Source organism: Amycolatopsis palatopharyngis, assembly GCF_003385185.1.
In the GTDB taxonomy this organism is placed as follows: Bacteria; Actinomycetota; Actinomycetes; order Mycobacteriales; family Pseudonocardiaceae; genus Amycolatopsis; species Amycolatopsis palatopharyngis.
Genome location: NZ_PQHZ01000013.1, coordinates 1 through 57,254, shown reverse-complemented (window position 1 = coordinate 57,254; position 57,254 = coordinate 1). Strand labels below are relative to the sequence as shown.

Genomic DNA, 57,254 nt, shown 5'->3' with positions numbered 1-57,254 from the left:
CGAGTGCGGCCGTCAGTTCCTCGATGGCTCCGGGATCGGGGGCGAACCCGGATATTCGTGGCCGGACGGGAACCGGCAGGGTTTCGGTGTCCCAGTCGTCGGCGGGCACCGAAACGAAAGTCGGTCCCTGTGGATGCTGTGTGGACACGTGGAAGGCGTGCGCGAGTGCGGCGGGAACATCCTCGGCGCGGGCTGGTTCACAGGCCCATTTGACGTAGGGCCGGGGAAACGTGGTCGCGTCGGTGGCACCGAGAAACGGTTCCCCCGGCAGCAGTGAGCGAACCTGTTGTCCGGCGAGCACGATCATCGGCGTGCGATTGCGGTAGGCGGTGAAAACATGTCCGAGGCCGTGGCCGACGCCGCCTGCGGAATGCAGGTTGACGAGCACCGGCCGCCTGCCTGCCTGCGCGTACCCGTCGGCCATCGCCACCGCCACGGACTCCTGCAACCCGAGCACATAACGGAAATCCCCGGGCCAGCCGGTCAGGAACGGAATCTCGGTGGTGCCGGGATTGCCGAAAACGGTCGTCAGCCCCAGTTCACGCAGCAGATCCCGGGTGACGTCCCGTACCGTGCCCATGCCCCATCAGCCCCAGTCGCGTGTCGTGTGGTGCACGACACTAACGGGTAGGGGCAAGTGTTTGTCAGTGGTTGACGGAAGATTTCCGGCTGGGAAGTGCCGCCGGTACGAATGCGTCCATGCGTGGTGTTCCGTCGTATCCGCCCTCCGGATCGCTCAAGCCGAAGAGCTTGCCCACAGTCGGTGCGACATCCACCGTTCGTGCCTGCGCCGAGGAGACCGCGCCCTGACGGACCACTGGATGGCCGCCCGCGACGAAGAACGGAATCGGCTCGGTGACCGGATGGCCATGGTTGCCGGGGATGGGGTTGGACAGCACGGCGGGTTCGGTGAACCGCCATCCGGCCCTGCAGTAGGCGACGAGGTCACCCGCCTCGGGGCCCAGCCGTAGCTCATCCGGTTCGTGTACCGACAGCACGCCGGGAGTGTCTGCTGCCAGATCGCGCATCCGGGCGAGCGCGGCCTGCCGCCGCTCGGCGGGCCCGGTGAAGGTGAGTAGGTCAGCGCCGCCGTTCTGGGCTACCACCACCGCACCCGCCAGCAGCGGGTCGGCGTCCATTCGCGGCTGCAGTGAGATCACGCGGTGTGGCAGGGACCAGTCCATGGAGTGATCGGCAAGCACGAGCAGCACACTGGAGGACCAGCGCCCGGTGCTCTTGAGGTGTGTGACGAACCGGCCTACCTGTTGATCGGTGGAGACCAGTGCGGCCGTGCGTGCTGCCCGCAGGGTCGTACCCGTGAGATCGCTGTGGCCGACACGGTCCACGTCGCCGAGGTTGACGAACACGAGTTCCGGATCGGCGTGCTCCACCATGGAAATCAACGCGTCGGTCGTGGCGAGGTCGGGTGCGTGCTCGCTGACCGGGACGATCGGGAAGGGCTCCCAGCGCACGCTCGCGCGCTCGCCGAAAATGCCGTACAGGTAGGTCTTGCTCAGCACGCTGCCGGTGACGTGACCGCTCTCGCGCAACCTTTCGAGGAGCGTGGGGGCGCGCAGGTCGGAAGGCCGGTCGAGGGTCCGGATCCTCGCCTCCGCCCGGTCGTACACGGAGTTCGCCGGCACGCCGGAGCGATTGGGACGTATGCCGGACATCATCATGGTGTGGTTGGGAATGGTCTCCATGACCGGCAGTGACCTGGCGGCGGGAAAGTGGGTTCCACCGTCGCGCAGCGAAAGCAGGTTCGGGGTGCGCAGCGGGCCGATCTCGTCGGGCCTGCAACCGTCGACGACGAGTACATAGACCCGTAGCGATCCCGAATGCTGCTGGGCGAAGGCGGTACGCGAACTCGCGGAGAACACCAAGCCCGCGCTGGTGCCGGTGGCGAGACGGAGGAAGTGCCTGCGGCCGACGCTCATCGCAACGGCTCCCGCACCTGCTGGACCCGCTGGGTGCTCGCGGGAACGGCGAACGAAACGGCGTGCCGGGCGCTGCTGCCGGGATCGGTGCGGTCGGCGAGTTCGAACCAGTCCATCTGTACCTGCCGGGCAGAGACCTCGATCACGGAGTAGCCGTGCGAGTCGAATTCGAGGTGCTTGATGTGCGGGTTGTTGGCGCGAATTGCGGCCTCCACGGGCAGCGATGCCGTTCGTGGAGGCACTCGGAGGATGTCGTCGAGGTTGTCGCTGGTGACCGAGGTGCAGACCAGTTCGGTACCGACGGAGTTGCGGTTGAGCGGGTAGGTGAGTGGATCCGCGGGGAGTTCGCAGGCCCATGCCGAGTGGATGTCGCCGGTGAGGAACACGGTGTCCTGCACGCCGTGGTCGCGCAGGGTGCTGAACAGTTCGGTGCGGTCAGCGGTGTAGCCGTCCCACTGGTCGACGTTGTAGGGAGCGCCCTCGACCGGAGGTCCGGTGAGCTGGGAGAGCGCCTGCAGCTCCCTGGTCGACAGCGTCGACGGGAAGCGGACCGGGGCGATCATCACCGGGTTGCCGACGAGTTTCCACTGTGCGCCGGAGTCCACCAGGCCGGAGGTCAGCCAGCGCAGTTGCTCGTCACCGGTGATGGTGCGGTCGGGATCGTCGGCGGCGCGATCGAGCGGGTTGTCGACCTGCTTGCTGCGGTATGTGCGCAGGTCGAGCATCGAGAGTTCGGCCAGTGAGCCGAACGTGAACCGGCGGTAGAGACGGCCGCCCGCCTCGTAACGCACGGGCATCCACTCGGCGTAGGCCTGCTGCGAGGCGGCCCGCCGATCGGCCCAGGTGCCTTCGGCGGGCTCGGTGTGGTTCTCGGCGCCGCCGGACCAGGCGTCGTTGGCCGACTCGTGGTCGTCCCAGGTGACGACGAACGGCACGTGCGCGTGCAGGGCCTGCAGATCCGGGTCGGTTTTGTACTGGGCGTGGCGCCGCCGGTAGTGCTCGAGCACGGTCATCTCGATCGGCGGGTCGTGCGGGCGCACCACGGTGTCGCGGGCCTGGTACTCACCAGGCGCGTACTCGTAGAGGTAGTCGCCCAGATGCAGGACAAGGTCCAGATCCTGCCGGTGCGCGAGGTGCCGGTAGGCGGCGAAGTGACCTGCCTGCCAGTTCGCGCAGGAGACCACGCCCATCCGCAGCCGATCGACGGGAGCACCGGCGGCGGGCGCGGTCCGGGTCCGGCCGGCCGGAGAAACCGCCCCGCGGAACCGGAAGCGGTACCAGTACCAGCTGTCCGGATCAAGCCCGCGGACGTCGACCTTCACCGTGTGATCGCGGGCGGGACCGGTTGCGGTGTCACCCTGCGCCACCACGGTCCGGAACCCCTCGTCCAGCGCGACCTCCCACTGCACGCGGACGTCTGGGCCGGCGCCGGAGCCCGGGCGGGCGTCCTCGGTGGGAGTCACCCGCGTCCACAGCAGTACCCCGTCCGGCAACGGGTCGCCCGAGGCGACACCGTGTGCGAACGCCGCAGGCACACCGCCGGAGGGAGCCGCGAAGGCGGCCCCGCCGACCAGCCCGGTCCCGGCCACCGCCACCAGCGTCCCACCGGCCCGTAGTACGTCCCGTCGACTCAGCGCGCTCATGCGCGAACACCTTTCACGATCCCCCGCCGGAAGTCACTATCGAGCGACACCCGTTCAGGAGAATTTCAGTAGCGCGTCGTCAGGCAGCCTGGATCCAGTCCTGGCATCCACTGGTCTCGAACAGTTCCCCCTTGTTGATGGTCACCGTCCCGGGACCCTCCAGGATGCTGTTGTTGATGATCGAGCCGAGGTCACCCGAGGTGTCCTTCAGCCGCGCCCAGTAGCACGGCAAACCACCGTCGGGGCCCGCCGTTTTGTACTTGCCTGGCTGGACGTCGACACCGACCTCCCACGTTCCGGGTCCGAACTCCACCTTCGGGCCGGGCGGAGGTGGAGGTTCGGTGGTCACCGTTTCGGTGACGGTTTCCGTCACGGTCGCAGTCACGGTGGTCGTTTCGGTTTCGGGCGGGGCACTCGTGATGGCTGCTGCGGTCATCGGTGAGCCGGTAGTGGAGCCACAGCCGGTGAGTGCTCCCGCAGCGATCCCGGCGGCCAACGTGCTGAATGCGATGACGAGCTTGCTGTTCATAGACATGGTCTTGCCTCTCACGAATCAGTTCTGCGGTGCGTTCGGGTACCAGGAGGTGACGGTGGAGACGAGGTGCAGCAGGTTCTGCGTCCGCATGATCGGCGCGGAGGCTTCCGGCTCGAAGTCCCGCCTGGCCTCGGTGCGGCGCCAGATGCCGGATTCAGATACGGGAGCACTCATGTGCGGGGCCAGCGTGGCGAGGAAGGCAGTGATGTCGTCCTCGTCGATCTCCTTCTCCCGCAGCGCATGAAAGCTGCCGGCGAGCACGCGGAGCATGCCGACCGAGCCCAGCAGGGAGCGGCTACGCAGGTCGGACGGGCTGAGGGTGCCCTCGGCGACGTCTGCGAGTTCGGTGAACGCGCCAGTGATGCTGTCCAGGAAGCTGTGCACGCCCTCGACTACGGCTTCTTCTGAGAGTTCGGCCTCCCTGCGCTTGCTGATCCGCCCACCGACACCGACTGCGACAGCCTTCGTCAGGTCCGCGACGTGCTTGGCGCCGATCAGATTGACGTTGTTGCGGGTCATCCGGTCCTGCTCGAGGTCGACGCGGCCCTTGAAAAGCGCGTGGTCGAGCACCCGGTCCAGCGTCCGGTTGGCGATCTTGGAGCCGTCGAACCGGGCCCGCAGCGCCGTGGAGATGCCTTTGGCGTTGTCGGCGACGTCGACGAACATCTGCCGGGCGAGCACCGAGTTGGGTTCGACGTAGATGTCGAGACCGATGGACTCGTGCTCCAGGCGCGTCAACGCCGCACGGAGCTCGACGAGCTTGGCCTCGATCCTGGCGGAGCGGTCGGCAGAGCGTGCGCGGGTGAGATCCCGTTCGGCCTTGGCGACTTCCTCGGAGAGCCTGCGCATCTCCAGTCGCGTGCCGAGGATCCGGTGCTGACCGTCAATGGTGCTCAGGGCGCCGAGGGCGCCGGTGGACCACGGGATCTCGAGATAGCCGACCTTGTCATCGCTGTTGTCCAGCGGCTGGAAGTCGCAGCCGCCGTTGTCCCTGGCCAGGAGGGCGGGAGCGACCCAGCTGTCGTGCTTGGTGACGTACTCACCGAACGCCTTGGCGTGGCGGGTGTCGACCTTCCGGTTGTCCGGGTCGGGCTGGGCCGGGTCCGGCACGGGCAGGATCTTGTCCAGGTCGAGCAGCGGGACGCGGGTGCTGTAGACGGTGCGGCCGCCCTGCACGCTGCGCATCGCGAGGTAGGTGTCGTAGCGCCTGCCTGCGGTGATTCTGGTGGTGTCGACGGTCAGTGACATGGGTTTCTCATCTCTTGGTGTGGTTGGGAAGTTCGCCGTCGGCAGTGAGTAGGCGGCGAAGTTTGGTGAGTGCGCGGTGCTGGGTGACCCGGACCGCGCCGGACGTCGAGGACATCGCGTCGGCGGTCTCCGTGCTGGTCAGTCCCACAACGAGCCGGAGAACGACGATGTCGCGGTGTTCCTTCGGGAGGGTGTCGAGCAGGGCGCCGAGCCGTTCGCTGAGCTCGTCGCGAAGAGCTGCTTGCTCGGGGCCGGGTCGATGGTCGGGCACGTCGGGCGCTTCCGCGATCAAGGTCGCCCGCTCCCGCATGTTCCTGCGGTGGAAGTCGGAGACCTTGTGCGCGGCGATGCCGAAGACGAAGGCTGTGAACCCGGGGCCAGTCGCCCGGTAGCTGGGGAGCGCCTTCAACACGGCGATGAGCACTTCCTGCGCGATGTCGTCCGCAGAGGCGTAGGTGCTCTGTGCCCGCCCGGTGTGCGCGCGGCAGTACCGGATGATCTTCGGCCGTAGCTCGGCCAGCAACTCGTTGAGCGCTGCCCGATCGCCGGCCACGGCGGCCGCGACCAGCGCCTCGGCGTCCGGGTCCTCGTTGCTGAGCGAATTCATGAGCGCACCTTCGGGGCGGGAGAAACAATCCGACTGGGTGTTGACGGATAGAGTGAAGCATCTGAGATGTTCACAGTCAACAGGTAGTTCGTTGTCATGTTAGGGTTACGCCTGATTACACTGGAGGTTCCCATGTCAGACGACGCCTTGGTGACGGCGGCAGATGTCGCACGCCTGGCGGGTGTCGGTCGCGCGGCGGTGAGCAACTGGCGCAGGCGACACGCCGACTTCCCCGAGCCGGTGCTGGGCTCCGGAGCGACACCGTCGTTCCGGTTGACGGAGGTGGAGCGCTGGTTACGCCGGCAGGGCAAGGTGTCGGGGGATCGTCCGGCGGAGGCGCTGTGGCGCGCGCTCGACGCAACCAGGGGTGATGGTGGCGTGCCCGAGGGGGTAGCCGACGTCGCGACCTACCTCCGCAATCCGGAGTCGGCGGCGGTACTCGAGCCCCGCGTACAAGCGGTCCTTGACGACCTGGGTGACGAGTCGCCGGACGAGCTGATCGAGTTGCTGTGTACACGGCTGTTCGAACGGCAGCAGCGCCAACACCTGGCGACGCCAGCAGAGCTGGCGCGCATTATGGTCGAACTCGCGGCCCCGATTGAGGGCACGGTCTTCGACCCGGCATGCGGGCCGGGCAACGTGCTGCACGCGGCAGCCGAACGCGGTGCCGACCGGCTGGTGGGGCAGGAGATCAATCCGGGGCTGGCCCGGCTCGCGCAGGCCAGACTGAATTCACGGGACATCGCCGAGGGCGACGCGTTACGTGCGGATGCCTTCCCTGAGCTGCGGGCCGACGCGGTGTTGTGCGATCCGCCGTTCGGCTACCGCGACTGGGGGCACGAGGACCTCGGCATCGACCCACGCTGGGAGTATGGCTACCCGGTGAAGAGCGATCCGGAGCTGGCCTGGGTGCAGCACTGCCTGGCCCATGCGAAACCGGGAGGTTCGGTGGTGCTGGCGCTGCCTGCCGGAGTGGCATCGCGCCGTTCGGGACGGATGATCCGGCAGGCGCTGCTGCGCCGCGGAGCAGTACGCGCGATTATCGCCCTGCCCGCGGGCGTGTTGATGTCCACGGGTATCGCAATCCACCTGTGGGTGCTGCGCAACCCGGATCAGGGTGCCGTCGACCCGATAATGCTGGTGGACGCGAGTCGTCACCAACCCGAACGTCGTGGCCGGGCCGACTGGTCGGCGCTGCGCGAGGAGGTACTCGGGGCGTGGCGGCAGTACGTAGACAGCGGGTCGGTCGAGGAGATCGCCGGGGTGCGGCGGGTGGTGCAGGCCATCGACCTGCTCGACGAGGACGTGGATCTCACCCCGAGCCGCCATCTCCCGCCGCCCGCGATGGAGCTCGACGTTCCCGGCCTGGAGCGCACCCGGACGGAGCTGATCCGCACGCTCGGTGAGCTGCGCGAGCTGCTACCGGAGATGCGGGCGGAATCGCGCACGCCACGCGCCTACACCACCATCAACGACCTGGCACGAGCCGGTGCGCTGGTTCTGCGCCAGCAGGTCAAGCAGTTGGACCTAAACGAAAGCGAGGACGCCGACGGCCCGCTCGTGCTCACCGGACGGGACGTGGCCACCGGCAGTGAACCGACCGCGCGGCTGAATGACAACCAGATGGACCAGATCGCCCTGGAACACCTGCGGCCGGGTGACCTCGTGGTGCCGCTGCTGGTGGCGGGAGACGGGCGTCCGAAGCCGCGAGTCATCACCACTGAGGGCCTGGTGCTCGGCCCCAACCTGCAATTGATCCGGGTGGACGACGAGCGGCTCGACGCAGATTTCCTCGCCGGGCATATCCGTGCGTGCACCAGCCTCAGAGCGAGCAGCAGCACACTGTCCGGCGTACACCGACTCGACGTGCGGCGCATCGAGATCCCGGTGCTGGACATCGGACTGCAAGAACGGCTCGGCGCTACGTTTTACGAGCTGGCGATGTTCGCGGACGGAATCCGGCAGGCCGCGAACCTGGGCACCGGACTGACCCGCAGCATGACCGACGGGCTGGCCGCAGGCACTCTCGCACCATTGGAGTAGAAACATTCGCTACGCCCCGACCGACAAGACGATCGTTACCCGCAAATCCCTGAGGGAGAACCTGTGAGCACGACGAACACCCGGCTGGCGAGCTTCATCTGGTCGGTGGCAGACCTGCTGCGTGGTGACTACAAACAGTCCGAGTACGGCAAGGTGATCCTGCCGTTCACCGTGCTGCGCAGGCTGGACTGCGTGCTTGCGCCCACGAAGGACAAGGTGCTGGCGCGCAAGGCGGAGCTGACGGGCAAGGTCCAGAACATGGACCACATGCTCAAGAAGGCTTCGGGGGTGGATTTCTACAACACCTCGAAGCTGGACTTTCAGGCTGCGGTGCGGGATCAGGACAACGTGGCGAACAACCTAAGGTCCTATATCGGCGCGTTCTCGGACAATGCTGGCGAGATCTTCGAGGCATACGAGTTCCAGACGCAGTTGGCCCGGCTGGACGGGGCGGGGCTGACCTATCAGGTGGCGTCGAAGTTCGCCGAGATCGACCTCAGTCCGAAGACGGTAAGCAACCACGAAATGGGCTACGCGTTCGAGGAGCTGATCCGGCGGTTCTCGGAAATCTCGAACGAGACCGCGGGTGAACACTTCACCCCGCGCGAGGTGATCCGCTTGATGGTCAATCTGTTGCTCGCGCCGGACGAGCAGGAGCTGACCACGCCCGGCGTGGTGAAGACGGTACTCGATCCCGCCTGCGGGACGGGCGGGATGCTCACCGCGGCCGAGGACTTCATCCTCGAGCACAACCCGCAGGCGACGGTCGTGCCGCACGGGCAGGAGCTCAACGCGGAGTCTTACGCGATCTGCAAGTCGGACATGATGATCAAGGGCGAGAACGCCGGAAACATCAAGCTCGGCAACTCGTTCAGCCAGGATCGGCACCACAGCAAGAAATTCGACTACCTGCTGGCCAACCCGCCGTTCGGGGTGGAGTGGAAGAAGGTCAAGGACGAGGTCGAGAACGAGGCGAAGGTCGGCCACGCCGGCCGCTTCGGTGCCGGATTGCCGCGTATCAACGACGGGTCGCTGCTGTTCCTGCAGCACATGATTCACCACATGAAGAAGCCTTCGGAAGACGGTGCCGGCTCGCGACTGGCGATCGTCTTCAACGGCTCGCCGCTGTTCACTGGCGCGGCCGAGTCGGGCGAGTCCAAGATCCGGCAATGGATTCTGGAGAACGACTGGCTCGAAGCGATCGTCGCCCTGCCCGACCAACTCTTCTATAACACGGGCATCTCCACCTACTTCTGGATCCTGTCGAACCGGAAGGACAAGGCGCACCGCGGAAAGGTGATCCTGCTCGACGCACGGGAGCACTGGGCAAAGATGCGCAAGTCATTGGGGGACAAGCGTAAGTACATCCCGGACGAGGAGATCGCGAAGCTTACGGCGCTGTATGGCGAGGCGCTGACGGCGGCGGAGGATGCCGAGCACCCGATGCACGAGAAGGTGAAGGTCTTCGCAACGCGCGACTTCGGCTACCGCCGGATCACCGTGGAGCGGCCGCTGAAGCTGCGCTTCGAGGTCACCGAGGAGACGCTGGCGGAACTGGAGGTCGCCAAGCCTCTGGCGAAGTACGAGCACCGGGAGAAGCTGGTTGATGCGCTGCGCCCGTTGATAGGGGTGTCAGCGTTGTTCTCCCGCGCCAAGTTCGCCCCAGTGCTGGCGGAGGCACTGTCACCACTGGGCAAGCTACCCGCCGCAGTCGACAAGGCAGTGTGGAATGCGGTATCGGTCAGCGATCCGGAGGGTGAGCTGCAGCTCGACAAGAAGGGCAACCCACTGCCGGACACCGACCTGCGTGACAACGAGAACGTGCACCTCGACGAGGACATCGACGAATACATGGCCCGCGAGGTGCTGCCGCATGTGCCGGACGCCTGGGTAGACCACGACAAGACCAAGATCGGCTATGAAATCCCGTTTACACGACACTTCTACAAGTACGTGCCACCAAGGCCGCTCGAGGAGATTGACGCCGAACTGAAGGACCTCGAGACTCAAATCCAGCGCCTTCTCAATGAGGTGACCGAGTGAACCTCCGCCTTCGCCACCTCGCCGACATCAACCCGCCCACTCCCGAATTTGATCGCCTCTCTCCAGACGATGAAGTTACTTTCATGCCGCTAGAGACGGTATGGGCGGACAGCAGGGTTGATATGAAGCGAAAGCGGCCCAAAACGGAGGTCTCTACCGGCTATACCCGATTCCGGAACGGTGACGTGGTCGTCCCGAAAGTCACCCCGACTTTTCAAGCAGGGCGGTCGGCTATAGCGAAGGGCCTTTTGGGTGGGATTGGAGCCGGCAGCACAGAGCTACACGTGTTAAGGCCAAAGCTTACGGTTGATGCTCGCTTCCTCCGCTATGTGGTGCTGTCCGCACCCTTCCTGACTGAGGGCGTCACCGCCTTCCAGGGCGTTGCGGGCCTACAACGCGTTCCAGATGACTTCGTCCGGGATTTTCCTGTCGCCGATATTCCCCTGGAGGAGCAGCGGCGCATCGCCGACTTCCTCGACGCCGAAACCTCCCGGGTCGACCAACTCGCGCAACTGCGGAAGAAGTTTCGCGCTACTCTTTTCGGTCGATTTGATTCGGAAGTTAAGGCTGCCACAGGTAGACTGTTGGCGTGGGGCGGCTCTCGGTCCCAGGCTCTTCCTGTTCGCAGAGTTGTCTCACGTGTCAAGACACGAGCAACTCCTCCCTCCGCTGGTCGAAACTATTTCGGAGAAAACAAAGCAGGAGTACCATGGTTTGCTCCGGCCAGTTTTGTTGGTGGAATCCAACTCGGGCAGCCGCAGAAGCATCTGTCATCGGAAGCTGTTGCAGACGGAGTGGTCCCGCGTTTTGAACCGGACTCCGTTTTGATCGTTGGAATCGGCGCTACTGCTGGTAAAGTGGCGTACCTGGACTTTCCGGCGTCGGGTAATCAACAGATAACGGCCATCGAAACGAATAGGTTGATAAGCTCCAAGTTTTTAGCCTGGCAGTTGTGGGCTGCTCAATCTGAGATTCTAGATCTTGCCCCATACACGACCTTGCCAATTGTCAACAACGATTTCCTGCGCTCGTTTCCGGTCCATGTGCCAGAGCGAAGAGTGCAGGAGGATATTGTGGACCGTATAGAATTGTCTTGGAGGCATCTGGCCGATACGGGAGATGCTATTAAACGGCAACTCGACCTTCTCGCGGAGCGGCGGCAGGCGCTCATCACAGCGGCTGTCACTGGGCAGCTCGACGTGACCACCGCTCGCTCGGGGGTGCGCTGAGCCTTGGACATGCCGCCGCCCGATACCCAGCCCCCCGATTCGGCGGTCGATGCCGCCAAGGCGAAGGTCGGCGCGGCGGCGCGGGCCACCATCGACAGTGTCCGTGCCTTCGCCGAGCGCACCGCCGCGCTACTCAACGCGCCAGCAGCGTTGCGGGCGAGCGCCCAGCAGCAGACTGCGATCTTGGCCGACCGGCAGGTACAGGTCGCCCTGCACGCCAAGCCGATCACCGAGCTGCGCGACCTCGCCGGCAAGGGCGCACGCCTCGGCACGCTCGCCGATGCCGGCTACAGCACGGTCGGCAGCGTCGCCAACGCGCAACCGTTCCAGTTGGAGGCTGTGCCGGGGATCGGGCCACAGACGTCCCAGCGGGTGTCGTCGGTCGCGCGTCAACTCGCCGCGCAGTTGCGGCGCGACACCCGGGTTCGGCTCGACCCCGACCGCCAGGACCCCGGCCAGACCCAGCTGCTCGCGATCCTCGCCGCCACTCGCCGCGCCGACAGTGCGGTCGCGTCGTTGCGGCAACCGCTGCAACAGTTCGTCGCGCAGACCACTCCGCTGGTGGCGCAGGCCGAGCGCGCGGCCAGCCGCGCGAGCATGTTCTTCAGTGGGCGTGCCAAGAAGCGTTCTGCCCTCGCCGCGTTGGCGCAGCTCGACGCGATCCTCGCCGAACCCCGCGTGGTGTCGCTGCAACAGACCGTGCAGCAGCAGGAACGGGCGCTCAACCCCGACTCCTACAGCCCGCAGCAGCTGTGGCAGGAGTACGCCAACGAGGCTGCCTCGGTCAACGCGCTGCTGTCCACAGTCGGCGGTGCCGGTGAGCAGGACGAGACCGAAGCTGCCCAGGGCTACATCCCGGAAGAGCTGCGGCAGGCGATCAGCGCGGTCCCGCTGGACCTCAGCATGCTCACCGCCACCCTCCGCGGCTACCAGGCGTTCGGCGCGCAGTACGCGATCCATCAGCAGCGCTCGATCCTGGGCGACGAGATGGGGCTCGGTAAGACCGTGGAGGCGCTGACCGTCATGGCGCATCTGGCTGCCAAAGGCCAGCTCCGTTTCCTCGTCGTCTGCCCCGCGAGTGTGCAGATCAACTGGATCAACGAGATCGGCAAGCACACCAAGCTCAGCGCCCACAGCCTGCACGGCGCCGACCGGGACTCCGCGACCCAGCGGTGGTTGCGCGCCGGGGGCGTCGCGGTGACCACCTTCAACACCCTCGACCGGCTGGACGGTGTGCTGAACAGCGAGGTCGCCTTGCTGGTGGTGGACGAGGCCCACTACGTGAAGAACCCGAACGCGCGCCGCTCGCAGGTCATCGCCGCGGCAGGCACCAACGCGCAGCGCGTCCTGTTCCTTACCGGAACTCCGATGGAGAACCGCGTCGAGGAGTTCCGAAACCTCGTCCAGTACCTGCAACCGAAAGTCGCCGCGCGGGTGAATGCCACCGACGCGATCGCGGGCGCCAAGCGGTTCCGCCGCGTCGTCGCCCCGGTGTACCTGCGCCGCAACCAGGAGGACGTGCTCACCGAGCTGCCCGACAAGATCGAGATCGAGGACTGGGTGCAGCCCACTCCCGCCGACGAGAAGATCTACGAAGCCGACGTGCGCGACCGCAAGCTCATGCAGATGCGCCAGGCCGCCTGGAAATCGCCCGACTCGGCCAAGCTCGACCGCCTCGCGGAGATCGTCGACGAGGCGCGGGAGGACGGGCGCAAAGTGATCGTGTTCTCCTATTTCCTGCAGGTGCTGAGCACGATTCAGGACAAGCTCGGCGGCGCCGCGATGGGCCCGATCAGTGGTTCGGTGCCAGCGCCCGCGCGGCAGGAACTGGTCGACGCCTTCACCCGGCACGAGGGCCACGCCGTGTTGCTCAGCCAGATCGAGGCCGGTGGCGTTGGGCTGAACGTGCAGGCCGCGTCCGTGGTGATCCTCGCTGAGCCGCAGTGGAAGCCGAGCACGGAGGAGCAGGCGATCGCGCGGGCCTACCGAATGGGCCAGATCCGCAAGGTGCAGGTGCACCGGCTGTTGGCCAAGGGCACCGTTGACGAGCGCATACGGGAGATCCAGGAACGCAAGAGCCTGCTGTTTGCCGAATTCGCGCGCAAGAGCGACGCCAAGGACGCCGATAACCGGTCTGTGGACACCAGCGAGCACCGACCGGCCGTCCTCGACGACGAGGCCGTCCCGATGGAACGGCGAATCATCCTGGCCGAGCAACACCGACTCGGCATCACCTGATCACCAACGAAGTAGGTGCTCGCGGACGAGTTGTAGCCCGAACAGCGGTTCTGCATTGAACATGGCTGTTGACGAATGCGCTGACGCCCGGACTCGTGAAGCCCACTTTCGGAAAACTGCTCCTGATGGGTGGCATTCGGTTGAACCCCCATACTTCATCCCGTGCTGTCGTACCGTGTTCGCGTGGGGAACGCAGGGGGAGATGTGAACGGGTATCAAGTCACGCTGGAGGCGATCGCCAGCGCGGGAAACGCTGCTGCGGACCTGGCTGACCAGCTGACCTCTATTGACCTGGCGGGCACTCTGACCGGTGTGCCGGAAGCGTTGCCTGGTGCCCGGTCCGCGCAGGCTGCACGCACGTTGTCCACTGCCTGGAAGGATGAAATCAGGCACTACGGCGACGCAGTTCGCGAGCACAGCGAAACGCTCTTGGCCGCGAGTACGCACTATGCGGTGAACGAAGACGCCGCCGAAGCGGATATACGGTTTAACCGCACCGGCGGAATGAGACCGATCTAGATGGCCGCCTTCGGTGAGATCCGTCAATGGCAACCTGACCTGCTCGATGCCGCTGAGCAGCAGCTCAAAGCGCGCAGTGATGATCTGCTCGGGTTCAGTGACGAGCTAGCCGCCGCGGCCACGCCAACCGGCTGGACGGGAGACGCTGCTCAAGCAGCATCGGCTCGACTCGCTCAGCACACGGACGGTATTGAGCACCTGGTCGCGGGCGTCAACGCCGCCCGTACCGCGCTGATGACTGCCTCGGACGCGATCACCGCTCTACTGCTCGATGTGTCCGAGGCAGATGCACTGGCCCAGGCGCATCAGATGACGGTTAGTGATCACGGCAGTGTCATCGACCCGGGGCCTCCGCCGGAAACCCCACCTGATCAGCTGGAGGCTGTAAGCCAGGAGCGGCAGCAGGTCAGGACCGAGTTGCTCGATCGAATTCGGCAGATCACTCAGCGCGCTACGGAGATCGACAACGAACTCGCCGACGTTCTCGGCAAGGTAGAACGCAACGAGATCGGTGACGGCGGCGCCACAACGTTGACGGCTGCAGCTCAGGCTGGCGCCGAGCAGGGTTCGCTACACGACCGAATTCTCGCCAAGTACCAGGTCTCAGTCGACCCGAACGGGATGACCACGTATCCCAGCGGTGCGCTCGGATGGCTTGCTGAGCGGTTCGGGATGGAGCCGCAGGAGGTCACCGCGAGCGAGGCAAGCCACCTTGATGACATTGGGATCGCTGGCGCCGTAGACGCATACGGCATCTACAAGACCGCACTCCACGACGCCGAGAACGTCTTTGGCGAAGAGGGCCGCAAGGCGCTCACCGATGGGCACGCGGACGCTTTCCGTCACGCCTATTGGAACGCACTGCTCGCGAACCGGTTCGGCCAGGACTGGACCGAGGGCTACACCACAGCGCACGAGCGCAAGCCGGACAACCCTGCCTCGTCCGAAGCCATGGATCTACACAACAACGAGGTTGGCCGGCGAATCGCTGCGGAGCATCCTGACGCAGGTCCCGACGAGTTAAAGCAACACATCGAGCAGGCAGTGCGGAATGGCGAGATGGTCGTGGTTGGCCAGGACGGCAGGCTGGTTCCGAGTGATCAGGTCGGCATCGGAGACACAGGCCGAGCCACGGATCCACCCGCACCTGGAGGCCACGATCCGACACCTCATGACGATGGAAACAGTTCCGGCGGATACAACTACGGACGCGACGGCGACAACTATGGCACTTACCAGAACTAGTCAGAGTCGATCGCTTGTCCTCCGGCTGCTCCTAATGACGGGGCTGATCTTGCTGATGCCATTTGCAACAGCTTGCGGCGATGAAGGGACCGAGTTGCGCGCGGACGAGCAGTTGACGGCCAAACTACAGGAGCTTCGCCAGGCAGGCGGATCGGTTCCGCTGCGCCAGCTTGTGCCTGGTGAGTGGGACCAGGTGCACAGTTTTGCTGAACCCGTATCGCGCGAGCTTGTTCAGCACACCGTCGGCGGGCAGATCGACATGGGCGAGATGTTCACTGGGCCCGGCAACATCCTTGTCTTTACCAATGCGGGTGCTGTTCAACAAGCGGTGTCCGTGCGCGTCAACGTGTTCGACGGGACCTACGGCCACGGCGTCCGCGTCGTTGCCGATCCGCCGAACACCGGAAGGCTCCAACTCGTGGACGGGAAGCCCTAATCGGTGCACGACCGACGTAGAACGAGGGTCGCCTGTGCGATTGCGTTCGTCCTGACGATGGGAGCGGGAGTTGTGGCCTGCTCGGCAGGCGTTGGCGAGAACGACAGAGTGTTCGCACGAGGAACTACGAGTGAACACGTCCAGACCGTCACGATCCAGCAAGCACTGCGGTTCGGTGGCATTGTGTTGCCGCCCTCGGCGAAGGTGCTGGGCGCGCGGGACGAGAACGGCCAAGACCAGCTCTATGTCCTGGCGATAGTGCTGGAGCCAGACGAGATTGACGTTCTCCTCTCAGACTCAGGTTTCACAGCACGCTTGCGGGCGGGGGAGCGCGTCTTCATGCAGCCGGTGGAGGGGTTCGAGCTGGGCAGCGGTACGGACGTCGCGTCTGGGGACGACCGCCTGCCAGCTGGCAGAGAGCGCGCTCACGGTGTCAACCGAACAGTCCTCGTAGACCGGAGCGATCCGACAGCACCGGTCGTGCACCTGTGGCTGTTTACCACGTGACCCTGTCGTCGCTCGCGCTATCGGAATTACGAGCGCAGTGCAGTCACGGATTCGAGAAGCCCGTTCTTCTCGAGTTAGCGGCCGACGATCCTGTTGCGGAACGCGCGCCACTCGGCGGGGGAGAGGACGAGGGCGTCGCCGCTGGCCGGGGCGGGGTGCTTGCTGTCGTCTAGGAGGACATAGGCGTCGTGCTGGGCGACGCGGACGCACGCGCCTTGGTTGTCACTGGCTGACGCCTTGCGCCAGACCGCTGCGATGAGGTCTACGCCGTCGACCGACGGCTTCCGCCCGGTGCCCAAAGCTCCTCCGCGATGTCCTCGATCAACGCCACCGAGCGCTTCCGGCTCAGTGCCTTACCGCGAAGATGTTCCCACAGCCGGGACGCGCGTTCGATCTCGGACACGTTGGACGTAGCCATACCGCCGGAGAAGGTGTCGACGTAGAGGACAGGTTTGTCATCCGAGTCCTCGAAGGTGAGCAGGTGGAAGTTGTGACCGGGCGCGCCATGCAGCTCGGTCAGCGGGATGACCTGGACGGCCACGCTTTGTAGCTTCGCCCGCTCTACCAGGTACAACAACTGTTCGTACATGACGGCGGGTCCGCCGACCTCGCGGCGGAGGGCGATCTCATCAATGACTGCCCAGAGCTGTAGTGGCTCTGCTTCGGTCAATCGACGCTGACGCCCCAGACGGACATCAGTGCGATGCTCGACTTCCAGTGGGGTGATGTCGATGGCGGTCTCGAACACCTCTCTCGCGTAGGACTCCGTCTGCAGGAGGCCGGGAACCATGTACGACTCGAAATTCTTGATCTGGACGGCCTCGGCTTCGTACCCCACGTACGGCCGAAAGCGGTCCGGTAGCGACTGGGCGGCCGAGTGCCACCAGCCGGTGGACTTCGACTCCCTGGCCAGCTCCTTCAACGCCGCCACGGTCTCCGCGTCCGCGCCGTAGAGTTCGGCCAGCGCCTGCACGTCGCGCACCTTCGGCTTTGCCACGCCGCGTTCGAGACGGCTCACCTTGCTCTGCGAGAAGTCCTCCACCTCCTCGGCAGCGGTTGTGGTGGTGTAGCCGGCGGATTCCCGGAGCTTGCGCAGCTCGGTACCGAGTCGTCGGCGACGGGGATTCGAGTCATTGCGTTCGGCCACGCCTCCACCATCGCGTATCCGGCGGGTCATGTCCCCAGCGCAAGCGGGCTTTCACCCGATTTGGCGACTATGCAGCGTAGCTAACAGTCGATCATATGTTGATGTGAATAGCTACTAAGCAGCGCGGCGTCACCCTATCCAGCGACTTCTCGATGCACACCGCTTGCGACTACATTAAAATGACTAGCTACACAAGCTAGTCGTAGCGGTGGCTCTGTCATGACCCCGACCTGGCAGAGCCACCGCCGTCCATGCCAAGGGGGAGAAGAGTGCGCCGCCGCATCCGGTATCGAAGCTCCAGTGGCAGACGTCGTCGTCTGACTGTTCACGCCCGGAGCGGGCGAGTGTGCCTCGTCTTCGATGACGGATCCTGGTGCGAGTTGCGCGGCCTGGAAGTGGGCCCGGTACGAGCAGCGTTGAAGGAGAAAGCAATCCTCGCAGCCAACGAGCCGGACCTGGACGAGTTGGCATGAGTGACGACTTCGCGCCGCATCTCGTCGCTCTCCGACACGCTGTAGCCGCAGGTTTCCAGTTCCAGCAGTTAGCCGAGGGGCTGTCCGGCGCACGTATGCGAGCGGGCACGATCGAGGTGCTGCTCGTGCGGGACACCACCGATTGCGTTGCGGCCCGCTACCGGCTGGACGACCTGGAACGTCCCGGGCCATGCGCGCTCTGGTCAGCTGGAGGCACCGTCGCTGAAATCGTCGACAGGTTGCTCGGGCTGCCACAGCACGGCGAGTCCGGCGCGCCGAGCCTGGCGCGATCGAGCGGACTGTGGCTGCCACGCTCGCCGAGGTGATTGAGCGGCCCACAACGCCCAGCCGCGGCCCCATCTCCAGGTGTTCAGCAGCCTGTGACCATCCGGCCAACCCCGCTCACCGGGGCCGGGCCCCTGGTGGGAGCAAATCGCCACTCCCGCCGAACAGAGCTTGATCCTGCCGGGCCGGGTGTTCCCTTAAGATCGAGACGTGGTGGTAGCGACGGCTGACGACGTCCGGTTCACCGTTCCGCTGTACACGATGGCGGAGGCGGCCCGGTATCTCGACGTGCCTACGACCACCTTCGGTGCTTGGGTCAAGGGTTACCGGCGCGAGTTTGTCGACCGCCCGCCGGTAACTGGGGAGGCAATGATTACCGGCGTGGAGCCCGAGGTGCGGGGAGGGCCTTCGATTCCCTTCGTAGGCCTCGCGGAAGGCATGTTCCTGTCGGCCCTCCGGCGGGCGGGCATGCCCCTACAGCAGATCCGGCCGGCGCTCGAGGAAGTTCGCACGAAGATCGGTGTTGAGCACGCACTTGCCTCAAAGCGTCTGTACATGGCCGGGGCACAGTTGCTGTGGGAGGTCAGCAGGGAAGAGTCCGTCGATGACGACACCCGGCATGGCGCTCGCGAACTCATCGTGCTCCGCGACGGGCAGTACGTGTTCAGCCGGGTGATCGAGCGGTACCTGCAACGGATCGAGTACGACGACACCTACGCCCGCCGGGTGCACTTGCCGAAGTACGAGGTGGCTGACATCGTGGCCGACCCCGAGACGAACTTCGGCCGCGCATACTTCACGCAAAACGGCACCCCCTTGTATGTGGTGCAGGGCCTGCTGAAGGCGGGGGAGGCGATCGAGGATGTGTCGGGCGACTTCGACCTGCCGGTCGATCAGGTCACCGAAGTCGCCCAGCGAGAGGGCCTGCTGGCGCCGTGAGCGGTAGTGAGGCGCCGCTGCGGCTGTTTCTGGACCGCAGCACCCAGGGCAGGCGCTTTGTTGACGCCGTCCGCGAACTCGTCAGCGACGTCGAGACGATCAATGATCGGTACGGGACCAAACCCGCGGAATCTGTTCCAGATACAACGTGGATCGCCGAGGCCAGTGCCGACAATCGAATCCTCGTCGGCGCCGACCGAAATATTCTGCGAAACCCGCTTGAACGACGAGCTATCTGCCTGGCTGGAGCGCGCTACGTCGTCTTTGGCAACAACAACATCCCGATGCGGACGATGATTGAACGCTTTGAACATCATTTGCCGCGCATCATCGAACTCACGTCGGTGTCCGGCCCATGGGTTTATCGAATAGCGCAACACGGGATCGAACGCTTAAAACTGAACTGTGCACCGGGAACGTGGGGTGTCCGCTGAACTCAGTTGCAGGTTCGATATCCCGAGTTGTTCTCGTGGCCCGTCACCTGCTCGATCAGGAAACGGCCGTCGTAGATGCGCCGAAACTCGTAGTCCAGCGACCACAGCGTGCATGAAGCACCGTCCGGGCCAAGGGCAGGGTCCTGCAGGCTGGTGAAGGTCAGCCACACCTGAGCGTGGTCCGAGCCCAGGTCGGCGTCGAGGATCTGGAAGTCGTAGTCGTAGCTGGTGGAGACTCCCTGGGAGAACTCAGCGTAGCTCACCTTGCCCTGCAAAGTCGGCGAGAGCTGGTCGTACGCGCTCGCATAGTCTCCGTTGTTGATTCCGCCGAAATACTGCGCGAGGGTGTAAGCGATCTCGGTGGTCCGCGTGTCGGCGGCGTCCGGTAGAAGGACGGGGTCCTCACCGGGCGGTCCCAGTGGGGGACTGTCACACGACACCGGTCGCGGCGACGGCATGTTGGCCAGTCTGTGCTTGACCTCCGTTACTTGAACGGCCAGCGTCGGACCGACCGGCGCTTCCGGCCCGGCGATGACAACGCCCGCGACTTGCCCTCGGGCGTCGATGAGTGGGCCGCCGGAGTTGCCGGGTTGGGTCACGATATCGGTTTCGATCAGGTTGTTCAGCACTTTTCCGTCGACCGATTCGGAATGGTCACGTTTCAACACGGTGCCCTCGGTCATCCGAAGTGGCTCATTCAGTGGATAACCGAGCGCGGCCAGGTTTTGCTCGATGCCCGGATCGGATTCGGCGAACGTCAACACTCTTCCAGATGCGTTCCGGCCGAGCTCAATTACTGCCAGGTCAGCCGCCGTGTCCAGGCCGGTGACCCGTGCCGCAAACGGGATGCCGTCCACCTGAACTGCGACCGCGGCGGCTCCCTCGATCACATGCGCGGCAGTGACCACAGTTGTCGGGGCGACGAGGAACCCAGTTCCGGACCCGGTGCCGTCGCAGGTGACGGCATACACCGGAACCACACCGGTCGAGAGTTCGGAGAACAGTGCTGGGAAGTCCGGCTTCTCATCGGCCGGAGCAGGTTTCGGCCAGGCTTCGATTGAATCGATGGTGGAGACGTCCGGGGAGACCGCCTCGTACCTCGTCCACTCATCGACAGACCATGGCGAAGCGCTGTCCGGTACGAGTAGATACACGCCGACGGTGCCTGCCACGAGCACACATACGAGACCTGCCAGCCAAGCGGCCCAAGACCGCCGCCTTGGCGGGGTGGTGGGCAAGCGGCAACCCAAGCAGTAACCGATGTTCTCCGACGTTGGCCGGCCGCAACGTGGGCACCACATCAGAATCCTTCCCGTCGCGTACTTACTAGTCGAACGGGACGCGCAAAACGCTACGGTGAACAATCGCCAATGAAGCGCCCTATTTTGTAACCCACTGATTCGGCTGTTCGGGGGTTGACGGGTGCGCGGTGATCGCGCGGACTGGTATAGCTATTGAGGTCATGACAGCCAAGAGGGGTATTCATGGTCGCCGCGCGGAAAACCTCGTGGACAGACAATCAGCTGGAGCGGCTGTGGAACTACATCACCCGACTGGCGGAGAACCGTGCGACTGCCCCTCCCTCCATCCGGTGGTTCCGCACACCCAGTTCCTGAGGCTGCCGCTGTGTCGACCCCCGGTTCACAACGGTCCGAACACCGTCGTTAACAGCGGTTCGGCAGAACACGACAGCAGGTAGGTCGGCACCTGCGTACGTAGCCTGCGGAGTGTGCGCTGACCAGGAGTGATGGTCCCGATTGGAAGGAACACCCTATGACCGCCCACCACGAGCGGGCCTTCGAGGATGCCATCGAAGCCGCGCTGATCGGCTCAGGTTGGCAGCGTGGGCAGCAGGAGGGGTACGTCCGGGAACTCGGCCTGGACACCGACCAGATGTTCACCTTCATCGGCGCTACCCAGAACGAGGTCTGGGAGCAGCTGCGTGTCTCCTACGGCGTCGATGCCGATGAGGCACAGCGGCAGTTCGCCCGGCACGTGGCCAGGGAGATCGACAAACGCGGTGCGGTTGACGTGCTCCGGCACGGCGTGCCCGACCGGGGCCACCTCATCAGGCTCGCCTACTTCCGGCCAGCGCACACGCTCGCCGACGACGCGCTCGTCCGCTACGAACAGAACCGCTTGTCCGTCACTCGACAACTCGCCTACTCGGAGCGCGACCGCGGCAAGGAACTGGACCTGGCGCTGTTCGTCAACGGCGTCCCGGTAGCCACGGCCGAGTTGAAGAATCCGCTCACCGGTCAGACCGTGGAACATGCGAAGGACCAGTATCGGCGCTCCCGGGACCCGCGCGAGTTGCTGTTTGCCAAGCGCACCCTCGCGCACTTTGCCGTGGACCCTGAACTGGTCTTCCTCACCACCCGGCTCGCCGGCGACAAGACTCGCTTCCTGCCCTTCAACACCGGTTCGGAGGGTCCCGGTGCGGACGGCGGGGCTGGTAACCCACCCGCGGCCCCCGGTCGCTACCGCACCTCCTACCTCTGGGACGAGGTGTGGCAGCCCGAGGCGTGGCTGGACATCATCCGCCGCTTCGTGCACCTGGAGGAAGGGGAGCAGCAACGGGGCGGTCGCAAGCTCGGACCGCACGCGAGGAATTTGATCTTCCCTCGGTACCACCAGTGGCACGCCGTCCGCAGACTCGTCGATCATGCGGTGGGCCACGGTTCTGGGCACAACTACCTCGTGCAGCACTCGGCGGGCTCCGGCAAGTCCAACACCATCGCCTGGCTCGCTCACCGGCTGTCCAACCTGCATTCCATCGACAACGACCAGGTCTTCGACAAGGTCATAGTGATCACCGACCGGTCCGTGCTGGACCGGCAGTTGCAGGACACCATCTACCAGTTCGAGCACCGCGCCGGCGTGGTTACCAAGATCAGCGACAAGTCGGAGGGGTCGAAGTCCGAACAGGTCAGCGCGGCACTAGCCGGTGAAACCACAAAAATTCTCATCGTCACGCTGCAGACCTTCCCGTTCGTGCTCGAGAAGGTCGACGGCCTCCGCGGCAAGCGGTTCGCGATCATCGTCGACGAGGCGCATTCCTCACAGTCGGGAGAGTCCGCGGCAGCGTTGAAGCGGGTGCTGACCAAGCTGGGCAGCGACGACATCGACGACGACGCCGACCCGCTCACGGCCGCGGCGCTGGCGCGCGGGAAGCACGAGACGCTCTCGTACTTCGCCTTCACCGCCACGCCCAAGCCCAAGACTCTGGAGCTGTTCGGCCAGCGTGAAGGCGACACCGTGCGCCCGTTCCACATCTACTCAATGCGCCAGGCGATCGATGAGGGGTTCATCCTCGACGTGCTGAGCAACTACGTCACTTACAAGACGTACTGGCGGCTCACGGGCGGGGACGACGACCGCGAGGTCGACGAGCGTAAGGCGAGTGCGGCTCTGGCCCGCTTTGCAGAACTGAGTCCCGCGAGTCTGCAGCAGCGGGCGGAACTGATTGTTGAGCACTTCAAGAAGCACACTCGTGGCCGGCTCGATGGCCGAGCAAAGGCCATGGTCGTCACCCGGTCGCGAGAGCACGCGGTGAAGCTGTACCGCAAGATCCAGTCGTACGTAGAGATGCGCGGGTACCAGGACTGCGGAACACTGGTCGCCTTCTCGGGCGAACTGAAGGTCGACAACCTGGACTCCGACGCCGTCACCGAAGCGAAGCTGAACGGCATCACTGAAAACGCCCTACCCAAGGCCTTCGCCTACACAAAAGCCGATGACCCGAATGCCGAGGCGAATCCCAAGCCGGAGTACCGGATTCTGGTGGTGGCGGACAAATACCAGACGGGCTTCGACCAGCCGTTGCTCACGACGATGTACGTCGACAAGTCGCTCAAAGGTGTGGCCGCGGTGCAGACCCTGTCCCGGCTGAACCGAACCCACCCGCGCAAGGGCCAGGATGACCTATTCGTGCTCGACTTCGCCAATGACGGCGAAGACATCCAGGAAGCGTTCAAACCGTTCTTCGAGGGCACGATCACCACCTCCACCGACCCGAACCTCATCTACGACGCGCAGCGCGCCGTAATGGACCACCAACTGCTGGTGGAGTCGGAGATGGAGGCCTTCGCCGACCAGTACGAACGCGCCCAGCAGCACCTCGGGGACCGCACGAAGTGGGAGCGTGCGCACGCCGAGTTGTACCGCTTCACCGATCCGGCGTGCGACCGATTCGCGAAGCTTCTGGAAGAGGACCCGGAGCGAGCGGAGGATTTCCGTGCCACGTTGCGCGACTACGTCCGCAAGTATGGCTTTCTGGCCCAGGTCGTCGGCTTCACGGATCGCACACTGGAACGGCTCTACGTCTACGGCAAGATGCTCATCCCTCGACTGGCCAGGCGGCAAGACCCCGGCATCGACCTGGGACAGGTTGACCTGACGCACCTGCGAATCGGCAAGACAGGTGATCACGACCTCAGCCTCACGCCCGAAGGTGAGCAGATGCTGCCGGGGTTCTCCGCGGACGGAGCGGGCGCCCAGAACGAGCCCCCACGAACGTCTCTGGCCGAGCTGATCGCCAACCTGAACGAGCGTTTCGGCAGCGACCTGGGGGAGCATGACATCGTGCGCGGGTCTGCGGAAGCAGCGATGGCCGAACCACAAGTACGTGCGGCGGCTTTCGCCAATGACGAGGAGAACTTCGGCCACGTGTTCGACGAAGTCTTTGAGGATAAGCTCTATGAGCGGATCGAGAACGACACCAAGGCCGTGCGCAAGTTCGCCGACGACGCCGACTTCAATTCCGAACTGAAGAGCATCGCCCGTCGGTACGCATACGAGTCGCTGCGCCGTGACGTCGCCTGAGGCGCATGTGACTCTGTCCGGCCGGTACGAGCTGACCGCGCCGATCGGGCGAGGCGGCATGGGCGAGGTCTGGTCGGCCTACGACAAGCGCCTCGATCGTGCGGTCGCGGTGAAACTGCTGCGCCCGCAGGCTCTTCCCGAAACAGGGGATCGGCCGGCGCTGGTCAAACGCTTCCTGCGGGAATCGCGTCTCACCGCACGAGTGGAACATCCCGGAGTGCCGGCGGTGTTCGACGCTGGCTCCGATCAGGACCGGCTATATCTGGTTATGCAGCTGGTTCCGGGAATCGACCTCGCCGACTACCTCGTAGAGCGGGCTCCCGTGTCGATCGGCTCGGCCGTTGCCGTCGCCGCACAGGTCACCTCAGTGCTGGCCGCGGCGCACGACATGTCACTTGTGCACCGGGACCTCAAACCACGCAACGTGATGATCCGGCCGGATGGAACCGTGGTCGTGCTCGACTTCGGTGTCGCCGCGTTGCTGGATGCCGACATCACCCGCCTGACCACGACCGGGGAGATGGTCGGTAGTCCGGCGTACATGTCTCCTGAACAGGTAGTCGGAGGGAAGGCCAGTACGCGCAGTGACCTGTACTCGTTGGGCTGCATCCTGCACGAACTGCTGGCCGGGGTTCGGCCGTTCACCGCGGAAGGGTCCTTCGCGGCCATGCGGCAACACGTGGACGAGCCTCCGCCACCGTTACGTTCCCAGCGCGCGGACGCGCCGGAGGAGTTGGAAGCCCTCGTACTTGACCTACTGGCTAAAGAGCCTGCGGACCGCCCAGCGGACGCCGCGGAAGTTTACGCGCGACTACGCCCGTTCCTTCCGGTGCGAGGTGACACGGATGAGCCCGCAGCTCCCGGTTCCGCACCGGATCCAACCAGGCCTTACCGCCAGCCGTATGCGCCTGCACCCCGCAGGCGGAGCGATCCAAGTCCGGCCCCCATCCCTGCGGGAGATGTGGGCCAAATGCGAGATGAAGCCGCGGACCTGGCGGAGGCAGGTCGCTTCACCCAGGCAGCCGAAGTGCTCACCGGCATCCTCGTCCGCGCAGACCTGGAGTTGCCGCAGCCGCAGTCACGAGGCGTGCGGCTACAACTGGCGAACACACTGCTGCTGGGCGGCGACTACGCCCGAGCTTTACCTCAGTACGAGCGCCTGATCGACGACGTCGCGCCGGAGCGCGGGCCGGAGGACCCGGACGTGCTGGCCTGGCAGGTGCAGGCTGCTATCTGCCGCGACGCGCTGGGCCAGTCGCAGGAGGCGCTGGCCCAACTCAATCCGGTCCTCGATATCCAGTGGCGACGACTTGGCCAGGTCGCCCCCGAAGTGGTCGAGCTACGTAGGCACACCGCGCTGCTTCGAGTGTCGTCCGGGCAGACCAGGAAGGCACTGGCGGACCTGCGAGAACTCATGGGTGACCTGGGCCCAGGCCACCCAGAAACAGCTGAAGTCGCTGAGATTATCCATAGGCTTGGCGGTTAGGTTTACGGCATCCGGAAACCCCGTAACAGGATGAGGGCCCATGAAAGATTACCCAGAGATCGGGACTTTGACTGGGGTCTATCTCGAGGACAGTTTTGTCATCGAGATCGCGGAGGAGTCGGACACGGTCAAGTTCAAGGTGGATGCAGTGCTTGCGAAAAATCATCCCATGTATAGAGAGCCCAAGCATGGCGAGCAGTACTGCTACGCAGACGGCTGGCTGGTGTTCGCCGGTGCGTCTCGTATCGACTGGGTACGGCGCTGTGAACAGCGTTTCACGGACGCAGCAGGCGATGAGGATCTAGGAAACATCGACTATCTCAAACTAGAGCAAGATCATTGGCTCGTTGGTGGCGACTGGGGAGAGGTGCGAATATTTGGTGATGTAGTACCGGAACTTGTCTTCGCCAGCGACGCGAGTTAGTTGATTGACCCCGATGGAAGCGCTTCTAAAAGTAGGATCCTGCTTGGGCACGTCGGATGGCGGCTTCCGTGCCAAGTTCCGCTCGGGCGCTGGGTTGGGCCAGGTAGTAGCTGATCATGTAATAAACTAGGGCAGGGTCAACTCCGAGAGACTTGCCCTGCAGGGCAAGTCCAGCGGCGCGCGGAGGCTTGCCGCCCCAGAGTTTGGCTGTACGGCGTCGCGCGAAGTGATTATCCGAACCTCGGATCCAGACTTCCGGGCCATCACCGTTGAGCGCGGACACGTGCATCACGCTGTTCCATGGCAGTTGTGACTCGTAGCCCCAGCTTCGGTGTTCCAGGCCGTGGGGTGTGAGCAACAGATGTCCGCGAGCGATCCTCTTTCTAGCGATCTGGACGAAATAGGTGGCGAAGAACAGTCCAATCGCGCCGAAGACCACCGCTGCACCAAGTGGAGCTTTTGATTCGCCCGTACCCACACTGGAGGCGAAGTCGTATGTCGCAGCGGCGAAGATCGCCACCAGCAAAGCCATTAGTAGACTTGAGCCGGCGAAAGCGATCCTTGAGTATGGAACATTTGTGGCGGGCCGTCCTTGTGAGTCAGTAGCCGCGCTGATCTTCCCTCCGCCACCCTTTCGCAATCGAACTCTGCTGTCAAAGCCGACCACCATGATGGTAACGAAGAGCAGGCCAAAGATCAGTAAGTACTTGGCGGACCCAGGAGATTCACCGGTTGCCATAACTGCGGCGCCCACAAACGAAACTAATGCCAGGAAGCCAATCCAGGCTAGGCCGAAGTACCATTTCATTTTCTTGGTGTTCGCCCATTCCGATGGCCACGGCACTAGACTAGAAGATGGCATTCCACGCGTCCCCAACCGCACCGCCGACAGCTTCGGCCGCACCGCCGATGGCTTCTCCTGTGTTCACTATGGCTTCGCCGCCTGCTGCGAAGGCGTCACCGACCGCCCCGATCCCGTTCTCATAGATGGAGTCTATGGCTCCGGAGGTGAAGATGCCTACTCCTGCGCCCACCACGGCACCGACCGCAGTACCCACCCCTGGCACTGGAACGAACGAGCCAACGAGCGCGCCTGTTCCGGCGCCGGCAACTACTGACGCTGCGAACCCACCCGCACCTGACACGACTGCTTGACCAACAGGTTTGTCGGCGACGGCAATGTCGTAGACAATTCCCGCGGCTGCTAACGCGCCACCAGCCCTGATAGCCACTCGTCCAGCACCTGCCTTGGCGTCGGCGGACTCCCTGGCAAGGTCATCTGCTGACTGGCTCATCGTTCGCGCCGTGTCCACATCGCGGTAGACGGTACTGGGTTGAGCGCCGGACGCGGAGGTCGCTTGTGTCATGTACCTAGCGGCGTCATCGGCGAGGCGAGTTGATTCAGCCAGGAGTGTTGCTGAGTGTATTGATCGGAGTGTCTCGACGGCACCGTTAGCCAGGTCTCCAATGGTCAGAAACCACTTAGTCTTGATGTCGTTGGCTACGTTGTTAATGGTGTCATCGATAAACTTCTGCGTGCGCCTGACGGCCTCCGTAGCGTCCCTGGCGGAATTGAAGGCCGTTACCAATCCAGTGTGCGCATTTTGCGCTGCAACCGCCTGACCATGTGCGGTCACTGCATCGGGTGTTGCTGAGTCGTCAGTCGGCGGAGGACCTGGCGCAGGTGGTGCGGGTCCAGGTTCATGAATGAGGTCGCCGCGCCTACTTCTGTCTCTGTCGCGTGGTCCACCACGATGCTCCCCCGAGTTCGGTCCAGCGCTGACCCTCCCGGTCAGCGGTCACGATTAAAGCACACACATGCGCTCTCAGTGACCCGATCGTGTTGGTTCTGATCCAACGAGAAACGCGTATCGCTTCGTCTTGCCACCTCTGGCAGCGAGGAGGGGAAGTGGAAGCTGATTGCTGTGGGTGACCTTGGCGCCACGTCGTCCTGTGGTGCAGCCACAGGCAGGTCTCAAATCGGCCACGGTCGAGGAAGTTCTCCCGGCCGTGTCAACGGAAAGTCTTCCCGTAGCGCTGTTCGGGGTACGGCTACGCACCCCCGACAGACGAGGTCCAGATGAAGAAGACGTTGTTCGCGTTGTTCGCAGCGCTGGCGTTGATGTTGCTGAGCACGCCCAGCGCATCCGCCAAACCAGTGCCGGGCGACGTCGTTGTCATGGCTGAACCGGGGCACGAGTGCGGTACGGCGGTGGTGACGTTGATCAACACCACCAAGTACTACTTCGGCGCCGTGTACTCGTCGACGGTGACTCCGACGAACGGCGCGGGTAGCAAGCTCGCCGTCGACAACCGTGCGGATGGTGACCTCGATGGCGACCACTCCAGGACCATGAAGTTCGCCGAGGACGAGGGCAAAGATCGCCAGGCCATCGTGGACGTCTACGTCACCGAAGGTGCCGAGCAGGACAACTACAAGGACGAGAACGGTCTGCGCCCCAGCGCATTCGATCAGGTCATCGTGAGCACCGACTGCTTGCCGAATCCCGGTGACGCATGCGAGGCCGACGGGAAGCCTGGCACGGTCGGCGACGACGGCGAGTGCGTGCCCGACCCGCAGCCGGGTGACGAGTGCCTGACCGACGGTGGCCTCGAGGGCACCCTGGACAAGGACCTGGAATGCGTCGCCGACCCGGTTGACGCGACGACCACGCCGCCGCCGTCGGAGACCACGAACCCGACGACCACCACCCCTGCCACACCGTCCACCTCGACGACGACCTCAGCCGCCGGCGGCGGAGCCCCGGGGTTCCAGGACAAGGACTGTGACGACCTGACCACCCAGCAGGCCCGTTCCCTGCTGGCTCAGGACAGGACCGACCCGCACAACCTGGACGCCGACAACGACGGCGAACCGTGCGAGATCGACCAGGTAGCCATCGCCAGCAACACCGGAAACCTGGCTTCCACCGGTGTATCCGGTGTCGGCTCGATGGTTCCGTTGGGTGGGCTGCTGATCGCGGTTGGTATCGCCGCTGTGCTCCTTCCGCGCCTGCGCCGCAACTGACCGTCTCGTAACGACCTGTCAAGCGCCAGCACTTCAACGGAGGTGCTGGCGCTTGGCGTTTTGGGTCGGCGGTTCGTTCTGACCGCTGGCGGCGACCGTTGATCTCCAGGATGCTGTGGGCAGACTGGAAGGACTGGGAATGAACCAGCTGCGCGAAGACACTCGTCTGCCAACCGACGAACGGGTGCGGGTCTTCGGCGGACGCCGGATCCTCGCGCTGGACGGCACTGAGCCCGAGGCGTTCGCGACGCGGGGCGAGCGGATCGTCGCCAGCGGCTCGCGCGCCGAGCTGCTCGACAGGTTTCCCGGCGGCGAGTTGATCGACCTCGATGGTGCGCTCGTGGTTCCGGGGTTCAACGATGCCCATTGCCATCCTTCCCAGGCCGCCCTGGCCCGGATCCGGGTGGATCTCACCGCCACGCAAACGCCGGAAGACCTACGGGAAGGGTTGCGAGCCAGGGCCTCCGCCGTACCAGCTGGCGAGTGGGTCGTCGCGCAGGCGTTCGACGAGCGGCGTCCCGGGATGGGTGCCGTCGACCGTGCCTTCCTGGACTCGGTGAGCCGCGAGCATCCCGTCGTCGTGGTGCACTACACCTTCCACAAGGCCGTGGCGAACAGTCGCGCACTGGAGATACTGGGTTACCGCACACCCGAGGATGCCCCGTATGGCGGGCAGCTGATGACCAATGTGGACGGTGAGCTCAACGGCTGGCTGATCGAACGCGCCTGGCTGGATCCTTGGTTGCCCGGCTCTGGCCGGGACTCGATCGTCCCGGTCGGGGAGGAGTCCGCGCAGGTCGCCGCGCTGGCCGAGGTGAACGCCGAACTACATGCCGTCGGCATCACGTCCTACTGCGACGCGATCGTGACGCCCACCGAACAGGACATGTACTCCGCCGCGCTCAGCCGAGGCAGGCTCACACCCCGAGTGGCAATGCTGTTGTGGCACAGCTACTTCGACGAGGCCTCCTGGACACCGTCGGCGGCCCCGGAGGATCGCCTGCGCCTGGCCGGAGTCAAGCTGATGCTCGACGGAGCCCTGTCCGGCGGCACCTGCCTGTGTCAGCAGCCCTACGCCAGCGCCACCGGCCGGGACAACGGACTGCAGATCGTGTCCGATGAGGACTTTGCGACAACCGTCCGCCGTGTGCACGCAGCCGGTGCCAGGGTCGCCGTGCACGCCAACGGTGATCTCGCCATCAGCAAGGTGCTCGACGCTGTGGAATCGCTGCCCAAACCGGAAAAACCCATCAATCACCGCATCGAGCACTGCAGCATCGTGGACGACCGGATCATCCAGCGGATCATCGCGGCCGGCGTCACGCCGGTGCCGTTCGGCGCCTTCATCCATTTCCACGGCGAGGCGATCGAAGCGTTTTACGGCACAGAGCGGGCAGCGCGCGCATGCGCTCACCGGTCGATGCTGGCTGCTGGACTGGCCGTCGCCGGGTCGTCCGACTTCCCGCTCGTGCCGATCGATCCGCTACTCGCGGTCCAGAGCATGGTCACCAGGCGGTCGCGTGGCGGCGGAGTGTTCGGTGCGGGCCAGCGGCTTTCGGTTGCCGAGGCACTTGGCGTCTACACCCACGGATCCGCACACGCCACCGGCGAGGCCGCGGTGAAGGGCAGGTTGACACCGGGGCAGCTCGCGGATTTCGCCGTGCTGGACAAGGACGTGACGAAGATCGGCGCAGAAGAACTACGTGACGTCGCTGTGCGGTCGACCTGGGTGGGTGGGAAATGCGTTTACCGTGACTCTTCTTGATCGCATCGATGCGACGTTCCCCCGTTGTCGTGAACTCTGTTCCCCGTTATCGGAGTACGTGCCAGGCTTTGACAACAGGACATCGTTGGCATGGGGGAAATGTGAAGAGGATGCACGTCCTTTCGGCTGCGGTCGCCGCGGGGACTATCGGGATCGGTGTTGTGGCCATGGCCTCGCCGGGGTGGGCGGCGAGCGGACCGGCCGATATGTCCAGCCAAGCCTGCAGGCTTGCCGCATGGGGACCGACCGTGGATGCGAAAGATATCCATGGCCGGGCCGGCCGCGGTGGTTGCGCCAGCGGAAACTCCGTCAATTACCTGTGGGCCCGGGTGTATCGAGACATCAACAACTGGCCGGATGCTCTGCGTGGCGAGGCAGTCGCGAGGCATGTGACCAACGGCTGGGTGGACGTGAGCGGACCGTGTGGCCCTCGCGCGTCCTACTATGCGCAGGCTTCTGACAGCCGGGGTAACGCCGTGGAGACGCGGCACGTCTTCGTGTGCTGATGGACATCACCCTTGACGGCATCAGCTACGCCTACGGCCGCAAGCTCGTCCTGCGCGACATCAACTGGGTGATCAGTCCGGGCGTGACCGGCCTGCTCGGCGAGAACGGTGCCGGGAAGACCACCCTGTTGTCGGTGCTGGTCGGTCTGCTGCGACCCAAGGCCGGGGCGATCACCATGGAAAGCGACCGCCCGGACACTCGGCCGCGGTTCGGCTTTGTCCCACAACGGTTCTCTCTCGCCGGTGAGATGCGCGTGGTGGACACCGTGAGCTACACGGCGTGGATCAACGGGGTCCCGCGCCGCGAGTGCGCGGCGGCCGCTGGCCGTGCCCTGGATGCGGTGGACCTCTCGGACAAGGCGGACGCTCGGTCCCGTTCCCTGTCCGGTGGACAGCGCCAGCGACTGGGACTCGCCGCCGGACTCGCCCATGACCCCGATGTGCTCGTGCTTGACGAACCCACCGTGGGCCTCGACCCCACGCAGCGCGTGCGGGTCCGTGAGGTGATCGCGGCTCTCGGCCAGACCCGCACCGTGCTGCTGTCCACGCACGTACTCGAGGATGTGCGCTACGTGTGTAGGCGGGTCGGAGTCCTGGCCTCCGGCAGGTTGGCCTTCGACGGCACCGTGGCCGAGGTCGAGGCGACCATCGAGGCCGGGACAGCGCGGACGAGCGGCCTGGAGTCGGTGCTCGAGCGCGGCTACCGCACCCTGCTCGACACATTGGGCGACGACGCGTGATCCGAGTTCGCTCCAGCCTGTGGCCGTTGCCGCACGTGCTGCTCGTACCGGCGGCCGCGATCGCTCTCGTCGTGCTGTTCTCGACCTGGTCGATGATGCCCTGGCCCTATCCTCGGTGGGGCCAGACGTCCGCTCAGTGGCACCAGCAGTTCGCCTGGGCAGGCCCGATCGCGGGCGCCGCGGCCTGCTACTACGCGGTCCGGGTCAACACCGCCGACCGGATCTGGTCCCAGCCGCGCGCACCTCGCCTTGGGTCGGCGGCCGTCGGCCGGCACCTCACGTTGCTCATCGCCTGGTTCGTCGGCGCCTATGCCCTCGCGCTTCTCCCGCTGACGCTGGCCGCTGCCGTTCGCGGCGCTATCGGCTCTCCGGCGCCGCTGGTCATCCTCTCCGGGGTGCTGGCGATGACGGCCGCCATCGGGCTCGGATACGTGCTGGGCACCCTGGTCCACTCGATGGTCATCGTGCCGATCACCGCACTCGCGCTGTACGCCCTGTTCGTGCTCTCCAACGCGGGCGCCGACACCTTCGCCCCGGTGGCTCCAGTCCTGTATCTCGAACCGCAGCTCGGTCAGACCGAGTCGACGCCACTGGTGGTGTTCCGGGTCGCGCTGTTCCTGCTCCTCACCGGTTCGACAGCCGCGCTCGCGGCCACAGTGCTGCACCGCAGGTCGTCGGGGCAGGGCCGCAACCACGCTCTGCGTGCCGCCGACATCACTCTTTACGCCATCGCGCCGGTCGCCCTGATCGCCGTGGCCCTAGCCAACCAGCCTGCATTGTTCACGGTCGAACCAGAGCCCGCACAAGTGTGCGGGGAGGCTCGTGGCATGACCTACTGCGTGCACGCGGCTAACGAACCCCAGTTACCCGCGCTGATCGCCGCCTTCGACCCTGTCTTCGCCCGATACGGGACCGAACCGCTCAACATCCAGGCTGTCTGGGACGAATCGCTGGTTCTCGGCGGCGAACTCCGCACAGCGGCAGCGGGAAGCACGGTGATCATCCCGCTGAGGGCGGATGGAGTCATCGATGCGGTCCCCTCCGGAGTGATCGAGTCCCTCACGGGCGTCCGCGCGTGCATGACGGCGCCGGCCACGGAGCAGAGCGGCGACCTCACGACCGTGCAGCTCGACCTGGCCGCGTACCTCACCGGCGGCAGTCCACCGAGCGGCACCTTCGCTGGGATGAGTGAGCGACAGGTGCAGGACTGGATTCGGGGACACCAGCGCCAACTCAGCAACTGCACCCTCACACTTCGCGACGTTCCGCGCGCATGATCCGCACTCTCGTCCTCAGTCGTGGCATCCACCGGGCCCTGGTGGTCGCGATCCTCGCGGCTGGTGTCAGCGCCGTGATCGGGCGCAACGTCATTGATGTCGACCTGTCGCCCGTCCACCCGAACCGGCTTCCGGTCGCCGAACTGTGCGCGATCGTGGCCGCCACTCTCATGGCCATCCTGACCCGCCCCCGGTTCTGGGAATGGGATCGCACGTCTCGCGGCCGGCGCGCCCACGTCCTCGCGGGCGTCGTCGCAGCGTTGGAGATCATGTTGCCCGCGCTCTGCGTGCTCGTCGTGGTGCCCGGACTGCCGGAGCGGACGCCGTGGGTTTGGGTGCTCGCCAACGCCCTCACCATGGCGGCGCTCGTGCAGGCTCTGGCCCCGCTCACCGGCCCGCTCTGGGCCGGGCTGCTCGGACTTCTTTCCTGGCTCGGATTCGGCCTGATCCACAACCTCGAGCCAGGCCTGCGTCACGTCGTGCCGACGGCCGCCTACCCCGAAGCGGACGCGCACTGGGGCGCGACCGTCGCAATCATCGCGATCGCGCTGCTCGTCCACGTCCGGACCTGCGGCGCCACCGCGCTGTCTCGTCGACGATCCGCGGACTAGGCGCCGCTACAACTGCCCGGCGAACATGCCCAGCCGGGCCAGTGGTTCGAGCAGCGCGTGCTTCTCGCGGATCTGGGAACGTGCTGCGCCGGTCCCGGGGCGCGTAGCTCAGGTGTTCCCCGCACGCTCGGTGGCGACGATGTCCCGGACCGCCGGGGCGATCTCCTCGCCGAACTCCTGGATGACCCGTGGATCGTCGGTGGCGAGAACGAACGTGGAGATGCCGTACTCGACCGCCAGTTCGGCCAGCGAGTCGGGCGCGACGTCCTGCGGGCCGACGTTCAGCAGCCGCCGCACCGCGTGTGGATCCCGCCCGGCCTCGCCCGCGCTCTCGTCGATGATCGCGTTCAGCCCGGCCAACGCCTCCCGGCCGGGAAGGTAGCCCAACGACGGCAGCCAGCCATCCGCGAGGCGGCCGAGCAGGCGCAGCATCCGCGGCTTGTATGCGCCGAGCAGTATCGGAATCGGATGCGCCGGCGCCGGACCACGCTTGGCCCCGGTTACCTGGTAGTGCTTGCCGTCGACCCGCACCCCGCCTCGCTCGTCGACATCCCACATCGCACGGATGACGCGGATCGCCTCCTCGGTGGCCTCGACGGACTCGCCGGGTGTCAACCGCCGTCCACCCATCGCCGCGATGGCGTCCCAGAAGCCGCCCGCGCCGAGCCCGAGTTCGAAACGTCCCCCGCTGAGCAGGTCGAGGCTGGCGGCGGCCTGCGCGAGCACAGCAGGCGGTCGCAGCGGCAGGTTGGCCACGTTCGTCGCCAGACGCAGTCGCTCGGTGCGCGCGGCGATGTATGACAGCAGCGTCCAGGTGTCGAGGAACCTTGGCTGGTAGGGGTGGTCCTGGAAGGTCGCCAGATCGAGCCCGGCCTGCTCACTCGCCTGCGCGAGTGTCACCGCGTGCTGTGCCTGCGCCGCAGTCGGCGTGATGAAGGTTCCGAAAAGCAGTTCGTGCCCGTAGTCCGCCATAACCACCCCTTTGATTGAGGGCTCAATCATATCGACAGCCGTCGGTGTTCGCCACGTGTCTGATGTAGCAAGCGAGGCACCGAGAGCGATGGAGGATAGTCCGGGCAGGTCGTCCGGCGCGATCCTTGTCGAGAGTGAGTTCATGAAGACCTTGACGCTGCGTTCCGTCTGGCCGGGAAAACCGGCCCGGCTCCTCGTACCGGCTGTCGTACTGGCCGCAGTGGCGTCTGTTGGTGCCTGCGCTGGTGGCACCGGCGATCCGGCTCAGCCCGACGACCTGCCAACCGGCACGACGGTCACCGTGGTCGAACCTGCCGAGTCCACCTCGGCGGGGTCCGCTACCCCTGTCCGGGAGTCAGCAGCGACAGCGACGGTCCCGGACGTGGTGGGCATGAACCACCAACAGGCTCAGGACGCGATGCAGGCAGCAGGGTTCTACGGCCTGCGCGAGGTCGACGCCACGGGGCAGGGGCGTGCGCTTTTGTGGGATCGGAACTGGATCGTCGTCTCTCAGTCACCCGAAGGTGGCGTGGATGCCTCCGTTGATTCGACGGTCACGCTCAGTTCGAAGAAGGAAGGCGAGTAGGACTCCGCCGGTCGGCTACTGACCGTCCGCGTCAGCAGGTGGCGTGCCGTCCGGCCAGATGCACGGGGAGGACGCACCGAGGGAGAGGTCACCTTCATCGCTTTGCTGCACGGACATTCGAAAGGCGTCGTCGTTGTTCTCTACCGAAACGAACATGTCGCTCGCGGACCGCTTGTCGGACAGTACGCGGAAGCCGTTCGCCGTCCAGTAGTCGTACAGCGCGTCGACGGACTCCTTGTTCCGGTCGGCGGGCAGGCCATCCAGCCAGTACGTCTTGCCGACCTCGAAGCGACCCCGGGGACCGTTGTCTGTGGGATCGAGGCATTCCGCCGAGTCCTCGTACTGCACGGTCAGTGTCGGCTTCTCCGGCAAGGCTGCCACCGCGCGCTGGATGTGTTCGTCGGCGCGCTGCGCGGCCTGCTGTTCGGTCATGGTGCGCATTGGCTCTTCGCTCCCGGTTTCTCCGCCGTCTTGCCCGCCACTCCCGCCGCACGCTGTGAGCGTCAGGAGCAGGCATGCGATCACGCTTGCTTTTCGAAACAACCGCGGTCCTCCTCGATCACTGTCGCTCAGCTCGGTTCGTTGCCGACGACGATACGACCCATGTTCCGCAGGGATGACGAGTCCTTGTTCCAGTACTCCGAATGTGCGTCCGTGGAGTAGCCACCGGTGTACCAGTCACCTTCGGTCCCTGCGTCCGAGGTGAACGGTGTTGCTCCGAAATCCTCGCCGATCGGCTGCGGGCCGTGGATGAATGTCGGGGTACCGCGGATGATGTCGTTCTCCGCGGTGCTCGCGTAGATATTCGTGTCCTCAGGCACCTGCAGCTCAGAGGCGTGGTCGACCCCGACGCCGGGGCTGCCGATGAACACCACGTTGTCGACGTCGAGTTGGGCGTTCTCGCCCTGTGCGGAGTGTCCGATCACGGTGGAGCCGTAGCTGTGCCCGATCACCGTGTTGTTGGATGCTTCGCCCTCGTGCGTGGCCCGCAGTCCGTCCTGGAAGCCGCGCAGGTCGGCGGCGGCGTCCTCGGCGTAGTGCGCGTTGGTCGCCTGACCCACGTCGCCCGGGGCGTCGTAGCCGACCCAGGTGATCGCCGCGTTGTCGCCACGCGATAGCCGATCGGCCTGAGACAGGATCAGGTCTCCCCGGTCCAGTTCGCCGCCGATCTTCGCCAGGTCCGAGCCCGTGCCCGGCACCGAGGTCACCACGTTGTCGGCGGTGTCCGGGTTGCCGGTCGCGACGATGCCCCGGCCGTTGCCCTCGGTGGAGTAGTCCAGCAGGTAGGACTGCGGCACCGTGTCCGTCGGTTCGCGTTCGAGACGCTCGTCGATCGCGTTCATCCCGCGCAGGGTCTCGCCGAGGCGCTCGTACTCGCGGTTCTGGTCCGAGGTCCGCGCGTCACCCAGCTCTTCCAGTTCGGCGTGCCGGCTGTTGAGCTCGGCATGTTCCTCGGCGAAACCGATCCGGTTCGCGCGGTCCCGGTCCTCGACCGGGATACCGTCCATCCCGCCGATCACGTCACCGTGGGTGTAGATCGCGGACTCCTGCTGCATCGGCGTGAGGCTGTCCCACCACTGCTTCACGTCCTGCGCCGACGCACCGTCGCCCGGAATGTCGCTCGGCGTGATGATGTTGCCCTCGCCGACCGCTTCCAGTTCGAGCCCAGCAGCCGACGGCAGCGTCTCGCCCAGCGCCGAGGACGCCGCCTGGTCGGCTTCGCGAACGTCTTCGAGAGCGCCCTGGATCGTCTCGGTCAGGTCGCGGGCCGTCTGGCGATTCGCTTCCTTCTCCTCCTCGGTCCGCATGTCACCGGGCCCGCCCGCACCCGCGCGCACCTGGCCGGTGTCCGGGTCCACCGACAGGAGGTAGGTGGAATCCACGGTTTCCAGTACGCCGCTGACGGTTGTCTGCGCTTCGGTGATCGCGTCGGACAGATCGCGAAGTGCGGGCGGGATCTTCTCGATGTACTCGGCCGCGGTGTTGTACTCCGACCGGACGTCCTCGAAATGTGTGCGGGCCGCTTCCGCCGCGTCGCCCCGCCAGCCGTCGAGCTTGCCGAGCGTCGTCTTGATGTCGCTGGCCGTCGCGGTGAGCTCACCGGCCAGCCGGGACCACCTGTCCGCGATGTCGTCATACGCGCCCGGATCGGCGTCGCGAAGGTTTCTGAAGGTCACCACCGGCGATCAGCTACCCGAATCGAGCGGGCCGAGCGAATCGATCACAGTTTCCTCGACCTCCTGGTAGCTGGTCGAACTGTCCTGCAGCAGTCCGCCCGCCATCGCGGTGCGCTTGCAGATGTCGTCGATCTGGAACTCCCACTGCGTGGCCAGCGAGCCGACCTTGCTCGTGGTCGTGAAACCCTCGTTGGCGCCTTCGTGTGCCGCGACGCCGCCGCTGAACTCCGACATCGCCTCCCGGGCCTCGTCCGCGAGGCCGATGAACTCGTCGCCGGTGGTGGACAGCTCACTCAGTTCGACGCCATACCCGTCCATCCCCGCCCCCTTCGGTCAGGTGTTCACAAGTCGGTGATCGTAGCGGTGAATCGCTCGTGCGGCTCGCTCTCGACAGGCTGCCGCAGGAGCGCACGAGACTGTGACGCGCCGGAACCGGCCGCTGGTTCCGGAAAGCGGCCGAATGCTGCGGCGCGCTTGAGGCAAAGCTCTGAAAGCCGGCCGCAACGGGCTCGTGGCGGCCATGGCAATCCGTGCGGCGCGGTCGCTACGGTGTGCGGGTAGTTGTCCAGACCCCTGCCACCGAGGCGGTGGCGAAGGCGAGGTTTCCTGCCCGCATGTCTCCCGTTCCGGAGTTCGCGTTACGCCAGGTGGAGCGGTGGTGTGCGAAGAAGGTTCCTGCACGGTTGAGCGATCAGATTCGCGTGGAGTGCAAGCGCCGAGGCCGGTCGCTGACGATCGTGGAACGGCATGCTCCCACTCCGCTGCTCGGCCCGGAGTGGACCGAGCAGAAGGTGGCGCAACTGCGGCTCGACGAGGACGGCGTCTGGTCGGTCCTGTGGGCTGACCGCAACGGACGCTGGCGTTCCTACCCGGACGCTCCACAAGCCACGCAGCCCGTTTCGCTGCTGGAAGAGATCGACAGCAATCCCCACGGAGTTTTCTGGGGCTGACCGGCAGCGCCGGTAGGCTTCCCAGCATGCCGACCCTGCACGAGGAGGTCCTCTCCAAGCTCGGCCCCCGCATCGTCACCGGGGGCCTGGCCGCGGGGGCGACGATCAACCTGGAATGGGTCCAGCAGGAGTTCGACGTCTCCCGCACGATCGCGCGCGAGGTCGTGCAGGTGCTCGCATCCATGCGCCTCGTGGACAGCCGGCGCCGCACCGGAGTGACCGTACTGCCGGCGCACCAGTGGGACATCTACGACCGAGCCGTGATCCGCTGGCGCCTCACCGGCCCGGAGCGCGAGTCCCAGCTGCACCAGCTCTCCCAGCTGCGCGCCGCGATCGAACCGCCCGCCGCCGCACTGGCCGCGCGGTACGCCGACGACTCCCAGCGTGGCCGGATCGTCGAACTCGGCGAGGCATTGGAGACCACCGGCTCAGCCGGTGACCTCAAAACCTTCCTGGAGTACGACATCGCCTACCACCGGCTGCTGCTCGAGGCCTCCGGGAACAACATGTTCGCCGGCCTCGCACACGTGGTGGAGGAGGTGTTGCGCGGCCGCACCGACCACCACCTCATGCCGCCGCAGCCCAAGGTCGAGGCGCGCCGACTGCATTCGGTGGTGGCCGAGGCCGTCTCGGGAAGGGAACCCGAGGTGGCCTCGGCCGCCATGACGGCGATCTGCGCCGAGGTCGTAACGACGCTGGGGCAGCTCGCCGACCCTTCGATCAGGTAACCACCCAGAGCAGCGACGCGATCGCGAACGCCGAGAGTCCCAGCGTCGTCTCCATCACGGTCCACGTCTTCAGCGTGGTCTTCTCGTCCATCCCGAACAGCCTGCTGACCAGCCAGAAGCCCGAGTCGTTCACATGCGACAGTACGGTCGCGCCCGCCGCGATGGCCACCACGAGCAGCGCAACCTTGAAGTCGCTCAGTCCTGCCTCGGCCACCGACCCGGCGATCAGGCCGGCCGCGGTCGTCAGGGCGACCGTCGCCGAACCCTGTGCGACCCGCAGCAGCGTCGCGATGACGAAGGCCTGCACGATCAGCGAAATTCCGAGGCCGGAAAGGCTCCCGCTCAGGGCTGCGCCGATACCGCTCAGTTCGAGCACGCCACCGAACATCCCGCCGGCGCCGGTGATCAGGATGATCGAGCACACCGGACCGAGTGCGTTGTCGACGATCTTGCTGACCGAGGCCATCGAGGCGTTCGGCTTGCCGAGGACGAGGATCGCGGTGATGACGGTGATCATCAGCGCGACCGGGGTGACGCCGATCAGGCTGAGGAAGCCGACCCAGGCCTGCCCCTCCGCGAGCACACCCGAGGTGACCAGCGTGGACAGCACCGTGTTGAACGAGATCAACACCAGCGGGATGAGCAGCAGCATCAGCACCGTGGCAAAGGACGGTGCGCGCTGGGCCAGCTTCGTCTCGGGCCGGTCGGCACCGTCCTCAGTGGCTTCCGAGGCGTTGTTGTCCCGGCCGTCGTTCATCTCGCCGAACACGACGTTCGACACCGGCACGTACACGCGCTTGCCGAGGAAGCGGGAGACCAGCATGACGCCGACGTACCAGGCGACGATGGCCACCGGGATCCCGACGAGCAGGGTCAGTCCGACGTTGCCACCGAGCAGGTTTGCCGCCGCGACCGGACCGGGGTGCGGGGGGACGATCGCGTGCATGGCGGCGAACGCGCCCGCCGACGGCAGTGCGTAGAGCAGCAGCGATCCGCCGAAGCGCCGGGCAACCGTGAGGATGATCGGCACCAGAACGACCAGTCCGGCGTCGAAGAAGATCGGGAAGCCGAACAGCAGCGAAGCGACACCGAGGGCGAGTGGCGCCCGTTTCTCCCCGAAACGGTTGATGAGGGTGTCCGCGAGTACCTGCGCCCCGCCGGTCACCTCGAGCAACCGGCCGAGCATCACCCCGAACGCGACCAGCAACGCTACCGAGCCGATGGTGTCCGCGAATCCGAACATCAGCACGTCGGGGATGTCCCCGGGGCTGAACCCGACGGCAATGGCCGTCACCACGCTTACGAGCACCAGCGACACGAAGGCGTGCAGCTTCACCTTCATGATCAAGAACAACAGCAACGCGACGGCACCGGCTGCTATCAGCAACAGGGTGGCGGTGCCGAATTGTGGGTCGATGGCTTCCACGACAACAACTCCGTACCTCGGTTACCCAGTCGGCCCTGGGCGTGTGGGCCAGCACACTGCCTCAAAGGTAGTACTTTTGGCAAGTCCTCCGGCAACACGTAGGTAACGTTTGCCTGTTAGTCCAGCTCGGCAGCGGCCATATCGCTGTTCCACTCGCCGCTCGACCTGTAGGCAGCACGATTGATCCAGTTTTCGAGCAGGTCTCGGTAGTGGCTCGCCCGCACGGACGTGTCTCCAGCCGGAATCCGCTCGTAGAAGTTGAACGGGCGGATCTTGCCCGCCTCCGACCACTGCAGATAGGACAGGAACATGGCCCCGTTACCGAACCGCAAGCCGTGCACGATCGGCACGCAGGCGTAGTGGATCAGCGTCACCTCGATGCCTCGCTGCGCGAACTCCCCGGCCTCCCTGAGGAGCATCTCGCGCATCCGCTCCTGGCTGCGCGCCGATTCACCCGCCCAATCGGCAGGTAGTTCGCCACATTCGGCGAGGAAGTCCGGGTCCAGGTAGTACAGCCTGATCCGCCAGTGCGATGGCGGGTCGTGGGAGGTGAGCCACGCCAGGATCTGCGGCCAGGTGGTGTTCAGGGTCAGCCCGAGAACATCAAGTGACCGTTCCCTGCGCCGCCCCCGCTCGGCGATCTCGTCGAGGGTGGTGAGGACCTCGCTGACGTTGTAGGCGATCCGGTCCTCCGTCTGCGCCGCTACCGTGTCCCGCACACCCCGGACCTGTCGGCCGAGCTGGTAGATCGCGATCAGCACGACTTCCAGCATGACGGCGACGATGGCGGCCAGCAGCTGTCCGTCCAGCTTCACCACGTACCGCTCCAGGAGCGTCCTGGTCGCACCGATCGTGTTCAGGATCAGGTAGATCGCCGTCAGCAGTGCCAGCGCCGTGGTCACCGCTTCCCAGGCGCGGCCCAGCCGCCCTGCGAGGTTCGGCCCGGCCTGGCGCTTGCGCTCATGACTCCGCTTCGCGTGCACACCGACGAACGTGGCACAACAGGGTGGGCGCGGGCAGTTCCTTCAGCCAAATGCCTGCGTCTGCGCCCGGTGCACCGCCTGTTCGGTCCCGAGCTCCGCGCGCGCACGCTCGTTCGCCAGGTAGAAGCCGACGAGGTGGTAGACCAGCGTCGGGTCCACGGCGAGGAACTTGCCGGGTATGTCGATCAACGGCACCGGCCCCTGCCGATCCTGGCGCTGCACTTTCGGCAGCCGGTCCTGCCGCCACAGCCTGGTGATCTGTCGTCGTTGCCACGGAGTGTCGTCCTCCGCGACGACGACGATCTGCGGGCCGTCGGAGTAGCGGGGAAACACCCCGATCACGCGGTCCCACGGCAGGAAGGACTCGAACGTCCAGCCGCGTTGGTAGATGCCCTCCGGAGACAGGCGCAGATATCCCCTGTCGAATCGTCCGGTGGTCATCAGCAGTGGCATCGAGGCGAAGAACAACGCCAGCAGACCGAAAACGAAGAATGCGCCGCCGAATACGGAGTCACTCACCGATTCCACCGCCGCCATCACGAACACCAGGGCGATCCCGCCCATCAGCAGGCCATACCCGTAGTAGATCTGCGACGAGTACGGGATCCGCAGCGCGCCGCGCCCGTCCTCGGTCCGGACGTTCGTGACCGCCTCCACCGGCTTCCGCTGCCGCAGACGCGTTTCGTAACCGAGCCATGCGACGAGCGCGCCGAGCGCCGCGAACGCCAGTGCGTACCTGCCTCCCGCGGACGAGCCGATGGACAGGTAGTACAGGCCGATTCCCAGCGGTGCGATCACCAGCAGGGCCACGCTGAAACCGAAGGCCAGGCGGTAGCGCGAGCCGCTCGCGGGCCATTCGGGTGGCCGGCGCAGGGCTTCAGAAGACGGCATCCCAGGCGTCCTTCACGCCGCCCGCGACCGCGCTGGCCCCGTCGGCGATCGCCTTTCCGGTATCCACGATCGCCTTGCCGCCGTCCTCGATCGCCTGGCCGACCTCGCCGATGCCGTTCTCATACAGCGAGTCGACCATGCCGGAGGTGAAGACGCCAACCCCGGCTCCCACAACCGCTCCCACGGCGGTACCGACCGGGCCGCCGATCATCGTGCCCACCACGGCCCCTGCCGCGACCGACGCACCGAAGCCCACGCCTCCCGACACCACGGCCTGGCCAACCGGCTTGCCATTGGCGATGTCGTAGGCGATCCCGGCGACGGCTAGGCCGCCACCGAGCTTCAGCCCGAACGAGTTCACCTTGCTCGGCACCTTTGCGGCGTCGTCGGCCAGCGCGCTGGCCGCCCTGGTGCTGGCTGCCGCGCGGTCGACCTGGCTGTAGAACCCCTTGTGGTCGATGACGATGTTGCCGAACGACTTCACGTGCCGCGCCGCCTGCGCGGCGTCGTCGACGTAATGCTGCGCGCCCTTCAGCAGGAACGAGGAGTACCTGGCTCCCGCGCCCGCCGCGATGGTCGTTCCCGCCACGGTGGCGACGTTGAACCAGGGGTTCGGCGCCTCCTTGTTCGCCGTGGCCGCAATCGTCTCGACGCTGCCCTTCCACGACCTGTGGACACCGTCGGCGTCGGCCGTTGCCTTTTCGAACGCCTTCACCTTGGCGGCGTGGGTCTGCTGTGCCGCGACCGCCTCCCCGTGCGCCTGCACGGCCTCGGGGGTCGCGGCTTCACCGGTGGGCGCGGCACCGGGAGCTGCGGGCCCCGGACCGGGATCCGCGATCACGTTGCCGTTGACCGCGAGACCCGCTGTGGCGGCCTCGCCGCGGATGCGGGTCATATCGGCCTGGGCGCGCGTGAGGTCGGCGGCCAGATCGTCGAGGTTCTGGGCCATCGTCTTGGCGATCTTGGCGAAGTCGTCCGCCTCGCCCGCACCCTGGGTCATGCGGGTCCGGAACGCCTCCGACGCGTTGCCCGTCCACCCCGCGTCGGCACTGTTGCGCGCGCTGTAGATCCGCGTCGCGGTTTCCGTGATTCGCGCGGCCAGCGAGTCCCGTACCCAGGTCGCGGCCGTGGTGATGCTGCCGGGATCGCCCTCGATCTTGGTGTCGATCGGCATCCTCACTCACCCCCCGATGCCGTCACGGCATCGCCTGCCTGTGCCTCCGTCTCGGCATACGCTGCGCTGCCGTCGGCGACCGCGTCGCCCGCCGCGTTCGTGCCGATGACCAGCTGTCCCGCGCTGTCGGTGAGCTTGCCGAGGATGGCCGCCACCGCCGCGCTCGCATCGCCCGCGTCCGGGGTCGCCGGTGTGCTGTTGCCCAGCCCGTCGAGGTGCGTTGCGGCCTTGCGCAGGGTGCTCGCGATGCCGTCGATCACGCCAGGATCGGCCTGGTAGCCGGTGCCGTCAGGCATCGCCTTCACCCCCGGCGCCGTGCCGGTGCTCGGGCGGGATGATGACGTCCAGCAACAACAGGTCGAACGGCTGAACCTGCTGGATCTTGTCCAGCGTCGGGGTCGGTACGACCATCCACGGCTGCTGGTCGCCGCAGCAGTACTTCAGCCGATCAAGCGCGGAGTACGCCATGAGCGCCATCCGGCCGTCCCTGGTCTCGCGCAGCTCGACCACGGATTCGCTTGGGTCACTGACGTGCGAGGCGCAGGGTAGGTAGACGACAGGTGGGAACTCGGGCGGGATCGGAGTCGTGGCCTCCGGCTCCATGGCAGTGTCGTTCACGGAGGTACCCCCACTGGGAACTCGGATCCAAACAGGCGTGACTTGGACGAGTCTCGCCGCCGTCCGGTTCCCCGGCAACTGTTGTGGTCGCGTGAGTACTCACAGTGAACAGCGAATACGTTGTCCGGACCCCTATTCGCGATAACGAGCACACGATGGCGATCATCGGCATCGGCAGCTTTGTAGATGGAATGCTCTACCCCCTGTTCACCGAACACGACTCCGAGATCAGGAACGCGGTTTCGTCGTCAGGGGCCCTTGGTTCAAAGTGGACCGTGCCGGCCTGAATGTGGGCAATTTTGCCTAACCCGAACGGCGGAACAAATACGGCGCAGGTTGGTGAATACTGAACGGCTTGCCGCGGAATGGTGGGCCCTGACTCGCGATTGCGGCTCAGGCTGTGAGTCGTCGTGGTGAAGGGGAGTGCAACATGCGCGGCATGAGGGAGGAGCTTGCGCCGCTGCTCGCGGTCCAGGGGGAGCCGGGGGAACTGGAGGCGCTCGGCCTGCTGGCGGCGGGCCGGTCCACGGATCCGGTCGTATTGGTGGAGCTGGTCAATGGCGCGGGGGATCGGCAACAGCGGGTCGTAGCCCGGCTGGCCGAGGCGGCAGCGCAGGCTGTGCGCGCTCGTCGTCCACTGTGGATTGATGCGACCTGGTTGCCGGAGGCCACGGCGTTGGACGGTACGCCGCGCGGGCTGCTGGAGTACCTCGACGTTCGGATACGGGCGGTACTCGAGGGATGCGGTGCCACCACCGACCCGCAGATCCCGCCACTGATCCCGGTGCTCGGGACGGCTCCGAGCGACCGGGTGTTGCACTGGGTGCGGATGCTGGGTGAGCGCCACCCGAGACATGTGGTGGTTCGGGCGCGCCGAGATCCCTGGCTGGCCCGGCGCAACCTCGTCGGTCAGCTCCTGCGCATCAGCAGGACGACCGGTGTGCCGACCCGCAATATGCACCTCCTGCTGGACGAAGGACACCTCCCAGCCGTGACGGCCGGGAGGGTCGAGGACCTGCTGCACACCATCCAGGTACTCACCCACCGGATCGGCCCCGCGTCTGTGGGGCTGCTTGCCGGGTCGGCGTCGCAGGGGGACGCCGACGCCGGTCCGCGCAGGGAACTCGCCTTGTGGGAGGCGTTGTCCGCGCGCTCCCCGGTGCCGGTGCGCTACGGCGACTACGGGGCCGGTGTCGCAGGCCCCCGGTTGGAAACAGCGGGTGGAGGCAGGTAAGCCACCGGACGACGCCCCTACTTCTGGGCGCGCGGGAAACGAACCTCGTTGCGGTCGATCTTGGCGTTCGCCGCCTCTATGAGATCGATGCCGAGCATGTCGGCCAGCCGGACCAGGTAGAGGGTGACGTCGGCGATCTCGTCGAGTACCTCGGGCCGCAGCTGCGGGTCGCGCATGGCGCCCGCGGACTCCTCCGGAGTCAGCCATTGGAACAGCGCCGTCAGCTCGCCCACCTCGCCCGACAGCGCCATGACCAGGTTCTTCGGTGTGTGGAACGGTTCCCAGTCGCGCGCGTCGGCGAACTCGCGCAGCCGCTGGATCAGATCGTCGAGGTTCACGCGCCTTCTTTATCATGCCGCCGCGACACGGCTGCGCTACTCCATTCGGACTACGCTCTGTATTTGATTCGGCACAGTTGGTTTACTCAGAGTGGATCAACCGACGCGACCCAAAGGGGTGGTGATGACCGATTGGCGGCGCGAGGCTGCCCGCGCTGTCGAGCAGGAGCTGGAGCATGCTCGCGAACTCGGCGAGTGGAACCTGCTCGACACGTTGACGCCGCTGCCTGAGCCCGGTCACTACTCGGTCGACCTGCGCGGGCGGCGCATCGAACCGGACAATCTGCGTCATCTCTGCCTTGCGGGCCAACAGGGACCACGAAAGGGACTCGCCATTCCCGCCGACGCCGCGCGGTTCAGCGACGGCGTCCTCTACCTGCGAGTGGATGGGCCCGTTCCGGCTGGCTGCGACCGGGCCTGGACCGCCGCGCTGAGTCCCCGATTGCTGTTGCGCAGGCTCGCGGAAGGCCTGCGTGCTCCCACCAGGGCGCCGTTGGCCGACCGCCTCGCCGCCGGTTCGGTGGACGAGATCCCCTCCCGTGGCTGTGCCGCCGCGCGGCTCACCGACGAGCAGCAGGCCGCCTACCGCGCCTGTCTCGCACCGGGGGTGCAGCTGGCCTGGACCCCGCCCGGCACCGGAACGACCTCGGTGATCACCGCGGCGGTGGAAGAGTTGGTAGCCGTCGGTAAACGAGTGCTGCTCGTCTCGCCGGTGGGGTCCGCCGTGGACGACGCGGTACTCGCGTTGCGACGGCGCCTCTCGCCCGGCAAGGTCGCCCGCGTCGGTGTTCCCGCCGACCAGCACGTCGTCGCGACGCTCTCATGCGAGCTCGACGCCGAACGCCGGGCTGTGCAGGAGGATCTCGCCGAGCTGGAAGGCGCGGGGGAAGCGCTGGCCGTACTCGACGCCGAACTCGCCGGATACGACCACGATGCGTTCCTCGCCGCAGGTGAACGTCTCGAACAGGCAAGCCGGCTGCGAGCGCTGTGTGGTGAACTCATCCTCGTCGAGGAACAGCATTCCGCCGCCGCGCGAGAACTGGAGGCCGCACAGGCAGGACTGCGCGGAGCGCGCGAGAACTGGACGGAGATCGCCGAACAACGCGCCCAGCTCGAACGAATGGCTGACCTCACCAGCGAACTCGACGGTCTGCCCGCCACCGGTGTCGCATGCGCACGTGGCCGGTGGTCCCAACGCAGGAACCGGCGCGCACTACAGGAGCGGTGCGCCGAGCTCGCGGAGCGCATCGCGGAGTGCGCTGCCGCGGCCCACCCCTTCACGCCTGCCGACCTCGTGCGTCTCGACGACGAACTCGTCACCGCCGAACTGGCGCTGGACCTCGCGGCTCGTACCGAGTCCGAGCTGCACACCACGGCGGAGGCACTACGCCGCAAGATCACCCAGATCCGCAACGCCGGCGTCGCCACCGAGCAGGATCGCCGCTTCCACGCCGACTGCAGGCGACACGACCTGCCGTCGCGGCACCAGCACCGAGAGATCCTGCGCAGGCGAGCCGGCGACACCAGCTGCCGAGATCGGCTGCTGGAGCGGCTCGGCTGGCTCACCGAGCGGACACTGCGGCTGCGCGAGGAGGCCGAGGCAGCCGCGATCGCCGGCGCCCAGGTCGTGGCCACGACGCTCGGTACTGCCAGGGCACACCAGGTCGTGGCCCAGCAGAAGTTCGATGTGGTGCTCGTCGATCAGGCGGCCGCGGCCAGGCTCGCCGAGGTGCTGCTCGCCGTGTCCAGGGCGGCGGAGAGCGCGGTCCTGTTCGGCGACTTCCTCCAGCCGGGACCGGTGGTACGGCCCGCGTCGATCCGCGCACTGCCCGAAGTGCGTACCTGGCTGACCACCGATGTGTTCGCCCACTGCGGTATCCGCTCCCCGGAGGACGCCGCGCGGCATCCAGGCTGTGCGGTGTTGACGAGGCAGTTCCGTCTCGGCGGGTCATTGCGCACGCTTGCCAACAACCTGCATTACAAGGTCCTGCACTGCGGCAGTTCACCGAGACGCGATCCAGGACCGGTCGCCGAGATCGTGCTGATCGATGCCTCGACACTGGGATCCGTTCCGGCCGGAGTGGCGTCCTGGCCGCTCGGCGCGGTACTCGCGAGGACCCTCGCGGCCAAGCGCACAGGTGGTTTCGGCGTGCTCACGGCACAGCGGGAACAGGCAGGTGCTGCCCTCGCCGCGCTGCGCGACGCCGACGAGGCCCTCGCCGTGGGCGTCGGAACTGCCAGGTCCTGTCACGGCCGTGGATACGACACCGTGCTTTTCGATCTTGCGAATGGTGGCAACTGGACGGGCACCGCGCGGGCCCGCCAGTTCGGTGCCGCGGTCACACGGGCCCGCAGGACCCTTTTCCTGCTTGCCGACCTGGCCACCGTGCGCAGTGCGCCGATCGACAGCCCGCTGGGTGTACTCAACGGGGTCCGGCTGGACCAGGCGGTACCCGTTGTCGGTGCGCACAGCCTGCTCGACCCGGAGGCCTTCATACCTGCCCGTGACCTGCCAGCGCGGCTGGATGAGGCCACCGAGTCGATCTGGCTGGCACCCGAGACCACCCCCACCGACGAGGTCCTGTCCGGTCTCGGCAGGGCGGTCGCCAGGGGAGTCACGGTTCGCGTGTTGCTGCCGGAAGGGCAGGGCGAACTGGAGTCCCTCGTCCGGGATTGCGGCGCCACGGTCCTGCGGGCCGCCAGGGTGAGCTGCGGTGCCGTGGTCCTCGACCAGCAGGCCGTCCTGCTCAACGCGACCCGCCCAGGGCCGGACGATGCCGAGCCGGAGCCGGTATTGGTGGGGCACCGCGGGCGCCACCTGGCCGCGAAGCTGATCACCGACCTGGTGCCGCACTTTCCCGGGAAAGCGCGGACACGTGCGCGCGCAACCACCGCACTTTCCCGGGAAAGTGCGGCGCTCTGAGGGCGTCACCTGCGACGTTGACTTTGTGTGCGCGGCGGGCCGGTGAAGTCCACGCGCATGGATGAGCGTGTCAACCGTTCGGGTGCGGCACTATGGACCAAGTGGACCCCGCCCTGCGCTCGTACCTGCACTCCCTCGATGCGGAGTCCCTGGTCGGGTTGCTCTGCGACCAGGCGGCCCGGCACCCGCAGTTCCGCCGTGAGCTGGAGGTGCGGGCCGGGCTGAACAGCACCCAGGGCGGTGATGTCGCCGAGGCACACCGCATGCTCGACGACGCCGTACCCGCCGACCTCGAGCCATACGGCGCCGGCTTCGACCTCGCCACCAAGATGAGCGCCGTGCTGGACACCCTCCAGCGGCTGCTGGACGCGGGCACACAGGCGGATCTGAGCCCACTGGCGCGGCGGACCGTGGACGAGATCAGCTCCGCCCTCGGCGAGTTGGACGACACCACCGGCGCGGTCGGGGCCGAACTCGGCCGGGCGGTCACGTTGTATGCCCGCGCGTGCGCAGCGCACCCACCGCCGCCGGACGCGCTCGCGGACTGGATCCTCGGCATCGAACTGCACGGTCCTGGCTGGCCGGAGATCCACCTCGCGGACTTCGCCGAGGCGCTCGGCGAGACCGGCCTGCTGTGCATCAGGGCGGCCGTGGACGGCGTACTCGCGGACGAGGGCGCCGACGGTGGCAGCCTGGCCCGTGCCGAGCGGTTGAACGAACAGGTGGCCGAGGCCACCGGGGACGTCGACCTGCTCGTCGACATCCTGTCCAGGAAGCTGCCCCGCCTCGACGTCAGCCTGAAGATCGTCCGGGCACTGCGCGGCGCGGGCAGGCACGGTGAGGCAATCGCACACGCGGCCCGCGCCTTCTCCAGGGACAAGCAGACCCTGCGGGACGCGGCGGAGCACGAGCGCGACGAGGCTGTGGCGTTGCTGCACGACCGGGCGGGCCGGGGACCCGCGGAAGCCGATGAACTTGTCCGGATGTTGCTCGCGGAGCAGCGGTTCGAGGAGGCGTGGCGGGCCGCCGAGGAGCACGGATGCTCCCTGGAACTGCGCCTCGAGGTGGCCGAGAGCAGGGCCGCCGAGCACCCGGGCGAGGTGATCGGGGTCTACCGATCACACGTCGAGGAGCTCATCGCGCACAAGGACCCGCACTACTACCGGCAGGCGGCCAAGCAGTTGCGCAAACTGCGCACCCTGCACCGGCGGGCCGACACCGCCGAGGAGTTCAGCGCGTACCTCGCCGACCTGGTGCGGACACACCGGCGCAAGACCCGGCTGCTGGCCGAGGTACGTGCCGCGCGCATCGCCCTGCCCAAGGCCGCCCTCGCGAAGGCCGCCAGGTAGCCCTGCCCCTGCCGCGCTTTCCCGGGAAAGTGCGATTCGTGCGTGCGCAACCACCGCGCTTTCCCGGGAAAGTGCGAGGGGTGCCAGCGTGGGAACCGCTCGTTGTGCCCGGCCGCCAGGTAGCCGGGTCAGGTAGGAGTGAATCGGCTAACCCCCGGGAATCCGTCGGACGCAGCACTGGTTGCCGCCGGTGACAGGCTGCGATACCCGACGTGAGGAGCAGTACCAGTGAAGGCCATCACCTACTCGTCCTTCGGCGGCGCCGAGGTTCTGGAACAGTCCGAGGTCCCCGATCCGAAGGTGGGCCCGGACAGTGTCCTGGTCAAGGTCAAGGCCGCTTCGGTCAACCCGGTGGACTGGAAGGTGCGCGAGGGGTACCTGGACGGCGCTTTGGACGTGTTCTTCCCGGTGATCCCGGGCTGGGATGTGGCCGGGGTCGTGGAGAGCCCTGGAATCTCGGTGCCGGAGTTCGCCGAGGGCGACGAGGTGATCGGTTACGTCCGCGAGGACGTCGTGCGCCGCGGCACCTTCGCCGAGAAGGTCGCGGCTCCGGTGCGGACGCTCGCCCGTAAGCCGAAGAACGCCACGTGGGAGCAGGCCGCGAGCCTGCCGCTGGCCGGGCTGACGGCCTACCAGTCCCTGGTGCACACGCTGCAGATCAACGAGGACGACACCGTGCTGATCCACGCCGCCGCAGGCGGGGTCGGTTCACTCGCGACGCAGATCGCGGTCGCCTGCGGCGCGAGGGTGATCGGCACCGCTTCCGAGCGCAACCACGACTACCTGCGCTCCCTCGGCGCCGAGCCGGTGACCTATGGCGACGACCTGGCCGAGCGGGTCCGTGAGCTCGCCCCGACCGGCGTCTCCGCCGTGCTGGACCTGGTGGGCGGTGCCGCGCTGACCGCGACCGCCGAGGTCCTCGCACCGAAGGCCCGGGTCGCCTCCGTCGCCGATCCCGGTGTCACCGAACTCGGTGGCCAGTACGTCTTCGTCCGCCCGGACACCGCCGACCTCACCGCACTGGTGGAGCTGGTCGAGCAGGGCAAGGTGACCGTCGAGATCGCCGAGACCTACCCACTGGCTGAGACGGCCGCCGCCCACAAGGCCAGCGAGCAGGGGCATACCCGAGGCAAGATCGCGGTACTGGTCGACCAGTAGGTGTGCGCGAGCGGCCGCGATGACAGCATGGGCCCATGACCTCGCAGAGCCGTGGACGTGACACGACGCCGGTGCCCGGGCCGGACGGAATCAACTCCTTCGTCAAGGACGTGCTGTCCGACTTCGCCGCACTGGCCGCCGATCCCGACTTGCTCCGGGTCGAGGTCCTGGCATCCGAGGTGGCCGGTGCCTGGTGGGAGGACCCGGAAGGGGAGGACGTCGCAAGGGAGCTGATCGATCGTGCCAGGAAGAAGGCCACCCCTGGCGCGGCCGCGCTGCTGACCTCGCTGAGTGTTCTCGCCCCTGACCCGGGCGTGCGCGAGGCCGCCGCCGTCGGCCTGCGCGCCGTGCTCGGCCGCGGCATTCCGGAACCGGAATGGGCGGCCGGGCTCGGCGCGGTGGGCATCGACGAGTGCTGGCAGCTCGGCGACGTCTACGGCGACACGGCCTCACTGCTGGCCGTTCTGCATCGCGATCAGGACCGGATCGGGATCTTCGCCCTGCTGCACCTGTCGGACGGGTCGCTGCCGGATGTCACCATCGTGGACAACCCGGACGACCTGCTCGCCGGAATGCGTGGTCAGGCCGAGGAGAACGAAGGCCTGCTGCTGGTCGAGCGGATCGAGCCGGCCCGGCTGCGCGGTCTGCTCGAGCGCGGTATCGCGGTGATCGACACACTCGAGGAACCCGAGGTCACCGAGGAGTTCATCCGGTTCAGGGCGCTCGCCCTCGCCTACTGCCGGGTGCTGCCGGACGCCGAGCCCCCGCCTGCTGCCGAGCCACTCGGCGACTGGGAGACGGTGGTCGAGGAGTTCCTGAGCGCGAATCCGGGACTGCCGGACACCGATGACACGCGCTACTGCGTCCGACTGCTGATCGACTTCGGGGTGCAGACGGAGCCGAGCAGGCCGCTGCGGATCAGTCCGGAGCGGATGGTCACGTTCCTGGAGGACTGGCTGCCCGGCGAGATCGAGCTGTCCGAGACCGAGCAGGAGGTCCTGCCCGACGTCGTCCTCGCGTGGACGCGCTGGGCCGCGTTGCGCCAGGGACTGCCCGAGCTCGCTCTCGCGGAGCTGGACGAGACGGTGCAGGAGAGCCTCGCGAGCTTCGGCGAGGACTCGCTCGAGGTCTATCTGGACGGCGACGAGGAGCTGGAGGGCCCGGTCGAGCTGACCGAGCTGCTGGAACGGCGGATGTTCGCCGTGCCCACCACCGTCACGGAACTGGGCGACACCCAGCTGGAGCTGGAGCCCACGGACCCGGAGCAGCGCAGGCTACTGGTGATCGGCGAGCACCCGGAGTACCACGAGGCGCTCACGGAGGACTCGGACATCGAGGAGATCGACGGCGTCGATCCGCGCGAGTACCTCGCGCTGAAGGCCGCGGTGGTGGACCAGCTCTGGGAGAACGAACCCCCGCAGCTGTGGTCGGCCGTGGTGCGCATGCGAGACACCGGGCGCGAGCGGGACGACATCCTGGACGAGCTGGTCGCTGTCCTCTCCGCGCAGGCGGAGACCGCGAGCGAGCCGGACGCGGAGGAATTCGAGTTCGACCTGGACGCCTACTGCGAGGCGCTCGAAGCCCTTGGCTGACGCCTTGTCGCCTCGATAACGGCACTTCGCAGGCCTGCGCCTCCGCTCACACCAGTGGCGCGGTCTTCGGGTCCGGCTCGCCGTGCTCGGCGGGCCGGACCGCACGCCGTTCGCGCCGGCCGATCGCGTCGTCGAAATCCAGGACGAAGGCGCCGACCGCCATCGCCAGCAGCACCACGATGCCGAGCATCGCACCGATCCAGGTCATGATGATCGAGAACATCGGCGGCTACCCCCTTTGCAGGGTGAGTTGGTTAATTCCAGGGTCACCTCGCCGGGTCCCGGTTACTATCGGCCAACCGGTTAGTGCTCACGGCTACGCATCGGCCGATCGGCTGAGGGATGGTCGCGGAGCGCGATCAGCCGGCGGCCCGGTCCACGGCGTCGATCAGCCGGTCCCCGGCCAGTAGCGCCAGATCGTTGTGTCCGGCGCCGGGCACCTCGACCACCTCGGCGCCGCCCTTCGCGGCCACCTCGCGGCTGAGCTCCGGCGGCACGATCGCGTCGGCGGTGCCATAGACAACGGTGAGGGGAGTTTCGCTCGCCGCGACGTACTCGGCGACGGGGAACCGATCCCGGAGTAACAACCGCACGGGCAGGAAGGGGTAGTGACGCTGCCCCACCGCGGCCAGCTCGGTGAACGGAGAGCGCAGCACCATCGCGGACGGCGGGTGCTCGGTCGCGAGTTCGGCGACGACGGCGCCGCCCAGGCTCTCGCCGTAGTAGACCAGCTCATCCGGTGCGATCCCGGCCTCCCGCACGAGGAATTCGCGGGCCGCGCGTACGTCCAGCGCGAGGCCTTCCTCGCTCGGACTGCCGGGATTGCCGCCATAACCGCGGTAGTCCAGCAGCAGCACAGACAGGCCGCGATCGGCCAGCGCGCGGGCCAGCGGTGCCCGCAGCGACCGGTCCCCGCCGTTGCCGGGTGCGACGAGCACGGTCGCCCGCGCACCGGGGACCGGCAGGAACCAGGCGCCGAGAGCGAGGCCGTCGGTGGTCCGCAGGGTGACGTCCCGCCCGCCGGGCAGAACGTCGGACGCGGGGGGAAGTGGCCCGCCGGTTGGCAGGTACACGAGCTGGCGCTGGAAGACGTAGGCGGCGCCGAGCACCAGAACGACGACGGCGGTCACCGCCGAGATCGCGATCCACACCCTGCGTCGCACCGGCTAGAGCTTGCGCAGGCGGACCCGGTTGATCGAATGATCCGCGTCCTTGCGCAACACGAGAGTGGCCCTGGGGCGGGTGGGTTTGATGTTCTCCACCAGGTTCGGCTCGTTGATCGTGTGCCACAGGTGTCGTGCCTCGGCCCGCGCCTCGTCGTCGGGCAGGCCGGCGAAGTGGTGGAAGTGCGACGCCGGGTCGGCGAAGGCCGTATGCCGCAGTTCCAGGAACCGGTCCACGTACCAGCGCTCGATGTCCTCGGTGTGCGCGTCGACGTAGATCGAGAAGTCGAACAGGTCCGACACGGTCAGGCGGGGCCCGGGCTGCAGGACGTTCAGCCCCTCGATGATCAGGATGTCCGGCTGGCGCACGACGTTCTCCGCACCCGGGATGATGTCGTAGGCCAGGTGGGAGTAGACGGGCGCGCTGACCCGCTCCGCACCGGACTTCACCTCGGTGACGAACCGCAGCAGGGCTCTGCGGTCGTAGCTCTCCGGGAAGCCCTTGCGGTGCATGATCCCGCGCCGCATCAGCTCCTGCCGCGGGTAGAGAAACCCGTCGGTCGTGACGAGGTCGACCCGCGGGTGGTCCGGCCAGCGGGCGAGCAGGGTGCGCAGGACACGAGCTGTGGTCGACTTGCCGACCGCGACGCTACCGGCGATGCCGATCACGAACGGCACCTTCGTGCCCTTGCAGTCCTCGCCGAGGAAGGTGGTCGTCGCCTCGTACAGCCGCTGACGGGCGGCGACCTGGAGGTTGATCAGCCTGGACAGCGGGAGGTAGACCTCGGCCACCTCGTCCAGGTCGACCTGCTCACCGAGCCCGCGCAGCTTCAGCAGCTCGTGTGCGGTGAGTGGAAGCGGTGTCGCCCTGCGTAGCTCGCGCCACTGATCCCGGTGCAATTCGACATAGGGGCTCAACTCGCGGACTCGTGGCATAAGCACACTCCTCGCCCGTCGGTGGGCCAGCGCCGAAAACTCGATCACGCCGAGGGCGACGAATCGCCGATCACCTCAACGCGAGTTAACGGTAGGCCTTACTGGCGCTGAACGCGCTGTGACGTTGTGCACGCTGACGCCGATTCACCGCGCGGGGAAGACGTCATCCCAGGCAGCGCAGACCTGCCGTGCGCATGTGTGCGGGGAGACGTCTCCGACACCCGTGCCGAGTCCGGGCATCGCGATGGTGTCGATCGCCTGATGGACGTGCACTCCCTGCTCGAGCCGGCCGTCGCGCCAGAGCTGGAACACCGCCCGCGCCGCGAGGTATGGGTGCACGGTGTCCGGTGGCAGTCGCTCGCCGGGCTCCCGCATGGTCGGTGCGCTGATCAGCCACGCCGGGGTGCGGGCTCCGGTGGGCACCATCAATGCTTCCCCGATCGGCAGTTCTCCGCCGTGATAGGCGAGGACAGCGCTGCGGACGTTCTGCTCGACCTCGGGAAACGCCTGTGCGTAGGTAGCGTCGACGCCGCCACGCATCCAGCCGTAGGAGTTGGCCGGGCTGACGACGGCCTGGGCGGAGACGTCGAGGACGGAGCCGTGGTGCAATCGCACTCGGCCCCGCATTTCCCGCACTGCCTGCTGCCAGGCCTCGGCGAGGGGACTGTCGATGGCGCACAGCACCAACTCCGGCGTTCGGGGAGTCACGTGCTGTCTGCTTGCGGTGTGCGTGCCCGATTCAGCCGTCACGCCTACAGCATGACAAAAAACATCAGCTGTCGTAACCGGGCTGCCTACCGGCTATGCGAGTGAAACTCATGACACCGCGGCTGCGTAACCTGGCCAGGTGCCGCTCAAGACCATCGCCTACTTCGGACCGCGAGGAACGTTCACCGAGCAGGCTGCGCGCAGCCTTGCCACGGATCAGGAACTGGTCCCTGCCGACACGATCGCCGGTGCGCTCGCCGCGGTGCGCGCCGGAGACGCGGACGCGGCCTGCGTTCCGGTGGAGAACTCTGTGGAGGGTCCGGTCAACGCGACCCTCGACGGGCTCGCGATCGGTACTCCTCTGGTCGCCGTGGCCGAGGCGCTGCTGCCGGTGCATTTCAGCATCCTGACCCGGCCCGGCATCAGGGAAGCGGCCGATATTCGCACGGTCGCCAGCCACCCGCACGCCCTCGCGCAGGTACGGCAGTGGCTGGCGGACACGCTGCCGGATGCGCAGACGGTCGCGGCTTCCTCGACGGCAGCCGCCGCTGTTTCGGTCCAGCGGGGTGAGTGCGACGCCGCGGTAACGGCACCGGTGGCCGTCGAGCACTATCCACTACCGATCCTCGCGACGGGCGTCGCCGACGTGCTCGACGCGAGGACGCGGTTCCTGCTGGTCCAGACGCCCGGCCCGCTGCCGCGACCCACCGGGGCCGACCGCACCTCGGTGCTGGCTTCGACCGCAAACCGCCCTGGCGCACTGGCCGAGCTGCTCACCGAACTCGCGTTCCGAGGCATCAACCTGACCCGCCTCGACGCGCGGCCAGCACGAGGTAACTTCGGTGAGTACCGGTTCTTTCTGGACTTCGAGGGACACCTGGCCGAACAGCGGGTCGGGGACGCCGTCGCGGCGCTGCACCGGCGCTGCAGCTCCGTGCGCTTCCTCGGTTCGCATCCGCGGGCCGATCGCGTGGCGGACACGGTCGCCCCCGCCGCGGCCAACGACGACTACACGAACGCGGCAGAATGGGTAGCAGCCGTGCGCGCGGGGGAGACCGCGTGACGCGGTGAGTGAATTTGGCGCGTGCGGCTTCGAATTAGGGTGGTGGCGGGTGACGGGTGGGCGGGTGGCGGCCGTGCAGCGAGGGGAGACAGCGTGAGGTTGTTGCTGATCAGACA

55 protein-coding genes (1 of these 55 running past the window's edge) are annotated in these 57,254 nt (G+C 66.5%); 29 read left to right on the top strand and 26 right to left on the bottom strand.

The window, feature by feature from the left end; genetic code table 11:
* The 6 genes from mdlC to shbA form a co-directional block, all read right to left on the bottom strand.
* Positions 1-580, bottom strand: the 5' portion of a protein-coding gene (mdlC, locus tag D0C15_RS12735; protein ID WP_116044494.1) for a benzoylformate decarboxylase. 1,001 nt of this gene lie to the left of the window's left edge; the window shows 580 of its 1,581 coding nt (coding positions 1-580); it begins with the start codon at positions 578-580; its stop codon lies beyond the left edge, outside the window.
* A 64-nt stretch (positions 581-644) separates the two neighbouring features.
* Positions 645-1,937 carry an alkaline phosphatase family protein gene (locus D0C15_RS12730; RefSeq protein ID WP_116044491.1) on the bottom strand — a complete coding sequence of 431 codons (1,293 nt, stop codon included), beginning with the start codon at positions 1,935-1,937 and terminating at the stop codon, positions 645-647.
* Positions 1,934-3,580, bottom strand: coding sequence for an alkaline phosphatase D family protein (locus tag D0C15_RS12725; protein WP_116044489.1), 1,647 nt, complete (start codon positions 3,578-3,580; stop codon positions 1,934-1,936). The genes D0C15_RS12730 and D0C15_RS12725 overlap by 4 nt, the downstream gene beginning before the upstream one ends.
* A 79-nt stretch (positions 3,581-3,659) precedes the next feature.
* Entirely contained in the window at positions 3,660-4,109 is a 450-nt protein-coding gene (locus D0C15_RS12720) for an Rv1352/Rv1906c domain-containing protein (RefSeq protein ID WP_116044486.1), read from the bottom strand.
* A gap of 24 nt (positions 4,110-4,133) precedes the next feature.
* Positions 4,134-5,363 (bottom strand): DNA sulfur modification protein DndB, encoded by a 1,230-nt coding sequence (locus tag D0C15_RS12715; RefSeq protein ID WP_116044483.1) that lies wholly within the window; start codon positions 5,361-5,363, stop codon positions 4,134-4,136.
* 7 nt (positions 5,364-5,370) lie between these two features.
* Positions 5,371-5,970: an RNA polymerase sigma factor ShbA gene (gene shbA, locus D0C15_RS12710; RefSeq protein WP_116044481.1), complete on the bottom strand. Its 600-nt coding sequence runs from the start codon at positions 5,968-5,970 to the stop codon at positions 5,371-5,373.
* Between the two features lie 132 nt (positions 5,971-6,102).
* Here shbA and D0C15_RS12705 point away from each other — a divergent pair, with 132 nt between their 5' ends.
* The 8 genes from D0C15_RS12705 (at position 6,103) to D0C15_RS12670 (ending at position 16,230) form a co-directional block, all read left to right on the top strand.
* On the top strand, positions 6,103-8,013 hold the full coding sequence (locus D0C15_RS12705) for an N-6 DNA methylase (RefSeq protein WP_116044479.1): 1,911 nt from the start codon (positions 6,103-6,105) through the stop codon (positions 8,011-8,013).
* Positions 8,014-8,076: 63 nt separating this feature from the next.
* On the top strand, positions 8,077-10,056 hold the full coding sequence (locus D0C15_RS12700; RefSeq protein WP_116044477.1) for a type I restriction-modification system subunit M: 1,980 nt from the start codon (positions 8,077-8,079) through the stop codon (positions 10,054-10,056).
* Complete coding sequence (locus D0C15_RS34115; protein WP_162830061.1) at positions 10,053-11,285, top strand: restriction endonuclease subunit S; 1,233 nt, start codon at positions 10,053-10,055, stop codon at positions 11,283-11,285. The genes D0C15_RS12700 and D0C15_RS34115 overlap by 4 nt, the downstream gene beginning before the upstream one ends.
* A gap of 9 nt (positions 11,286-11,294) precedes the next feature.
* Positions 11,295-13,523: a DEAD/DEAH box helicase gene (locus tag D0C15_RS12690; RefSeq protein WP_116044475.1), complete on the top strand. Its 2,229-nt coding sequence runs from the start codon at positions 11,295-11,297 to the stop codon at positions 13,521-13,523.
* Between the two features lie 183 nt (positions 13,524-13,706).
* Complete coding sequence (locus D0C15_RS12685; RefSeq protein WP_162830060.1) at positions 13,707-14,042, top strand: hypothetical protein; 336 nt, start codon at positions 13,707-13,709, stop codon at positions 14,040-14,042.
* Positions 14,043-15,287 carry a DUF6973 domain-containing protein gene (locus tag D0C15_RS35035; protein WP_245975728.1) on the top strand — a complete coding sequence of 415 codons (1,245 nt, stop codon included), beginning with the start codon at positions 14,043-14,045 and terminating at the stop codon, positions 15,285-15,287.
* A gap of 34 nt (positions 15,288-15,321) precedes the next feature.
* Positions 15,322-15,723 carry a hypothetical protein gene (locus D0C15_RS12675; RefSeq protein WP_116044471.1) on the top strand — a complete coding sequence of 134 codons (402 nt, stop codon included), beginning with the start codon at positions 15,322-15,324 and terminating at the stop codon, positions 15,721-15,723.
* A 3-nt stretch (positions 15,724-15,726) separates the two neighbouring features.
* Positions 15,727-16,230 (top strand): hypothetical protein, encoded by a 504-nt coding sequence (locus D0C15_RS12670; RefSeq protein ID WP_162830059.1) that lies wholly within the window; start codon positions 15,727-15,729, stop codon positions 16,228-16,230.
* Between the two features lie 74 nt (positions 16,231-16,304).
* On the opposite strand, the gene D0C15_RS35695 is transcribed toward D0C15_RS12670, so the two are convergent.
* Together D0C15_RS35695 and D0C15_RS12660 are read right to left on the bottom strand one after the other, a co-directional pair.
* A complete protein-coding gene (locus D0C15_RS35695) occupies positions 16,305-16,529 on the bottom strand; it encodes a DUF397 domain-containing protein (RefSeq protein ID WP_116044467.1) in 225 nt (74 codons plus the stop codon).
* On the bottom strand, positions 16,493-17,377 hold the full coding sequence (locus D0C15_RS12660) for a helix-turn-helix domain-containing protein (protein WP_162830058.1): 885 nt from the start codon (positions 17,375-17,377) through the stop codon (positions 16,493-16,495). Before D0C15_RS12660 ends, D0C15_RS35695 begins: the two co-directional genes overlap by 37 nt.
* A gap of 469 nt (positions 17,378-17,846) precedes the next feature.
* Between D0C15_RS12660 and D0C15_RS12655 the strand changes: the two genes are divergently transcribed.
* From D0C15_RS12655 to D0C15_RS12645, 3 genes are all read left to right on the top strand, one after another.
* A complete protein-coding gene (locus D0C15_RS12655) occupies positions 17,847-18,176 on the top strand; it encodes a hypothetical protein (RefSeq protein WP_116044464.1) in 330 nt (109 codons plus the stop codon).
* A gap of 220 nt (positions 18,177-18,396) precedes the next feature.
* On the top strand, positions 18,397-19,074 hold the full coding sequence (locus D0C15_RS12650; protein WP_162830057.1) for a DUF433 domain-containing protein: 678 nt from the start codon (positions 18,397-18,399) through the stop codon (positions 19,072-19,074).
* Complete coding sequence (locus D0C15_RS12645; protein ID WP_116044460.1) at positions 19,071-19,508, top strand: PIN-like domain-containing protein; 438 nt, start codon at positions 19,071-19,073, stop codon at positions 19,506-19,508. Before D0C15_RS12650 ends, D0C15_RS12645 begins: the two co-directional genes overlap by 4 nt.
* A gap of 2 nt (positions 19,509-19,510) precedes the next feature.
* On the opposite strand, the gene D0C15_RS12640 is transcribed toward D0C15_RS12645, so the two are convergent.
* Complete coding sequence (locus tag D0C15_RS12640; RefSeq protein ID WP_116044458.1) at positions 19,511-20,809, bottom strand: S1C family serine protease; 1,299 nt, start codon at positions 20,807-20,809, stop codon at positions 19,511-19,513.
* Positions 20,810-21,281: 472 nt separating this feature from the next.
* Here D0C15_RS12640 and D0C15_RS12635 point away from each other — a divergent pair, with 472 nt between their 5' ends.
* Genes D0C15_RS12635 through D0C15_RS12625 form a run of 3 tightly spaced genes read left to right on the top strand, consistent with a single transcriptional unit; the run spans position 21,282 to position 26,242 of the window.
* Positions 21,282-24,332, top strand: coding sequence for a type I restriction endonuclease subunit R (locus D0C15_RS12635; RefSeq protein ID WP_116044455.1), 3,051 nt, complete (start codon positions 21,282-21,284; stop codon positions 24,330-24,332).
* A complete protein-coding gene (locus D0C15_RS12630; protein WP_162830055.1) occupies positions 24,319-25,818 on the top strand; it encodes a serine/threonine-protein kinase in 1,500 nt (499 codons plus the stop codon). Before D0C15_RS12635 ends, D0C15_RS12630 begins: the two co-directional genes overlap by 14 nt.
* Before the next feature lie 40 nt (positions 25,819-25,858).
* Complete coding sequence (locus tag D0C15_RS12625; protein ID WP_116044450.1) at positions 25,859-26,242, top strand: hypothetical protein; 384 nt, start codon at positions 25,859-25,861, stop codon at positions 26,240-26,242.
* Between the two features lie 25 nt (positions 26,243-26,267).
* Here D0C15_RS12625 and D0C15_RS34110 read toward each other — a convergent pair whose 3' ends face one another.
* Together D0C15_RS34110 and D0C15_RS34105 are read right to left on the bottom strand one after the other, a co-directional pair.
* Positions 26,268-27,086: a hypothetical protein gene (locus D0C15_RS34110; RefSeq protein ID WP_162830054.1), complete on the bottom strand. Its 819-nt coding sequence runs from the start codon at positions 27,084-27,086 to the stop codon at positions 26,268-26,270.
* A 4-nt stretch (positions 27,087-27,090) separates the two neighbouring features.
* Positions 27,091-27,831, bottom strand: a complete 741-nt coding sequence (locus D0C15_RS34105; RefSeq protein ID WP_162830051.1) for a hypothetical protein — start codon at positions 27,829-27,831, stop codon at positions 27,091-27,093.
* 491 nt (positions 27,832-28,322) lie between these two features.
* On the opposite strand from D0C15_RS34105, the gene D0C15_RS12610 reads away from it, so the two are divergent.
* From D0C15_RS12610 to D0C15_RS12590, 5 genes are all read left to right on the top strand, one after another.
* Entirely contained in the window at positions 28,323-29,270 is a 948-nt protein-coding gene (locus D0C15_RS12610) for an excalibur calcium-binding domain-containing protein (protein WP_116044443.1), read from the top strand.
* A gap of 139 nt (positions 29,271-29,409) precedes the next feature.
* Entirely contained in the window at positions 29,410-31,035 is a 1,626-nt protein-coding gene (locus D0C15_RS12605; protein ID WP_116044440.1) for an amidohydrolase, read from the top strand.
* Between the two features lie 505 nt (positions 31,036-31,540).
* Positions 31,541-32,281, top strand: a complete 741-nt coding sequence (locus D0C15_RS12600) for an ABC transporter ATP-binding protein (RefSeq protein ID WP_116044650.1) — start codon at positions 31,541-31,543, stop codon at positions 32,279-32,281.
* Entirely contained in the window at positions 32,278-33,558 is a 1,281-nt protein-coding gene (locus D0C15_RS12595) for a hypothetical protein (RefSeq protein WP_116044438.1), read from the top strand. The genes D0C15_RS12600 and D0C15_RS12595 overlap by 4 nt, the downstream gene beginning before the upstream one ends.
* Complete coding sequence (locus D0C15_RS12590; protein WP_116044435.1) at positions 33,555-34,169, top strand: hypothetical protein; 615 nt, start codon at positions 33,555-33,557, stop codon at positions 34,167-34,169. The genes D0C15_RS12595 and D0C15_RS12590 overlap by 4 nt, the downstream gene beginning before the upstream one ends.
* A gap of 108 nt (positions 34,170-34,277) precedes the next feature.
* Here D0C15_RS12590 and D0C15_RS12585 read toward each other — a convergent pair whose 3' ends face one another.
* Positions 34,278-35,141: an LLM class flavin-dependent oxidoreductase gene (locus D0C15_RS12585; RefSeq protein ID WP_116044433.1), complete on the bottom strand. Its 864-nt coding sequence runs from the start codon at positions 35,139-35,141 to the stop codon at positions 34,278-34,280.
* A 142-nt stretch (positions 35,142-35,283) separates the two neighbouring features.
* Here D0C15_RS12585 and D0C15_RS12580 point away from each other — a divergent pair, with 142 nt between their 5' ends.
* Entirely contained in the window at positions 35,284-35,727 is a 444-nt protein-coding gene (locus D0C15_RS12580; protein WP_211323182.1) for a PASTA domain-containing protein, read from the top strand.
* Between the two features lie 15 nt (positions 35,728-35,742).
* On the opposite strand, the gene D0C15_RS12575 is transcribed toward D0C15_RS12580, so the two are convergent.
* The 3 genes from D0C15_RS12575 to D0C15_RS12565 form a co-directional block, all read right to left on the bottom strand.
* A complete protein-coding gene (locus tag D0C15_RS12575; protein ID WP_245975727.1) occupies positions 35,743-36,168 on the bottom strand; it encodes a hypothetical protein in 426 nt (141 codons plus the stop codon).
* A 128-nt stretch (positions 36,169-36,296) separates the two neighbouring features.
* Positions 36,297-37,907 carry an alpha/beta hydrolase gene (locus D0C15_RS12570; protein ID WP_116044420.1) on the bottom strand — a complete coding sequence of 537 codons (1,611 nt, stop codon included), beginning with the start codon at positions 37,905-37,907 and terminating at the stop codon, positions 36,297-36,299.
* A gap of 6 nt (positions 37,908-37,913) precedes the next feature.
* Positions 37,914-38,222 carry a hypothetical protein gene (locus D0C15_RS12565; RefSeq protein WP_116044418.1) on the bottom strand — a complete coding sequence of 103 codons (309 nt, stop codon included), beginning with the start codon at positions 38,220-38,222 and terminating at the stop codon, positions 37,914-37,916.
* Between the two features lie 296 nt (positions 38,223-38,518).
* Between D0C15_RS12565 and D0C15_RS12560 the strand changes: the two genes are divergently transcribed.
* Together D0C15_RS12560 and D0C15_RS12555 are read left to right on the top strand one after the other, a co-directional pair.
* Positions 38,519-38,854 (top strand): DUF3024 domain-containing protein, encoded by a 336-nt coding sequence (locus tag D0C15_RS12560; protein WP_116044416.1) that lies wholly within the window; start codon positions 38,519-38,521, stop codon positions 38,852-38,854.
* Between the two features lie 26 nt (positions 38,855-38,880).
* On the top strand, positions 38,881-39,582 hold the full coding sequence (locus D0C15_RS12555; protein WP_116044414.1) for a FadR/GntR family transcriptional regulator: 702 nt from the start codon (positions 38,881-38,883) through the stop codon (positions 39,580-39,582).
* On the opposite strand, the gene D0C15_RS12550 is transcribed toward D0C15_RS12555, so the two are convergent.
* From D0C15_RS12550 to D0C15_RS12525, 6 genes are all read right to left on the bottom strand, one after another.
* Entirely contained in the window at positions 39,575-41,008 is a 1,434-nt protein-coding gene (locus D0C15_RS12550) for a GntP family permease (protein WP_116044412.1), read from the bottom strand. The genes D0C15_RS12555 and D0C15_RS12550 overlap by 8 nt on opposite strands.
* A gap of 116 nt (positions 41,009-41,124) precedes the next feature.
* Positions 41,125-41,991, bottom strand: a complete 867-nt coding sequence (locus D0C15_RS12545; protein WP_116044409.1) for a hypothetical protein — start codon at positions 41,989-41,991, stop codon at positions 41,125-41,127.
* A 42-nt stretch (positions 41,992-42,033) separates the two neighbouring features.
* Positions 42,034-42,882: a hypothetical protein gene (locus tag D0C15_RS12540; protein WP_116044407.1), complete on the bottom strand. Its 849-nt coding sequence runs from the start codon at positions 42,880-42,882 to the stop codon at positions 42,034-42,036.
* On the bottom strand, positions 42,869-44,056 hold the full coding sequence (locus tag D0C15_RS12535) for a WXG100 family type VII secretion target (RefSeq protein ID WP_116044405.1): 1,188 nt from the start codon (positions 44,054-44,056) through the stop codon (positions 42,869-42,871). Before D0C15_RS12535 ends, D0C15_RS12540 begins: the two co-directional genes overlap by 14 nt.
* A gap of 2 nt (positions 44,057-44,058) precedes the next feature.
* Positions 44,059-44,352, bottom strand: coding sequence for a hypothetical protein (locus tag D0C15_RS12530; protein WP_116044403.1), 294 nt, complete (start codon positions 44,350-44,352; stop codon positions 44,059-44,061).
* Positions 44,345-44,674, bottom strand: coding sequence for an SAV_915 family protein (locus D0C15_RS12525; protein WP_245975725.1), 330 nt, complete (start codon positions 44,672-44,674; stop codon positions 44,345-44,347). Before D0C15_RS12525 ends, D0C15_RS12530 begins: the two co-directional genes overlap by 8 nt.
* 155 nt (positions 44,675-44,829) lie before the next feature.
* Here D0C15_RS12525 and D0C15_RS35475 point away from each other — a divergent pair, with 155 nt between their 5' ends.
* Both D0C15_RS35475 and D0C15_RS12520 read left to right on the top strand, forming a co-directional pair.
* Positions 44,830-44,961, top strand: a complete 132-nt coding sequence (locus D0C15_RS35475; protein WP_281270702.1) for a hypothetical protein — start codon at positions 44,830-44,832, stop codon at positions 44,959-44,961.
* A 152-nt stretch (positions 44,962-45,113) separates the two neighbouring features.
* Positions 45,114-45,908: a beta family protein gene (locus D0C15_RS12520; protein ID WP_162830053.1), complete on the top strand. Its 795-nt coding sequence runs from the start codon at positions 45,114-45,116 to the stop codon at positions 45,906-45,908.
* A gap of 17 nt (positions 45,909-45,925) precedes the next feature.
* On the opposite strand, the gene D0C15_RS12515 is transcribed toward D0C15_RS12520, so the two are convergent.
* Positions 45,926-46,246 carry a nucleotide pyrophosphohydrolase gene (locus D0C15_RS12515; protein ID WP_116044396.1) on the bottom strand — a complete coding sequence of 107 codons (321 nt, stop codon included), beginning with the start codon at positions 46,244-46,246 and terminating at the stop codon, positions 45,926-45,928.
* A gap of 124 nt (positions 46,247-46,370) precedes the next feature.
* Here D0C15_RS12515 and D0C15_RS12510 point away from each other — a divergent pair, with 124 nt between their 5' ends.
* From D0C15_RS12510 to D0C15_RS12495, 4 genes are all read left to right on the top strand, one after another.
* A complete protein-coding gene (locus tag D0C15_RS12510) occupies positions 46,371-49,169 on the top strand; it encodes an AAA domain-containing protein (protein ID WP_162830052.1) in 2,799 nt (932 codons plus the stop codon).
* A gap of 92 nt (positions 49,170-49,261) precedes the next feature.
* Positions 49,262-50,518, top strand: a complete 1,257-nt coding sequence (locus D0C15_RS12505; protein ID WP_116044391.1) for a hypothetical protein — start codon at positions 49,262-49,264, stop codon at positions 50,516-50,518.
* A 228-nt stretch (positions 50,519-50,746) separates the two neighbouring features.
* On the top strand, positions 50,747-51,676 hold the full coding sequence (locus tag D0C15_RS12500; protein WP_116044389.1) for an NADP-dependent oxidoreductase: 930 nt from the start codon (positions 50,747-50,749) through the stop codon (positions 51,674-51,676).
* Between the two features lie 35 nt (positions 51,677-51,711).
* Complete coding sequence (locus D0C15_RS12495; protein ID WP_245975724.1) at positions 51,712-53,268, top strand: hypothetical protein; 1,557 nt, start codon at positions 51,712-51,714, stop codon at positions 53,266-53,268.
* Between the two features lie 46 nt (positions 53,269-53,314).
* On the opposite strand, the gene D0C15_RS34515 is transcribed toward D0C15_RS12495, so the two are convergent.
* The 4 genes from D0C15_RS34515 to D0C15_RS12480 form a co-directional block, all read right to left on the bottom strand.
* Complete coding sequence (locus tag D0C15_RS34515) at positions 53,315-53,491, bottom strand: hypothetical protein (RefSeq protein WP_170161336.1); 177 nt, start codon at positions 53,489-53,491, stop codon at positions 53,315-53,317.
* A 136-nt stretch (positions 53,492-53,627) separates the two neighbouring features.
* Positions 53,628-54,431: an alpha/beta hydrolase gene (locus tag D0C15_RS12490; RefSeq protein ID WP_116044387.1), complete on the bottom strand. Its 804-nt coding sequence runs from the start codon at positions 54,429-54,431 to the stop codon at positions 53,628-53,630.
* Between the two features lie 3 nt (positions 54,432-54,434).
* Positions 54,435-55,367: a type I pantothenate kinase gene (coaA, locus tag D0C15_RS12485; RefSeq protein WP_116044385.1), complete on the bottom strand. Its 933-nt coding sequence runs from the start codon at positions 55,365-55,367 to the stop codon at positions 54,435-54,437.
* 144 nt (positions 55,368-55,511) lie between these two features.
* Positions 55,512-56,117 carry a macro domain-containing protein gene (locus D0C15_RS12480; RefSeq protein WP_116044383.1) on the bottom strand — a complete coding sequence of 202 codons (606 nt, stop codon included), beginning with the start codon at positions 56,115-56,117 and terminating at the stop codon, positions 55,512-55,514.
* 97 nt (positions 56,118-56,214) lie between these two features.
* On the opposite strand from D0C15_RS12480, the gene pheA reads away from it, so the two are divergent.
* On the top strand, positions 56,215-57,138 hold the full coding sequence (gene pheA / locus D0C15_RS12475) for a prephenate dehydratase (protein ID WP_116044381.1): 924 nt from the start codon (positions 56,215-56,217) through the stop codon (positions 57,136-57,138).
* The last annotated feature ends 116 nt before the right edge of the window (positions 57,139-57,254 follow it).

Coding starts and splice junctions, on each gene's coding strand:
- D0C15_RS12640 (WP_116044458.1), bottom strand. CDS start 20,809: ATGTGGTGCCCACGTTGCGGCCGGCCAACGTCGGAGAACATCGGTTAC.
- D0C15_RS12600 (WP_116044650.1), top strand. CDS start 31,541: ATGGACATCACCCTTGACGGCATCAGCTACGCCTACGGCCGCAAGCTC.
- D0C15_RS12535 (WP_116044405.1), bottom strand. CDS start 44,056: ATGCCGATCGACACCAAGATCGAGGGCGATCCCGGCAGCATCACCACG.
- D0C15_RS12705 (WP_116044479.1), top strand. CDS start 6,103: ATGTCAGACGACGCCTTGGTGACGGCGGCAGATGTCGCACGCCTGGCG.
- D0C15_RS12505 (WP_116044391.1), top strand. CDS start 49,262: ATGGACCAAGTGGACCCCGCCCTGCGCTCGTACCTGCACTCCCTCGAT.
- D0C15_RS12715 (WP_116044483.1), bottom strand. CDS start 5,363: ATGTCACTGACCGTCGACACCACCAGAATCACCGCAGGCAGGCGCTAC.
- D0C15_RS12560 (WP_116044416.1), top strand. CDS start 38,519: ATGTCTCCCGTTCCGGAGTTCGCGTTACGCCAGGTGGAGCGGTGGTGT.
- D0C15_RS12720 (WP_116044486.1), bottom strand. CDS start 4,109: ATGAACAGCAAGCTCGTCATCGCATTCAGCACGTTGGCCGCCGGGATC.
- D0C15_RS12530 (WP_116044403.1), bottom strand. CDS start 44,352: ATGCCTGACGGCACCGGCTACCAGGCCGATCCTGGCGTGATCGACGGC.
- shbA (WP_116044481.1), bottom strand. CDS start 5,970: ATGAATTCGCTCAGCAACGAGGACCCGGACGCCGAGGCGCTGGTCGCG.
- D0C15_RS12650 (WP_162830057.1), top strand. CDS start 18,397: ATGGCGGAGGCGGCCCGGTATCTCGACGTGCCTACGACCACCTTCGGT.
- D0C15_RS12610 (WP_116044443.1), top strand. CDS start 28,323: ATGAAGAAGACGTTGTTCGCGTTGTTCGCAGCGCTGGCGTTGATGTTG.
- D0C15_RS12585 (WP_116044433.1), bottom strand. CDS start 35,141: ATGGCGGACTACGGGCACGAACTGCTTTTCGGAACCTTCATCACGCCG.
- D0C15_RS34515 (WP_170161336.1), bottom strand. CDS start 53,491: ATGTTCTCGATCATCATGACCTGGATCGGTGCGATGCTCGGCATCGTG.
- D0C15_RS12495 (WP_245975724.1), top strand. CDS start 51,712: ATGACCTCGCAGAGCCGTGGACGTGACACGACGCCGGTGCCCGGGCCG.
- D0C15_RS12510 (WP_162830052.1), top strand. CDS start 46,371: ATGACCGATTGGCGGCGCGAGGCTGCCCGCGCTGTCGAGCAGGAGCTG.
- D0C15_RS12625 (WP_116044450.1), top strand. CDS start 25,859: ATGAAAGATTACCCAGAGATCGGGACTTTGACTGGGGTCTATCTCGAG.
- D0C15_RS12655 (WP_116044464.1), top strand. CDS start 17,847: ATGAGTGACGACTTCGCGCCGCATCTCGTCGCTCTCCGACACGCTGTA.
- D0C15_RS35475 (WP_281270702.1), top strand. CDS start 44,830: ATGGCGATCATCGGCATCGGCAGCTTTGTAGATGGAATGCTCTACCCC.
- D0C15_RS12675 (WP_116044471.1), top strand. CDS start 15,322: ATGACGGGGCTGATCTTGCTGATGCCATTTGCAACAGCTTGCGGCGAT.
- coaA (WP_116044385.1), bottom strand. CDS start 55,367: ATGCCACGAGTCCGCGAGTTGAGCCCCTATGTCGAATTGCACCGGGAT.
- D0C15_RS12730 (WP_116044491.1), bottom strand. CDS start 1,937: ATGAGCGTCGGCCGCAGGCACTTCCTCCGTCTCGCCACCGGCACCAGC.
- D0C15_RS12555 (WP_116044414.1), top strand. CDS start 38,881: ATGCCGACCCTGCACGAGGAGGTCCTCTCCAAGCTCGGCCCCCGCATC.
- D0C15_RS12580 (WP_211323182.1), top strand. CDS start 35,284: ATGAAGACCTTGACGCTGCGTTCCGTCTGGCCGGGAAAACCGGCCCGG.
- D0C15_RS12605 (WP_116044440.1), top strand. CDS start 29,410: ATGAACCAGCTGCGCGAAGACACTCGTCTGCCAACCGACGAACGGGTG.
- D0C15_RS12635 (WP_116044455.1), top strand. CDS start 21,282: ATGACCGCCCACCACGAGCGGGCCTTCGAGGATGCCATCGAAGCCGCG.
- D0C15_RS12520 (WP_162830053.1), top strand. CDS start 45,114: ATGAGGGAGGAGCTTGCGCCGCTGCTCGCGGTCCAGGGGGAGCCGGGG.
- D0C15_RS12590 (WP_116044435.1), top strand. CDS start 33,555: ATGATCCGCACTCTCGTCCTCAGTCGTGGCATCCACCGGGCCCTGGTG.
- D0C15_RS12540 (WP_116044407.1), bottom strand. CDS start 42,882: ATGCCGTCTTCTGAAGCCCTGCGCCGGCCACCCGAATGGCCCGCGAGC.
- D0C15_RS12690 (WP_116044475.1), top strand. CDS start 11,295: ATGCCGCCGCCCGATACCCAGCCCCCCGATTCGGCGGTCGATGCCGCC.
- D0C15_RS12725 (WP_116044489.1), bottom strand. CDS start 3,580: ATGAGCGCGCTGAGTCGACGGGACGTACTACGGGCCGGTGGGACGCTG.
- D0C15_RS12575 (WP_245975727.1), bottom strand. CDS start 36,168: ATGCGCACCATGACCGAACAGCAGGCCGCGCAGCGCGCCGACGAACAC.
- D0C15_RS35035 (WP_245975728.1), top strand. CDS start 14,043: ATGGCCGCCTTCGGTGAGATCCGTCAATGGCAACCTGACCTGCTCGAT.
- D0C15_RS12565 (WP_116044418.1), bottom strand. CDS start 38,222: ATGGACGGGTATGGCGTCGAACTGAGTGAGCTGTCCACCACCGGCGAC.